This window comes from Rhizobium sp. Leaf371 (genome assembly GCF_001424045.1).
Classification (GTDB): Bacteria; Pseudomonadota; Alphaproteobacteria; order Rhizobiales; family Rhizobiaceae; genus Ferranicluibacter.
On the sequence record NZ_LMQB01000025.1, the window covers coordinates 57,268 to 113,717 of the forward strand.

General features: G+C 63.4%; 50 protein-coding genes (2 of these 50 only partly in view). 21 read left to right on the forward strand and 29 right to left on the reverse strand.

The annotated features are described in order from the left end of the window. From ASG39_RS16450 to ASG39_RS16460, 3 genes are all read right to left on the reverse strand, one after another. Positions 1-26: the start of an ABC transporter ATP-binding protein gene (locus tag ASG39_RS16450; RefSeq protein ID WP_062596073.1), read on the reverse strand. Its footprint begins 715 nt before the window's first position; only the first 26 of its 741 coding nucleotides appear in the window; the start codon lies at positions 24-26; its stop codon lies off the left edge, out of view. Beyond that, a complete protein-coding gene (locus ASG39_RS16455) occupies positions 23-814 on the reverse strand; it encodes an ABC transporter ATP-binding protein (protein WP_062596074.1) in 792 nt (263 codons plus the stop codon). The genes ASG39_RS16450 and ASG39_RS16455 overlap by 4 nt, the downstream gene beginning before the upstream one ends. A 242-nt stretch (positions 815-1,056) precedes the next feature. Beyond that, positions 1,057-2,016 carry a bile acid:sodium symporter family protein gene (locus tag ASG39_RS16460; RefSeq protein WP_062596075.1) on the reverse strand — a complete coding sequence of 320 codons (960 nt, stop codon included), beginning with the start codon at positions 2,014-2,016 and terminating at the stop codon, positions 1,057-1,059. A 145-nt stretch (positions 2,017-2,161) separates the two neighbouring features. On the opposite strand from ASG39_RS16460, the gene ASG39_RS16465 reads away from it, so the two are divergent. Continuing rightward, complete coding sequence (locus ASG39_RS16465; RefSeq protein WP_062596076.1) at positions 2,162-4,153, forward strand: BCCT family transporter; 1,992 nt, start codon at positions 2,162-2,164, stop codon at positions 4,151-4,153. Between the two features lie 38 nt (positions 4,154-4,191). Here ASG39_RS16465 and ASG39_RS16470 read toward each other — a convergent pair whose 3' ends face one another. Continuing rightward, the gene (locus tag ASG39_RS16470; protein ID WP_062596077.1) at positions 4,192-5,589 is read right to left on the reverse strand and encodes a DUF4360 domain-containing protein; all 1,398 of its coding nucleotides are present in this window, start codon (positions 5,587-5,589) and stop codon (positions 4,192-4,194) included. Positions 5,590-5,676: 87 nt separating this feature from the next. Then, positions 5,677-6,267: a DUF4360 domain-containing protein gene (locus ASG39_RS16475; protein WP_082477316.1), complete on the reverse strand. Its 591-nt coding sequence runs from the start codon at positions 6,265-6,267 to the stop codon at positions 5,677-5,679. Positions 6,268-6,520: 253 nt separating this feature from the next. Between ASG39_RS16475 and ASG39_RS16480 the strand changes: the two genes are divergently transcribed. Then, positions 6,521-6,763 (forward strand): hypothetical protein, encoded by a 243-nt coding sequence (locus ASG39_RS16480; RefSeq protein ID WP_062596079.1) that lies wholly within the window; start codon positions 6,521-6,523, stop codon positions 6,761-6,763. Positions 6,764-6,795: 32 nt separating this feature from the next. Here the strand turns inward: ASG39_RS16480 and ASG39_RS16485 are convergent, their stop codons facing one another. The 3 genes from ASG39_RS16485 to ASG39_RS16495 form a co-directional block, all read right to left on the reverse strand. Beyond that, complete coding sequence (locus ASG39_RS16485; protein WP_062596080.1) at positions 6,796-7,788, reverse strand: Ldh family oxidoreductase; 993 nt, start codon at positions 7,786-7,788, stop codon at positions 6,796-6,798. A 94-nt stretch (positions 7,789-7,882) separates the two neighbouring features. Then, the gene (poxB, locus tag ASG39_RS16490) at positions 7,883-9,625 is read right to left on the reverse strand and encodes a ubiquinone-dependent pyruvate dehydrogenase (RefSeq protein ID WP_062596081.1); all 1,743 of its coding nucleotides are present in this window, start codon (positions 9,623-9,625) and stop codon (positions 7,883-7,885) included. Positions 9,626-9,803: 178 nt separating this feature from the next. Next, positions 9,804-10,844 (reverse strand): phosphatidylglycerol lysyltransferase domain-containing protein, encoded by a 1,041-nt coding sequence (locus ASG39_RS16495; protein ID WP_062596082.1) that lies wholly within the window; start codon positions 10,842-10,844, stop codon positions 9,804-9,806. Between the two features lie 148 nt (positions 10,845-10,992). Here ASG39_RS16495 and ASG39_RS16500 point away from each other — a divergent pair, with 148 nt between their 5' ends. Both ASG39_RS16500 and ASG39_RS16505 read left to right on the forward strand, forming a co-directional pair. Then, positions 10,993-12,075, forward strand: coding sequence for an NAD(P)/FAD-dependent oxidoreductase (locus ASG39_RS16500; RefSeq protein ID WP_062596083.1), 1,083 nt, complete (start codon positions 10,993-10,995; stop codon positions 12,073-12,075). A 214-nt stretch (positions 12,076-12,289) separates the two neighbouring features. Then, the gene (locus ASG39_RS16505) at positions 12,290-14,362 is read left to right on the forward strand and encodes a methyl-accepting chemotaxis protein (protein WP_244481261.1); all 2,073 of its coding nucleotides are present in this window, start codon (positions 12,290-12,292) and stop codon (positions 14,360-14,362) included. Between the two features lie 100 nt (positions 14,363-14,462). On the opposite strand, the gene bluB is transcribed toward ASG39_RS16505, so the two are convergent. The 3 genes from bluB to ASG39_RS16520 form a co-directional block, all read right to left on the reverse strand. Next, the gene (gene bluB, locus ASG39_RS16510; protein WP_062596217.1) at positions 14,463-15,104 is read right to left on the reverse strand and encodes a 5,6-dimethylbenzimidazole synthase; all 642 of its coding nucleotides are present in this window, start codon (positions 15,102-15,104) and stop codon (positions 14,463-14,465) included. A gap of 190 nt (positions 15,105-15,294) precedes the next feature. Then, positions 15,295-16,038: a hypothetical protein gene (locus ASG39_RS16515; protein WP_062596084.1), complete on the reverse strand. Its 744-nt coding sequence runs from the start codon at positions 16,036-16,038 to the stop codon at positions 15,295-15,297. Positions 16,039-16,074: 36 nt separating this feature from the next. Further along, positions 16,075-16,908, reverse strand: a complete 834-nt coding sequence (locus tag ASG39_RS16520; RefSeq protein ID WP_062596085.1) for a hypothetical protein — start codon at positions 16,906-16,908, stop codon at positions 16,075-16,077. A gap of 148 nt (positions 16,909-17,056) precedes the next feature. On the opposite strand from ASG39_RS16520, the gene ASG39_RS16525 reads away from it, so the two are divergent. Together ASG39_RS16525 and ASG39_RS16530 are read left to right on the forward strand one after the other, a co-directional pair. Continuing rightward, entirely contained in the window at positions 17,057-18,001 is a 945-nt protein-coding gene (locus ASG39_RS16525; RefSeq protein WP_062596086.1) for a glycosyltransferase family 92 protein, read from the forward strand. Further along, complete coding sequence (locus ASG39_RS16530) at positions 17,998-19,014, forward strand: ELM1/GtrOC1 family putative glycosyltransferase (protein ID WP_062596087.1); 1,017 nt, start codon at positions 17,998-18,000, stop codon at positions 19,012-19,014. The genes ASG39_RS16525 and ASG39_RS16530 overlap by 4 nt, the downstream gene beginning before the upstream one ends. Positions 19,015-19,045: 31 nt before the next feature. Here the strand turns inward: ASG39_RS16530 and ASG39_RS16535 are convergent, their stop codons facing one another. The 3 genes from ASG39_RS16535 to ASG39_RS16545 form a co-directional block, all read right to left on the reverse strand. Further along, positions 19,046-19,885: a hypothetical protein gene (locus tag ASG39_RS16535; protein ID WP_062596088.1), complete on the reverse strand. Its 840-nt coding sequence runs from the start codon at positions 19,883-19,885 to the stop codon at positions 19,046-19,048. 167 nt (positions 19,886-20,052) lie between these two features. Continuing rightward, entirely contained in the window at positions 20,053-20,736 is a 684-nt protein-coding gene (locus tag ASG39_RS16540) for a hypothetical protein (protein WP_062596089.1), read from the reverse strand. Between the two features lie 218 nt (positions 20,737-20,954). After that, positions 20,955-21,656 (reverse strand): hypothetical protein, encoded by a 702-nt coding sequence (locus ASG39_RS16545; protein ID WP_062596218.1) that lies wholly within the window; start codon positions 21,654-21,656, stop codon positions 20,955-20,957. A 280-nt stretch (positions 21,657-21,936) separates the two neighbouring features. Between ASG39_RS16545 and ASG39_RS16550 the strand changes: the two genes are divergently transcribed. Next, on the forward strand, positions 21,937-24,030 hold the full coding sequence (locus ASG39_RS16550; RefSeq protein WP_082477317.1) for an acyltransferase family protein: 2,094 nt from the start codon (positions 21,937-21,939) through the stop codon (positions 24,028-24,030). 54 nt (positions 24,031-24,084) lie between these two features. Here the strand turns inward: ASG39_RS16550 and ASG39_RS16555 are convergent, their stop codons facing one another. Then, positions 24,085-25,467: a hypothetical protein gene (locus tag ASG39_RS16555; protein ID WP_244481256.1), complete on the reverse strand. Its 1,383-nt coding sequence runs from the start codon at positions 25,465-25,467 to the stop codon at positions 24,085-24,087. A 514-nt stretch (positions 25,468-25,981) separates the two neighbouring features. Between ASG39_RS16555 and ASG39_RS16560 the strand changes: the two genes are divergently transcribed. The 4 genes from ASG39_RS16560 (at position 25,982) to ASG39_RS16575 (ending at position 28,672) form a co-directional block, all read left to right on the forward strand. Next, on the forward strand, positions 25,982-26,179 hold the full coding sequence (locus tag ASG39_RS16560; RefSeq protein WP_156468172.1) for a hypothetical protein: 198 nt from the start codon (positions 25,982-25,984) through the stop codon (positions 26,177-26,179). Further along, positions 26,176-26,418 carry a hypothetical protein gene (locus ASG39_RS23950; RefSeq protein WP_062596091.1) on the forward strand — a complete coding sequence of 81 codons (243 nt, stop codon included), beginning with the start codon at positions 26,176-26,178 and terminating at the stop codon, positions 26,416-26,418. The genes ASG39_RS16560 and ASG39_RS23950 overlap by 4 nt, the downstream gene beginning before the upstream one ends. Before the next feature lie 73 nt (positions 26,419-26,491). Next, a complete protein-coding gene (locus ASG39_RS24715) occupies positions 26,492-27,766 on the forward strand; it encodes a sensor domain-containing diguanylate cyclase (protein ID WP_062596092.1) in 1,275 nt (424 codons plus the stop codon). Positions 27,767-27,832: 66 nt separating this feature from the next. Further along, a complete protein-coding gene (locus ASG39_RS16575) occupies positions 27,833-28,672 on the forward strand; it encodes an oxidoreductase (protein WP_062596219.1) in 840 nt (279 codons plus the stop codon). A gap of 113 nt (positions 28,673-28,785) precedes the next feature. On the opposite strand, the gene treS is transcribed toward ASG39_RS16575, so the two are convergent. Together treS and ASG39_RS23955 are read right to left on the reverse strand one after the other, a co-directional pair. Beyond that, positions 28,786-30,852, reverse strand: coding sequence for a maltose alpha-D-glucosyltransferase (gene treS / locus ASG39_RS16580; RefSeq protein WP_062596093.1), 2,067 nt, complete (start codon positions 30,850-30,852; stop codon positions 28,786-28,788). 317 nt (positions 30,853-31,169) lie between these two features. Beyond that, positions 31,170-31,370 carry a dynamin gene (locus ASG39_RS23955; protein WP_132536451.1) on the reverse strand — a complete coding sequence of 67 codons (201 nt, stop codon included), beginning with the start codon at positions 31,368-31,370 and terminating at the stop codon, positions 31,170-31,172. Between the two features lie 234 nt (positions 31,371-31,604). On the opposite strand from ASG39_RS23955, the gene ASG39_RS16590 reads away from it, so the two are divergent. Next, a complete protein-coding gene (locus ASG39_RS16590) occupies positions 31,605-32,522 on the forward strand; it encodes an AraC family transcriptional regulator (protein ID WP_082477319.1) in 918 nt (305 codons plus the stop codon). Positions 32,523-32,550: 28 nt separating this feature from the next. Here the strand turns inward: ASG39_RS16590 and ASG39_RS16595 are convergent, their stop codons facing one another. After that, positions 32,551-34,686: a TonB-dependent siderophore receptor gene (locus tag ASG39_RS16595; protein WP_062596095.1), complete on the reverse strand. Its 2,136-nt coding sequence runs from the start codon at positions 34,684-34,686 to the stop codon at positions 32,551-32,553. Between the two features lie 247 nt (positions 34,687-34,933). Between ASG39_RS16595 and ASG39_RS16600 the strand changes: the two genes are divergently transcribed. From ASG39_RS16600 to ASG39_RS16620, 5 genes are read left to right on the forward strand one after another with little or no spacing between them, the layout of a single operon-like run. After that, the gene (locus ASG39_RS16600) at positions 34,934-35,926 is read left to right on the forward strand and encodes an iron-siderophore ABC transporter substrate-binding protein (RefSeq protein WP_062596221.1); all 993 of its coding nucleotides are present in this window, start codon (positions 34,934-34,936) and stop codon (positions 35,924-35,926) included. Then, positions 35,923-36,969: an iron ABC transporter permease gene (locus tag ASG39_RS16605; RefSeq protein ID WP_062596096.1), complete on the forward strand. Its 1,047-nt coding sequence runs from the start codon at positions 35,923-35,925 to the stop codon at positions 36,967-36,969. Before ASG39_RS16600 ends, ASG39_RS16605 begins: the two co-directional genes overlap by 4 nt. A 5-nt stretch (positions 36,970-36,974) precedes the next feature. Then, the gene (locus ASG39_RS16610) at positions 36,975-38,006 is read left to right on the forward strand and encodes an iron ABC transporter permease (RefSeq protein WP_062596097.1); all 1,032 of its coding nucleotides are present in this window, start codon (positions 36,975-36,977) and stop codon (positions 38,004-38,006) included. After that, complete coding sequence (locus tag ASG39_RS16615; protein WP_062596098.1) at positions 38,003-38,815, forward strand: ABC transporter ATP-binding protein; 813 nt, start codon at positions 38,003-38,005, stop codon at positions 38,813-38,815. The genes ASG39_RS16610 and ASG39_RS16615 overlap by 4 nt, the downstream gene beginning before the upstream one ends. Positions 38,816-38,874: 59 nt before the next feature. Then, positions 38,875-39,390: a GAF domain-containing protein gene (locus ASG39_RS16620; protein ID WP_062596099.1), complete on the forward strand. Its 516-nt coding sequence runs from the start codon at positions 38,875-38,877 to the stop codon at positions 39,388-39,390. Positions 39,391-39,418: 28 nt separating this feature from the next. Here the strand turns inward: ASG39_RS16620 and ASG39_RS16625 are convergent, their stop codons facing one another. Both ASG39_RS16625 and ASG39_RS16630 read right to left on the reverse strand, forming a co-directional pair. Further along, positions 39,419-40,573: a fumarylacetoacetate hydrolase family protein gene (locus ASG39_RS16625; RefSeq protein WP_062596100.1), complete on the reverse strand. Its 1,155-nt coding sequence runs from the start codon at positions 40,571-40,573 to the stop codon at positions 39,419-39,421. A gap of 46 nt (positions 40,574-40,619) precedes the next feature. After that, positions 40,620-41,510, reverse strand: a complete 891-nt coding sequence (locus ASG39_RS16630) for a GntR family transcriptional regulator (RefSeq protein ID WP_062596101.1) — start codon at positions 41,508-41,510, stop codon at positions 40,620-40,622. A 177-nt stretch (positions 41,511-41,687) separates the two neighbouring features. Here ASG39_RS16630 and ASG39_RS16635 point away from each other — a divergent pair, with 177 nt between their 5' ends. From ASG39_RS16635 to ASG39_RS16650, 4 genes are all read left to right on the forward strand, one after another. Then, positions 41,688-42,707: an aldo/keto reductase gene (locus tag ASG39_RS16635; protein ID WP_062596222.1), complete on the forward strand. Its 1,020-nt coding sequence runs from the start codon at positions 41,688-41,690 to the stop codon at positions 42,705-42,707. Between the two features lie 169 nt (positions 42,708-42,876). After that, positions 42,877-43,881: an ABC transporter substrate-binding protein gene (locus ASG39_RS16640; RefSeq protein WP_062596223.1), complete on the forward strand. Its 1,005-nt coding sequence runs from the start codon at positions 42,877-42,879 to the stop codon at positions 43,879-43,881. A gap of 121 nt (positions 43,882-44,002) precedes the next feature. Next, positions 44,003-45,556, forward strand: coding sequence for a sugar ABC transporter ATP-binding protein (locus ASG39_RS16645; RefSeq protein ID WP_062596102.1), 1,554 nt, complete (start codon positions 44,003-44,005; stop codon positions 45,554-45,556). A 41-nt stretch (positions 45,557-45,597) separates the two neighbouring features. Further along, positions 45,598-46,572 (forward strand): ABC transporter permease, encoded by a 975-nt coding sequence (locus tag ASG39_RS16650; RefSeq protein WP_062596103.1) that lies wholly within the window; start codon positions 45,598-45,600, stop codon positions 46,570-46,572. 24 nt (positions 46,573-46,596) lie between these two features. On the opposite strand, the gene ASG39_RS16655 is transcribed toward ASG39_RS16650, so the two are convergent. From ASG39_RS16655 to ASG39_RS16695, 9 genes are all read right to left on the reverse strand, one after another. Further along, positions 46,597-47,268 carry an aspartate/glutamate racemase family protein gene (locus ASG39_RS16655; protein WP_062596224.1) on the reverse strand — a complete coding sequence of 224 codons (672 nt, stop codon included), beginning with the start codon at positions 47,266-47,268 and terminating at the stop codon, positions 46,597-46,599. A 37-nt stretch (positions 47,269-47,305) separates the two neighbouring features. Further along, entirely contained in the window at positions 47,306-48,280 is a 975-nt protein-coding gene (locus ASG39_RS16660; protein WP_062596104.1) for an ABC transporter ATP-binding protein, read from the reverse strand. Continuing rightward, positions 48,277-49,344, reverse strand: coding sequence for an oligopeptide/dipeptide ABC transporter ATP-binding protein (locus tag ASG39_RS16665; protein WP_062596105.1), 1,068 nt, complete (start codon positions 49,342-49,344; stop codon positions 48,277-48,279). Before ASG39_RS16665 ends, ASG39_RS16660 begins: the two co-directional genes overlap by 4 nt. Beyond that, positions 49,341-50,231: an ABC transporter permease gene (locus tag ASG39_RS16670; protein WP_062596106.1), complete on the reverse strand. Its 891-nt coding sequence runs from the start codon at positions 50,229-50,231 to the stop codon at positions 49,341-49,343. Before ASG39_RS16670 ends, ASG39_RS16665 begins: the two co-directional genes overlap by 4 nt. A 3-nt stretch (positions 50,232-50,234) precedes the next feature. Then, a complete protein-coding gene (locus ASG39_RS16675; protein WP_062596107.1) occupies positions 50,235-51,188 on the reverse strand; it encodes an ABC transporter permease in 954 nt (317 codons plus the stop codon). Between the two features lie 116 nt (positions 51,189-51,304). Further along, positions 51,305-52,960, reverse strand: a complete 1,656-nt coding sequence (locus tag ASG39_RS16680) for an ABC transporter substrate-binding protein (RefSeq protein ID WP_156468174.1) — start codon at positions 52,958-52,960, stop codon at positions 51,305-51,307. Positions 52,961-53,243: 283 nt separating this feature from the next. Next, positions 53,244-55,172: a hypothetical protein gene (locus ASG39_RS16685; RefSeq protein ID WP_062596108.1), complete on the reverse strand. Its 1,929-nt coding sequence runs from the start codon at positions 55,170-55,172 to the stop codon at positions 53,244-53,246. Next, the gene (locus ASG39_RS16690; RefSeq protein WP_062596109.1) at positions 55,151-56,275 is read right to left on the reverse strand and encodes a glycosyl hydrolase family 8; all 1,125 of its coding nucleotides are present in this window, start codon (positions 56,273-56,275) and stop codon (positions 55,151-55,153) included. The genes ASG39_RS16685 and ASG39_RS16690 overlap by 22 nt, the downstream gene beginning before the upstream one ends. Continuing rightward, positions 56,268-56,450, reverse strand: the 3' portion of a protein-coding gene (locus ASG39_RS16695) for a cellulose biosynthesis cyclic di-GMP-binding regulatory protein BcsB (RefSeq protein WP_062596110.1). Its footprint extends 2,220 nt past the window's final position; the window shows 183 of its 2,403 coding nt (coding positions 2,221-2,403); its start codon lies off the right edge, out of view — the gene reads right to left on this strand; it ends in the stop codon at positions 56,268-56,270. The genes ASG39_RS16690 and ASG39_RS16695 overlap by 8 nt, the downstream gene beginning before the upstream one ends.

Genomic DNA, 56,450 nt, shown 5'->3' on the forward strand with positions numbered 1-56,450 from the left:
GCACGGATATCCAGCGCCGCGCTCATGCCATCGCTCCGAGATAGGCCTCGATGACGGCGGGATTGCGCGCGACCTCGGCCGGCGTGCCCTCCGCGAGCGGCCTGCCGAGCGCCATGGCGACGATCCGCGAACAGAGACGCGAGACCATGTCCATATTGTGCTCGATCAGGAGAATGGAGGTGCCCTCGGCATTCAGCTGCATTACGCGCTCGATGATGGTTTCCAGCAGCGCAGGATTGACCCCTGCCGCCGGCTCGTCGAGCAGGATCGCGCTCGGATCGGCCATCAGGATGCGTGCCAGTTCGAGGAGCTTGCGCTGCCCGCCGGAGAGAACGCGCGCCGGCTGGTGCTCGAGATCCGACAGGGTGACGAAGGCAAGCAGCGCGCGGGCCTTCTCCACCGCCGTCTTTTCCTGGCGGCGGACATGGGCCGGGCGTAGGAAATTTGCGAACAGGCTTTCGCCGTCCTGACGTTGCGCGCCGGCAAGCACGTTTTCCAGCACGGTCATTTCGAGGAACGGCCTCGGTATCTGAAAGGTGCGGCCGATGCCGAGACCGATCCGCTGCTCCGGCCGATCCTGCGAGGCATCCCGCCCGCCGATCCGGATCTCGCCCGATGTCGGCTTCAGTGTTCCCGCGATGAGATTGAAGAGCGTCGTCTTGCCTGCTCCGTTCGGGCCGATCAGCCCCACCATCTCGCCACGCCCGAGACGCAGCGACATGCCATCGACCGCCGTCATTCCCTCGAACCGCTTGACGAGATCACGGGCGTCGATGACGAGGGTATCGGATGTCGCGGTGGTCTGGATCGGCAAGCGAGGTGCCCCAAAGGCTGCAGGAAAATCAGTGGCTTATGTGGTGCGGGCAGTCTCCGGCGACCGAAATCGTGTTTCCACACGGCAGCTCGCCTCAACATGCTGATAACACTTAAAGATTTGCACAGCTAGGCCGCCATGCCCCCGGGCTTCCCAAGGGGGGCTTTCGTGACGGGGTGTTGCAGACTTTCGACAGTCGCGACATCGAGGTGCGGCATCGAGACCGCCGGGGCCAAGGGCCCTTATCTCTGTCGAACGGCCTTGCGATCGTCGGCCGGTTCGACACGGGTTGCAAACCAGTTGGCCAGAAGCGCACCGGAGATGTTGTGCCAGACGCTGAAGATCGCGCTGGGCACGGCGGCAAGCGGCGAGAAATAGGCCGTGGCGAGTGCCGCGCCGAGACCGGAGTTCTGCATGCCGACTTCGATGGCGATGGCCTTGCGCTTGGCAAGCGAGAGGCCGGATGCCTTCGCCGCGAAGAAGCCGAGGAGGTAACCGAGACCATTGTGCAGAACGACCACGGCGAAGATCATCAGGCCGGACTGCGCGATGGCCGCCTTCGAGCCACCGACGACGGCGGAGACGATGAGGACGATGCCGACGACGCTCACGAGCGGCAGGGCGGGCACGGCTGCCTTGACGACGCTGGGGAGTAGCTTCTGCAGCAGCGCCCCGAGCGCCAGCGGAACCAGAACGACCTTGATGATGCTGAGGAACATCGCCCAGCCATCGACCGGAAGAAATTGGCTCGCAAACATCCAGACCAGGAACGGGGTGATGATGGGTGCGGCGAGCGTCGTGACCGACGTGCAGGCGACCGACAGGGCGACATCGCCCTTCGACAGAAAGGTCATCACGTTGGACGACGTGCCGCCGGGGCAGCAGCCGACGAGAATGACGCCAGCCGCGACCTCCGGCGGCATGGGGATGATCCATGTCAGGAAGACGGCCAGCAGCGGCATGATCAAGAATTGGCCGACGACGCCGATGGTCACGTCGAACGGTCGCCGCAGAACCTCGCGAAAGTCATCGACCGACAGGGTCAGGCCCATGCCGAACATGATGATCGACAGAAGCGTAACGATCCAGGGGCCGATCTGCTTGAACGTATCCGGAAAGAAGAAACCCAGGACCGCAAAGAGGATGACCCAGACCGCAAATGTCTTGCCGACGAAGGTCGAGATGGTTGCCAGGCGGTTCATAAGCGCACTCCGGATGCCGTTTTGTCGTGGTGTAAACCGTGCGATCTGCCTGTCAAGGGCAGCGCTTCTGCAATCCAGGGCTTTCCGCTTTTGCATATTGTTCAACGATTTGTTAGGGAACCGCTTACGCAGCTAAAGGAAGCCGATGTTCAAGTTCACTATCAATCCGCCCGTCTTCTTCGGATCGGTCGCCATCATCCTGACGTTCGTGGCGGTCGGAGCCCTCGTCCCTGCACAGGCCGAGGCACTCTTCGGCGCGCTTCAGAGCTGGATTTTGACATCCTTCGGCTGGCTCTATCTGCTGGCGGTCGGCATCTTCCTGTTCGGTATCCTCATTCTTGCCTTCGGACGGTACGGCGACCTGAAGCTCGGACCCGACGACAGCCAGCCGGAGTTTCGCTATCTCTCCTGGATCGCCATGCTCTTTGCCGCCGGCATGGGCATCGGCCTCATGTATTTCGCCGTTGGCGAACCGATGACACACTTTGCGGCCCCGCCGACGGCCGACCCGCTGTCGATTGCCGCCAAGCGGGAAGCCATGAGCGTCACCTTCTTTCACTGGGGCATCCACGCCTGGGCGATCTATTCGGTGGTCGGTCTGTCGCTCGCCTATTTCGGGTATCGCTACAACCTGCCGCTGACCATTCGCTCGGGTCTCTATCCGCTCCTGAAGGAGCGCATCAACGGCCCGATCGGGCATATGGTGGATATCTTCGCCATCTGCGGCACGCTCTTCGGCATCGCCACATCCCTCGGCTTCGGCGTTCTTCAGATCAATGCCGGGCTGAACTTTCTGCTTGGCGTGCCCGTCTCCTCGGTCGTGCAGGCGGTTCTGATCGTCGTCATCTCGGCGGTCGCCACCCTGTCCGTCGTCAGCGGCCTGGACAAGGGCGTGCGCATCTTGAGCGAGTTGAACCTGATCGTCGCCGTTGCGCTGATGGTTTTCGTGCTGGTCATGGGCCCCACCGCACAGCTGATGCGAGACTTCGTGCAGAATATCGGCCTCTATCTCGACACGTTTCTGCTGCGCACCTTCAACATCTATGCCTATGAGCCGACCCCGTGGATCGACTCCTGGACGCTGTTCTATTGGGCCTGGTGGATTTCCTGGTCGCCCTTCGTGGGCATGTTCATCGCGCGTATTTCGCGTGGGCGAACCGTACGCGAGTTCGTGATCGCGGTGCTCTTCGTGCCGAGCATCTTCACCTTTCTCTGGATGACCGTCTTCGGCAATACGGCGATCGATATCGATCAGGGGATCGCCGTCGGTGCGCTCGGGCGGGCCATTTCGGACGACATCTCCGTCGGGCTCTTCCAGTTCTTCCAATATCTGCCGTTTCCGGCGATCACCTCGACGCTCGCCGTGGCTTTGGTCGCCATCTTCTTCGTCACATCGGCCGATTCCGGCTCGCTCGTCATCGACACGATCGCGGCCGGCGGAGAAACCAATACCGGAACGGCGCAACGCATCTTCTGGTGCGCGCTGGAGGGTTTCGTGGCGATCGTCCTGCTGCTGACGGGTGGGCTCACGGCGCTGCAATCGGCAACGATCGCATCGGCCTTGCCCTTCGTGTTCGTCATGATGGCGCTGCTGTTCGGCCTGTTCAAAGGCATGCGGGCCGACATGGCGCAGCAATCGGCCCTTGCCGGGCCGCTGGTCGCGCATCCCGCCGCCGGCATCACCTGGCAACGCCGGCTGGCACTGGCGCTGAATGCGCCGAGCGCGACCGACGTTTCCACGTTCGTCGACGGCGTGGTGCAGCCGGCGCTTGCAGCCGTTGCGGCGGAACTCAAGCGTGGCGACCGTGAGGCCACGGTGCAGCGGAGCGAGGAGGATGCCGGGACCGGCGGCGTGGTGGTGAGCCTGTCTGTTCCGGCCGCGCGCGTCCGCGACTTCGTCTATGCTGTTGCGCCCGCGGCCCAGAAACTGCCGGCCTATACCGCATTCGACGCGACGAAGATGGAGCTTCGGCATGAAGCGCGCACCTCGTTTTCGGATGGCAGCCGAGGGTACGACATCATGGGCATGAACAAGGAGCAGATCATCACGGACGTGCTCGCCCAGTTCGAGCGCTATCTCGCGCTGACGGCCTCGACCGAAACCGTGCTGATGACGAACGCGCCGGAGCATCTCTAACGCTACTCGGCGATCGCTCCGGGCTCCGCGCCTCTCGCCTAAAATTGCGCCTTGAGCTGAGCGCCGACGTTCCATTCGGGATCGTCATACTGGCGGAAGGTCGCGCCGACCGAGGTGTCCAGGTGCCAGACCTCGTCGAGGCGGACGCCGATCCGGGCTCCGGCGGAGGCGAAGGTCTGGTCGCGCGCCCGGCCGGACACGTCTCCGACCCAATCGACCGATGCCCGGACGGCCTTGTCATCGGCGAAGATGCGGCCGACGGCGCCGGACAGAGTGTAGTCCAGCCGGCCCTCGGTCTGGTGGCTCCAGGCGACTTCGGCGCTGACGATGTTCTCGCTCGACGTGCCCCCGTGGACTTTGGCTGCGAAGAGGTTTCGATCCGTTGCCGTCTCGCCGTACCCGTCGAGATCGAGCCAGGCTTTGGTGAAGCGGGCCGAGAGCACGATTTCGTTCGCCTGGTCGGGCGCAAACACCGCACCGATGCGTCCGTAGGAGCTGAGAAGCGACCCATCGACCGTGCCGACGGCGGAAACGACGGTGCTGGTATCGAGGTAGCGGCGCGACAGGGTCGCGCTCACATTGGGAGAGCCCCAGGCGCCGACTTCGCCGAAGCCGCGCCATGTTGCCTGCGGCGTCGTGTAGCGGACAGCGCCGGCGAGCAGCGCCAGCGTGTCGACCGAGACATGATCGTCGTCAGGGTTGACGATCGCGGCGCCGCCGAGAAGGCTGATGCCGCTGCCGGCTTCCCACCGGCCCTTGAACCCCGCCGCCGCGCTGGAGGATCCGAAGAGGCTGATCGAACTGCCCGCATCGAAGCGTTCGCCTTCGCCGAGGAGGCCTTGCGCCGTGCCCATGAGGTCAGCGGCGATTGCCTGCCTCTGGCGCGCAAGCTGGTCCATCGAGCCGGTCACGGATGACAGCGTGGTGAAGCCGAGGCGCGTGATGTCGATGGTGTCGACGAGAAGGGTCGCGTCGGGTGCGACGGGATCGATCGGTGCCGTCGTCTCGACGACGACCGTCAGGCCGAGCGTGTCCGATCCCGATGTGCCGACCTTTCCGCCCGTGGCGACATCGTCCTGCAGCGGACCTGTAACCTGATATTTCAGGACCTGCCGGCCGTCCTGCAGGGTGACGATCTGTGCCGCCTGGCCGTCTTCCGCCGAGACAAAGCCGCGATAATCGACGCCAAAGACGCTGAAGCCATCGGGTCGGGTGACGGGGACGCTCAACTGGCAGGTGCTCGTCGCACGCGATGTGCCGGGTCCGCCGCCTGCGGTGGCCGAGAAATCGTCGAAGAGCACGCTGGTCGCATTGCCGTCAGGCGAGGTGACGCTCGAGAACGTGCCGTCGGCACATCCGTCGGCCGCCGTGGCGTTTCCCGACAGCGCAGCGGCGATGCCTGCGAAACAGAGGACGAACGACGTGCTGTTGCGCATGAGCGGAGCTTTCGATGATGGCAGGCAAGGCGGATGCGTCGAGAAACGGGGCGGAGGGCGTGTTCGCGCCGACCGCCCCGGAGGTTGTTAGCGGCAGGTCTTCCACTGCAGCTGGTAGACGATGGCGGCCTTCACATCCTGCGTGTCGACCGTCGCCATGGCTTCCTGACCACGGGTCGTGTTGACGCGGATGCTGGAATTGGTGCGCAGGTTGACGTCTTCGCCGCAAGCCGACCAGATGAGCGAGTCCGCAACGAGCTTATTGGAGATCAGGTAGTCCTTCTCGTTCGGGCCGGTGAAGGTCTTGACGAAGGCCGGTCCGCGGGTGCCTGCAAAGAAGTATTCGACGTTGAACTGCGAGCGGGCGCCGCGCGGCAGCTGATTGAAGCCGCGATAGTCGATCGCGAGAACCGAGACGCTGCGGCCCTGCGGCACGTGAACCGGGATGGCCACATTGCAGGTCTTGCGGTCGAATTTCTTGCCGGTGTCTCCGCCAGCCTGAACGATATAGTTGTCGAACAGCAGGCTCAGGGCCTTGCCGTCGGGGCTGATCGTTGCGGAAACGCTGTCCGACGGGCAACCGCTGCCGCCATAGCCGGGAACGCCGAGGGAAATGTCGTCGGCGTAAGCCGCGGACGAGATGAACAGCGACGCCAGCAGGAGACCAAATCTCTTCATTGAACTTCCTCGTTTTGATGTGAGCCTTAAGCCCTGGCAGGAAAATATGTGTGCCAACATGAACCGTCGCTGAGCATTCCGTTCGGCTGCAATTCACATCAGGAAGCGTTAGAAGTAGAGCGACGTGATTAAGAGAGTTTTAAGCAAACGCGTCGGAAATCGCGCCATTTGGTGGCAGGATCATGTCCGTCGTCACGAACCGAGACGAAATCCATTGGTTACGGCGCAAGCCGTTCGGAAAGAAGGAAAGACGATGAAAATGCGCTCGGTCGCCCGGAACGCGACGATCCTCGCCGCTATGGGCATCATCCTCTGGGGATGCGCCGGCACGCCGCCTTCTCCGGTTGCCCCGACGGTTTCGGCAAGGCCGGCGAGCTCCGCCGAGGTCCTGCGGGATCACCAGCGCCGGCAGGCGATCCGCGCGCGCGAGGGCGGTTACGAGCGCCTGTATCGCCCACGCGTCTGCCGCTCGAACGTGGGCCCATGCGCTCGCTGACGCGTCTGACTGTTGCGCTCCCCGATCGGGCGCTAGCGCAGCGCCTCGATGGCGTCCAGCACATCGGCGGGAATGTCGATGCCGCTGTCGGCAGCTTGACGTCGCAGGCCGAGACCGCGGCGGCCCGGAAGCCGGACGCCATCCTCGCGCCCGATCTCCTCGGCGAGTTCGGCGAGCCTGCCGGAGGTGCCGGCCCCCGTCGCGGCGTCCGGATCGATCGCGATGATCATGTGACCGAGGGCCGGCGGCGGGCCTTCCGCGTCGAACAGCGAGCTTGATTGATAGGAGAAACTGGCACCGGTGAGGCCCGCGGCCAGCACTTCCACCATCAGGGCGAGAGCAGCACCCTTGGCATCGCCGGCCGGCGCCATCGTTCCTTTCAGGGCGTCCTTCGCGTTCGCCGTCGGGTTTCCCTCGACATCGAACGCCCAGTCGGCGGGGATAGCGACGTTTTTCTGCGCTGCCTCCATCACCTTTCCGCGGGCGACCTTGGAGAGCGCGAGGTCGATGACGAGAGGATCGGCACCCGCAACCGGAACGGCAAAGGCGATCGGGTTCGTGCCATACAGCGGCTTTCGCCCGCCCCAGGGCGCCATGGCGGCCGGTGCGTTTGCAAACATCATCGCGACGAGGCCCTGGTCCGCAAAACGCTCCACGGTCAGTGCCATCACGCCGGCATGATGCGAACGGGTGATGGCCGCGGCTGCGATCCCCTGCGTCCGTGCGATGCCCGGCAGGCGTTCCACCGCAAGATCGAGGGCGGGATAGGCGAAACCGTGCATGGCGTCGATGGCGAGCACACCCGGCTTCTGCAGCCTTGCCGAAGGCTTTGCCCGCCCATCCACCTTGCCGGTGCGCACCTGCTTCGTATAGGCCGGAACCCGCCGCAGACCGTGACCGGATTGGCCCGCAGCCTCGGCCTGCACGAGCGCATGGGCAACCGAGGCGGCAACGGACGCCTCGACCGCGTTGTGCACGAAGGTCGATGCGACGAGGTCTTCGGCGTCTGTCAGAGAAAAGATCATCGGCTCATCCTGTTTTCCTTCTCCCCCAACCCGCGCCGCCCGAGCGCGACTTTACGCACGTTTTCGGGCGCAAGGCAGAGACGATCGAACGTTTCTAGCGGAAGAGCGAGGTGAGGACGTTGCCGCCCTTCAGGAGATCGATGATCTCGTCGCCGCGCCCGTTCAGCACGGCCTGCATGCCCCACAGGCCGAAACCCTTGACCTCATCGGCCGTGACGACTGGCGGCATCGAGAGTTCCTGCGGATTGGTGACCACGTCGAGCAAGGCCGGGCCGGGATGCGCGAGAACGTTTGCGACCGCGTCCTCCAGCAAAGCCGGATCCTCCACGCGGATGGCATGGATACCGACCGCCTGCGCCATCAGGGCAAAGTTCGGGTTCTTGAGGTCGGTTCCGAATTCCAGGAAGCCGCCACCCTTCATCTCCAGCGCCACGAAGCCGAGCGAACCATTGTTGTAGATCACCACCTTCACCGGCAGGTTCTGCTGGGCCAGCGTGAGAAAATCGCCCATCAGCATGGTGAAGCCGCCATCGCCGGAAAGGCTGATGACCTGCCGTCCCGGAAAGGCCGCCTGCGCGCCGATCGCCTGCGGCATGGCATTGGCCATCGAACCGTGCGCAAGCGAACTCAGCATTCGCCGGCGGCCGTTCATCGTCAGATAACGCGCGGCCCAGACCGTGACGGTGCCGACGTCGAAGGTGAACACCGCATCGTCCGACGCCTGGTCGCTGATGACTTTCGTGAGATATTGTGGGTGGATCGGCTTGCGTCCGGGCGTTCCCGTCGCGAGCGCATCGAGGCCCTTGCGCGCCTTTTTGTAGTTGGCAAGGCTCCTGGTCAAAAACGTGTCATCGGCCTTGCGGTCCAGTCGCGGCAGGAGCCCTTCGATCGTCGCGCCGATATCGCCGACGACACCGAGCGCCAGCGGCGTGCGCCGGCCGATATTCTCGGGACGAAGATCCACCTGCGCGATCGTCGCGTCCTTCGGGAAGAACTGGCGATAGGGGAAATCGGTGCCGAGCATCAGCAGGGTGTCGCATTCCATCAGCGCCTGATAGCCTGACTTGAAGCCGATCAGTCCGGTCATGCCGACATCATAGGGGTTGTCCCATTCGACATGCTCCTTGCCGCCAAGCGCGTGGACGATCGGCGCCTTCAAGGCCTCAGCAAGCTGGACGACCCGATCATGCGCGCCGGCGCAACCGCGGCCGCAGAACAGCGTGACGCGCTCGCCCTTGTTGAGAAGGTCGGCCAGTGCCGAAAGCTCGGTCGCACCGGGCGTGACCACGGGTGCGGCGATCCGCAGGCCGGCGGCTGCGGAAATCGGCGCCTCGTAAGCCGAAAGGGCGATATCGCCGGGGATGACGACGACCGAGACGCTGCGGTTGCCGAGCGCACTGCGGATCGCGGTTTCGAGGATGCCGGGCAGCTGCTCGGGATGTGACACCAACTCGCAGTAATCCGAGCAGGCCCGAAAAAGCTCTTCCGGCTTCGTTTCCTGAAAGTAGTTCCGGCCGATTTCCCGCGAGGGTATCTGCGCGGCGATGGCGAGAACGGGGACCCGGCTTCTGTGGCAATCGAACAGGCCGTTGATGAGATGCATGTTTCCCGGACCGCAGGAACCCGCACAGACGGCCAGCTCCCCTGTCAGGGCGGCCTCCGCACCGGCCGCAAAAGCCGCGACCTCTTCATGACGCACATGCACCCAATCAATATCGCCACGCTTGCGAAGCGACTCCGTCATCGCGTTCAGGCTATCGCCGACAAGGCCGTAGATGCGACGGACGCCCGCCTGATGAAGAACCTCGGTCACGAGATCGGCTGCGGTCTTTGCCATGGCAGAGGCTCCTGGGGCTATGAAACGGACGGTCGATCGCAAACTGGATCATCGGGCGGGGTCACCCCGTGACGATCGATTGCCCGTGCAGATCTATGGCAGTGCGCCCGACAGTCGAGAGCTTCGGTCTGCCGACGACGGTGATCAGCCGGCGTGCCTGGGCCTGCGCGGCGAACTCCTACAGCGTTTTCAGCAGGCGCAGGAGCGACAGGATTTCGAGCGGGGTGCGGCGCTTGAAGCCGATATAGGTGGGGATCTCCTCGCCATGGAAGCGGCGCTTGAAAGCGGCCTGTCCCTGCAGGTTGAAAATCCGGGCATTGACCCTCTTCGAGTGGAAAGCGCGCTCGAACAGGCTCCGCCAGATACGGCTTTCCAGAAAGCCGCTTTCGGTGATCGCCGCAAGCGGCGACAGGCCGAAGGTGACGATCGCCCGACCCTCCGCGGCAAAGCGATCGGTTGCGAATTTCGTCAGCCCGATTTCGGCATGCGGCGTCGTTCCCGCCAGTTTACGCTTGAACGCGACGGTGTAGCCGATCACCTCGCCGGTGCGGAAGATCGGATCGAAATCGAGCACGGCCACCGGATGGCCATCGGGGTCGATGATGAGAAAGCGGCGCATGAATGGCGCGAGCTGGACGCCGAAGGGCCGATTGAGGAAGCGCATCTCGCGGCGGCTGACGATGCGGCCACTGCGCCAGTTCGACGAGATATCCCGCACCTTCTGCGCATCCGCAATGCTGCCGTCGCATTCGATCAGCCGGTAGTTCTTCTTCAGGAGCCAGCGCTCGGAATAGCGGATCGTCTCGTTCCGCTTGCCGGAGAACGAATGCGTATCGAGCGACAATTTCGTATCGACGCCCATATGGTTGATGCGATAGCCGAGCGTTTCCAGAACGGCGGCAGTTTCGCGCGAGGTCTGCACGAAACAGGGCGCATTCGAGGCGGCGACGAAACGCCGGATGTAATCCGCCCGGCGTGCGGGATCGGCGACGGGATCGCCGAGCACGAAGGTGTGCCCCATCTTGGTCGCGTAGGCGATATAGCCCTCCGCATCGCCGAAATACTGCAGGTCCGGTTGCGCATAGGTCGAATAGGCCACGGAGAAATCGCCGTATTTTCGCAGAAGCTCGAGGCGGGCCGGCGCGTCGAGCGCGGCAGCGGGCAACTGGGGAAGGCGCGCGTTCAGGATCGCGTCCATCCTCTTGCGTAGGCTTGACATTCACAGGGCTCCGGAAAAGGCGAAGGTGGGCCAGATGACGTCGACGCAATAGAAATTAGACGCTTACCAAGCCGCCGCAGACATTGCCATCTTGTCGCCGCCGTGCACAGTCCCTAGGACTGCTGAAAGGGTTGGAAAGAAGCTGATTTTGTCGACAAATGTCCATGAGGTGGTGATCGTCGGTGCGGGTTTGGCCGGATTGACGGCAGCCTATGTTCTGAAACAGCACGGGATCTCGGCAATCTTGCTCGAACGGGAGCCGGAAATCGGTGCCTCCTGGCAGCGGCGGCATCCGCAACTGACGCTGAACACCCATCGCGACCTCTCGACGCTTCCCGACACCCGCTATCCCGCGGGAACCGGCGCCTTTCCGAAACGGGATGTGGTCGTGCGGCATCTCCAGGATTTTGCGCGCACGCACGCCTTCGATATCCGCCACGGGGTCTCCGTTGATGACATCACGCGAGACGCGCCCGGCGTCTTCCGGATCGCGTCCAGTGCTGGCGACTTCCAGGCGCGGCATGTCATCATGGCGGTTGGGCGGGACACGGAGAGGCAGCTGCCTCCCTGGCCGGGGCTCGACGGCTACGAGGGCGACATCCGACATGCCGCCGACTTTGGTGATGCGCAGGCCTATGCCGGCCGATCCGTCCTCGTCGTCGGCGGCGGCAATTCCGGCTTCGACGTTCTCAACCACCTCAGCCGGGTGAAGACGGGACCGGTGTGGTTTTCCGTCCGGCGCGGCCCGTCCATTCTCCCGAAACGGCTGTTCCGCTTCGCGGTCCATCGCCTGTCTCCTCTGATGCAGGCCTTGCCGACGCGGCTCGTCGATCGCATGATCGCCGCCACGCAGTACCTCGCCTTCGGGCGTCTCTCCCGGCTCGGCTTTCCCAAAGGGGCGCACGACGCGGCCACGCGGCTTGTCGACCAGCAGATCGCCATTCCGGTGGACGATGGCGCGATCGACGCAATCCGGCGCAAACAGATCAGCGTCGTTCGCGGCGTCCGATCCCTGGACCGCAAGGCCGTGATCCTGGAGGACGGGAGCCTGCTGGTGCCGGATGTCGTTATCGTCGCGACGGGCTACGGCACGTCTGCGCTGGCGGGCAGCGACGGCGGCACCGGCGTCTGGCATATGGGATTGACGCCCAGCCTGACCTCGTTCTTCCACCAGACCCGCCGCGAAGCGACGCTGATCGCAAAGGCGATCTCGGGGCGCTCCGGAAGGTAAGTCGTTGAAAACGGAAACATCGACTTAACGACCATTTAATTCCGTAACGGTAGTGTCCGCGCACGAAGATCAACCGACCTCGTGTCCGGCGGCATGATGCGCGCCCTTTCCCGCCGGAAACGGCATGTCCCCGCAGTTTTCCTTCCGCCGCATCCTCCACTGCCTGCAGAGCGCCCGACATTCAGGAACATCCGTGCCTAAAACATCCAATCTGATGACGCGCATCCTCATTGCCGCGTCCGTCCTCGTTGCTGCCGCCTTCGCCGGTTTCTCGTTCTACATCGACACGCTGCAGCGAAGCGCAACGACACGTGCGGTCGAGGAGAATATCGCCTTTTCCGGAAAGCAGGCCGCGCAGAGCGTTGCCAACTGGCTGAACGGCCGCGTCACGCTGACGGCGATGGCCGCCAATGCTGCCGCCAACGCGGCGGACCCTGCGGCCCTCCTCGCTGTCCTGAAGAACGATGTTCTGGTCAAGGAATTCATGACGACCTATGTCGGCGACGAGGCCGGCACCTTCACCATGTGGCCGGCCTCCGACATGCCGGCCGACTATGATCCGCGCAAGCGCCCGTGGTATCAGGATGCGGCAAAGGCGAAGGGCGACATCCTCACCGACCCCTATATCGACGCGTCGAGCGGCGACCTGATCATCAGCGCAGCCGTGCCCCTGATCAGGAACGGCGTCCTGACCGGTGTCGCCGGCAGCGACTTCTCGCTGAAGACGCTGGTCTCGATGATCCGGTCGATCGATGCGGGAACCGGTGGCTTCGCCTTCCTGGTCAACAAGTCCGGCCAGATTCTCGTGCATCCCGATGCCAAGCTCGTGACGAAGACACTTGCCGATGCCTTCCCGGCATCGACGCCGGCGATCGGCAGCGGCATCATGGAGACGGAAGCAAACGGCAAGCCGATGCTTGTCAGCTTCGTGCCGGTTGCGGGCCTTCCCACCGTCGAATGGTATGTGGGCTTCGCCGTCGATGAGGATCAGGTCTATTCCGCCATCGGTCAGTTCCGGATTGCCGCGACCATCGCGACACTTCTCGCCGTCGGCGCGATGATCGTCTTTCTCGCGAGCCTTCTCAGCCGCCTCGTCATCCGTCCGGTCACCGATATGACCCGTGCCATGGAAAAGCTGGCTTCGGGCGACCTGCAGACGGAGATTCCGGGCCAAGAGCGCCGCGACCAGATCGGCTCCATGGCCGCTGCCGTTGCCGTGTTCCGCACCAATGCCATCGACCGGACACGCCTGGAGAGCGAAGCCGAAAGCGGCCGGTCGCTGTCGGAGCGCGAACAGCGCGCGCGCGAGGCCGCGAAGGCGCAGGAGACGGCCGACGTCCAGCATGCCGTCGAGGCACTGGCGACGGGGCTCGGCCGGCTTGCGGACGGAGATCTCGGCTATCGCATCGCGACGCCTTTCGTCCTCCATCTCGACCGGCTCCGCGCCGACTTCAACCACGCCGTTTCAAAGCTGCACGACGCGATGCGGGCCGTCGGCAGCAATGCGCGCGCTATCGATGCCGGTGCGAGCGAGATCCGCCACGCCGCAGACGATCTGGCCCGCCGTACCGAGCAGCAGGCGGCCTCCGTCGAGGAAACCGCAGCCGCGCTGGAGGAGATCACCACCACCGTGCGCGACAGCGCGCGCCGTGCCGAAGAGGTCGGCCAGCTCGTCGCCCGCGCCCGTGCCGGGGCGGAAACCTCCGGCGAAATCGTCGGCAAGGCGGTCAGCGCGATGCAGGGCATCGAGACTTCGTCCAACGAAATCGGCAACATCATCGGCGTTATCGACGACATCGCCTTCCAGACGAACCTTCTGGCGCTGAACGCGGGCGTCGAGGCGGCGCGTGCCGGCGAGGCGGGCAAGGGCTTTGCCGTCGTCGCGCAGGAGGTTCGCGAACTCGCACAGCGTTCCGCGAAGGCTGCCAAGGAGATCAAGGCGCTGATCAACACGTCCAGTGGTCAGGTGCGCGCCGGCGTGTCGCTCGTCGGCGAGACCGGCCAGTCGCTTCAGGCCATTGCGGGCCAGGTGCAGGAGATCAACGCGCATATCGCAGCGATCGTCACCGCGAGCCGCGAGCAATCGACCGGGCTCCAGGAGATCAATACGGCCGTCAACACGATGGACCAGGGCACGCAGCAGAACGCGGCCATGGTCGAGGAGCAGACGGCGGCAAGCCACGGGCTCGCAGGCGAAGCTGCAGCGCTCAATGCCTTGCTTGAGCAGTTCAAGCTCGATGACGACGGTGCGGCGCGATACCCGGCGGCTGCGCGGCGGGCAGCCTGACCACCCGATCCCTGCAACGCCCAACCTCGGACGCGTGGGCGTTGCAAACGGACTGTGGGCCTCGGCGCGCCCAGATCTTGTTTTTCCGAGACCACAGGCTCTAGCGCCGCAGGATCACGCTTTCGGGATCGCAACGCTGCTCCCAGCCCGCGCGCTCCAGTGCAGGCGTGTCGTCGTCTGCTGCAGGATAGCCGAGGCAGAAATAGCCGATGAAATGCCAGCTGTCGGGAGTGTCGAGGGCCGATACGATCTCTGAGGGGTCGAGGATCGACAACCAGCCAAGCCCGAGCCCTTCCGCGCGGGCGGCAAGCCACAGCGTGTGGATCGCAAGCACCACCGAATAATCGAGCGTTTCCGGCATCGTTCTGCGACCGAGCCCGTGTCCCTGTGCCACGGAGCGGTCGCAGAAGACGGCAAACTGGGAGGGTGCCGTATCGAGCCCTGCGAGTTTCAGCCGCGCATAGCGCTCTGCCTTGTCACCCGAATATCCCGCAAGAGCCGCGGCGTTGCATGTCTCGAATACGCGCCGTAAGGCCGCGCGGCGTGAGGTCTCGTCCACGAGCACGAACCGCCAAGGCTGGCTGAGGCCGACCGATGGGGCGAGGCAGGCCGCTTGAACCAGGCGCTCCACCGTCCCCGCGGGCAGCGGATCGGTGCGAAATAGCCGGACATCGCGACGCCATGTCAGGAGCTGCGCCAGTTCTGCCCGGAAACCGGCGTCGAATGTCTTTCGCTGCAGCATCTCCCACATCCCTCGGCTCCAGCCGCTCAGAGTTTCGCGACGGACAGGCGGTTGCTTAGCAGGAGAAGACCGGTGCGCGCCAGATGACGTGCGCGATCTCGTAAGGATTGTCTCATGAACGGATGCGGTTGACGCCTCGGCTTGGCGATTTAGGACGAGTCATCTTCTGAACCGCGAGTCGAGGCGTCGATTACGCCTTCGGCCGGCCCGTCCACAAGGGAATGTTCAGATCGCAGGAGACCTGCGGATCGGCGGTGTATAAGGGCCGTCCTTCTGCCAGAAGCTGCTCGATGATGGTCTTGTCCATCTGCACGTGAGCCCGAGCGAGACCCGTCTGGTTGTAGGAATGTCCGGTCGAATTGGGATTGATGCCCGTGATGATGACCTGCGGCGCGCCGTGATAGAGAGCGAAGAGAACGGCATTCAGGCCGTTCGAGCATTTGTCCTCAGTGCGCACCTCGGTATTCTTGCGGCCTGTTATTTCTTCGAATAGCGACATTCGCTCATAGCGGTCGATGATTGTGAGATCGTCATAACTGTAACCGAAGGCCTTCAGTCCATCCACCAGCCTCTGGCGCTTGTTCTTGCGCCAGAGCAGGACATAGAGGCTGCGCGTCCGCTGACCGGAGAGAACGCGGCGGACCTCCACCGCATTGGCGGAGGTACCCTCGACCTGGTTGAACATCATGAAGCTGATGTCGGGCACGTCGATCCCCCAGCCGCGTATGGCGGACTGCGAACCATTGATCGTCATGACGCTGAAATCCGCGTCCCAGCCTTCCGGCTTGTAGATCAACGGCGCGGAGCCGACCACGACCACGGGCCCCCTGAAGACATGGCTGGAGGCTGGCGGGAGAGGGCGGTTCAGCCGATATTTCAGCGACCTGTGGAGGCGCTGGCGGGTCTGCGTGAGCCATTTTTTGACGGTCGTCATCGAAGCACCTTCATGCTGCTTGCCACGCAAGGTGCGTCATCGCTTCTTCAGGAAGCCAGGTTTGAGGTTGCGCAGAAAAACATCGGCGGACTTCAAGATGCCCGTCAGGGAGATCAGTTTGTCCACCTGTGCATCGGTATTTCCCATGCGTTGCGAGAGGACGTCGGCAACCGTAAGAGAAATTTCGGTGGCCGGAATGTCCGGAAAACGCGCGGAAAGCTTTGCATAGGGATCGGACAGGTCCGTCTCGTGAAGGGAAAGCTTGCCGGATCTTGCAAAAACCTTGAGGCACACCTGCTCGAAAGCCCAATCGTGGATGGCCACGACACGCCATTTCTCGCTTCTCTTGCCGGAAAATCCCGCCAGCACGACCTTCAGCGGCAAGCGTTGCGCCAGCAGCCAATAGGCAAGCGCAAAGCCCGACGTCGGAAGCTTGTCCGACGGATAGATGCCGTCGCCCAACGATGTCAGGTCGAGATGACCGGTTGCCGTGCCACCATAATCGGCCTGCGTATTGGGCGTTTCGCTGTCGGCGAGACGCATGTTCAAAATGCCGTGGAACGTTTCGGGGGCGAAGAGACCAAGCACCTGCTCGACCTCGCCGCGATAGACGATGTTTGCACCGCGCGGCTGCGCGCGGGAAACGAGCATGGATTGGCCGGCGAAGGGCTTTTGCAGAACCTTGTAGGCCTTGTTGAAAAAGATGAAGAGGGAATCATCCGGATAGGCCCGCTTGAGCGCGGCGACATCGACCTGCTCGCTGTTGGCGACCAGAACGACCTGGGGAAAGCGTGAGAAGAACGCCCGCCAGTCCTGTTCGGTTACCAAGCCGGACGTCGTCTTGATGTCTCTATCCTCGGGAAAGTCCATAAATCATACCGCTTTCAGACGATATCCGGTGAAACTCCGTTCATCGGAACTGACGCTGTTGAACGATGACCCGCAAAGATAGTAAGGCCATGTGAACGCGGTCGGCGTAAGGCTCGGCCCCGCTCTATCGTTATCGGGTTCTTACAATATGTTCGGATGGAAGAGCAAACGGAGTTTCACGCGGGAGCTCGTCATAACGCCGCCAGATCCACTGGCCGGTCGTCATGGCATCTCCATCGTGGCCTGCGTCAAGAATGAAGCACCCTATATCGAGGAATGGGTCCGTTTTCACAGATCGATCGGCGTCCGCCACTTTCATATCTATGACGACGGCTCGACGGACGGCACGATGGACACGCTGCGGTCGCTTCTGTCTGCGGAATTCCTGACGATCGTTCCCTGGGTCATGCGCATGCGCGACCAGGCGACGTCGGTGGTTCTGAACGGCCAAGCCATCGCTTTCGCGCACGCTCTCCTCAATTTCGGTGGCGCATACGACTGGATGGCCTTCATCGATGTGGACGAGTTCCTCTTGCCGCGACGCGACCGAACGCTGGGGGAAGCGCTGAGGCACGCGAAGGGTTTTCCAAATATCTCGCTGCCCTGGCACATGTTCGGGCATGGTGGCCATCGGTTACGCCCCGCCGAGCCCGTCTGTCTCAGCTACACGATGCGTGTGGCCCACCCGAAACGTCAGGACGGGAATGCGAGCAACTTCAAATGCATCGTCGATCCGACGCGCGTGACAGGTGTCAGTGTCCATCGCTTCTGCACCAAGGATTTCGGCGATCGGACGTCGAACGATGCCGGCCTGGTCGCGTCCGTGCGGGATCGAAAGGCAGAGGCTTTCTTTTCGGCGCAGTATCTGCAGCTCAACCACTACTATCTGAAGTCGGAGCAGGAGCTTGCCGAGAAGGTGGCGCGCGGCTGGTCATTCGACGACACTGCCGCAAAATATCGTCAGAAGGTCGCCGAGACCGCGCGCTCTATCGAACGCGACGTCATCGAGGATCGCGGCATGGCCATTTTCATCGCGCAGAACAAGATCGATCTCGGACAGTCCGTGATCCCCGTTGCCGGAGCAGAGACATGACCGGACATCCTGATCGTCCGAGCGGCCTTCGGCGCGCTCCCAAAGGCTGGGCTGTCACCGAGGAAAAGGCGGGTACGCTGACGCAATGCCTCGGCATCGCCAAGCAGATCGACCCAGCGCCCGTCATCAAGATCGTGACGAAGCCGCGCGGCTGGCGGAAATGGTTCAAGCCGCGGCTGTTCTCGACACGCGAACAGGAGCCCACCTTCATCGTCTCCTGCGGCTTTCGCGCGGAGGAGCCGGTTCTTGCCATCAAGAGCGCGTTCGGCGGCCGTCCGTTCGCGGTGCACCTGCAGCGACCGCGTGTTGATGGCTACGATCTCGTCTTCATTTCCCGACATGACTGGGTGCCGGAACTGGACGGGATCGACCATGTGCGGCAGATGGTCGGCGTACCCCACCAGATCACGCCGGACAGACTGGCGGCACATGCCGGCAGCAGGTCGCAATATGCCGGTCCTGCCGACCGGGTCGCGGCCGTCTTTCTCGGCGGGTCGAATGGTGCCTATGTCTATGACGCTGCGTGTCATTTGACGATCGAAAATGCCGTGCGGGATCTCGAGGCTGCCGGTTGGAAGATCGTGATTTCCGTCTCGCGACGGTCGAGCGCGGAGACGCTGCAGGCCGCCTTGACGCTGCGGTCCGGCAATGTGACCGTCTGGGATCGGACGGGGGACAACCCCTATCTCGACTTCATGGCCGCTGCCGATGCGTTCCTGATCGCCAAGGACTCGATCACCATGCCTTGTGAAGCGCTCGTGACGGGCAAGCCGGTCTATACGCTCGATCTCACGCACGTGCCCGGGGAGCGGCTTTTAAAGTTCGAGACCTATCATACCGACCTCCGCGAAACCCTGAAGCTGACCAAAGCCTTCGACGGCGACCTTGCGCCCTATGTCTACGAGCCGCTGAACGAAACAGCGCGTATCGGCACCATCGTTGCGGAAGCGCTGGCCGACCGGCAGCAGAGCGGTCCGCGCGGAGTTACGGTCAGCGTGAAGCGGCAGATCTGAGCGCACGCCGTTTCGCCCGGCTCTGGTTTGCCTATTCCCGCCAATGGTCGCCGACCCAAAGCGTCGGCTTGATGTAGTGACGCAGGTCGCTGAAGACGGAATGTCTGCGTTCTCGGCCGGTGATCACGTTCATGAAATAGGTTGCGGGCGCCGTTGCGACCTGCTTGCCTCCGTATTTTCCTTCCAAGGCATGCTGGGGCAGCAGGCCACGCGGAAAGATGACGACGCGGGCCGACTTCGGCAGCTTGGGCGGCAAGAAATAGTTCAGCGGAAAGGGCCGGCGGCAATCCTGGCGGAAATGCAGAACCCAGCGTCTGGGATAGAATTTAACGCCACCCGGTGCGTTCTTTGTGACGAAGCGCTGCTCGTACCGATACTTGTCCGCAACCTTTTGTGGATCGGCACGAAATTTCTCCTGGATCGGCACCAGCTTGCCGACGGGAAAACGAAACAGCGACGTTTGACCCAGGCGTTCGAACGGCGTGGTCTGGTTTTTGGCCATGACCACATCGTCCGGTTCGCCGACGGTGAAGAAGTCGTCGAGCGACGAGACGATCACCAGATCGAGATCCAGAAACAGCACGGTGCCTTTGAGTTTCCCCAGCGTGGCGCCCCAAAGACGCGCCTTCGGCCAGATCCCGCGGGAATTGACCGGCATCACCACATCGAGTTCGGGAAGATCCTCGCACAAGACCTCCGGCCGGATGCCGTCACGGTTGTCGGTGAAACATGTGAACGTGAAGGGCGGCGTAATATTCCGCTGCACCATGGCGTAGAGCCTGTTGATGAAGGGAGGGCCGTATTTCGTGCCCCAATTGATGCAGATGATCTGCTTCACGCCACCGCTTGCGTCTAATATTTTCGACATCATGTTTCGGCCCCTTACGGCGCTCGCCCTTACGGGTCTCAGAGCAGCTCACGCTCCACTCCCTACAACAATTGTACTCTCGCTTTAAGGGGGAAGATGAACGCACGAGGCATCGGCAGCCAGACCGAGACACGCGGCAAGCCGCAATCGCGGCTGCCGCGTGGGGCCGATCAGCGCTGCTGGACGTGGAGCATGCGCTCGCGCGTGGCGAACCACTCTTCCGAATAGTCGTCATTCTTGTATTCTTCGAAATACGGGCCACCGTCCGTGAAATGCACGAGGGATGCATCCTCACTGCGCTCGTATTCATTGACCAACCAGTTCCAGGCTGGCGGCAATTCGCCGATAAGCTCTTCCGATTCCAGCCATTTGAACTGGTGAAGCTCCAGACCCGTTGCCGTGTTGACGTAGTCAAGGTCGAGCTTGCGGCACTTGGCGTTGTTGAACAGGATCACGCTCGACCAGTTCTTCTTCTCGTACTTCGTCTGGACCTGACCGAGGAACTTCGTTTCGACCTTCGGAACATAGTTGTGCTTGACGCACATGGCTGCGTAACGATCTTCTTTCACCTCCCACAGCTTGGCGATGTCGGTGCGCATGAGCATGTCGCAATCGGCAAAGAGCGACCAGCCTTCGTAATTGCTTAGGTAAGGCACGAGGAAGCGCGAGAAAGAAAATTCCGTCGACTGCAGCGCATTGCGCTCGCGTGTGAAGATGTTGCTGACATTGCTCAGCACGATCGGCGTAAATTTGACGGGGATGGAGCTCTTCTCAAGAATGCTCTGGCAAAGAACGTGATACGCGGCGACTTCCTTGGTATCGAAACCGATGAAGACATTGGCAATTTCGGTCATATCTCTCTCATTCCTCAGGTGCGTTTCCCATCGCTGCGGGGCGCGTCGTCTGGTCGATGCCGGCGGGTCCCATGGCGCAATCTCATGCAGGCCGCTCGTCCCCTTGAGGAATCCGCCGCGCGACATGGTTCGTCGTGGCTATCTTTATCGGATATCAGCGGTTTTCGTAAGCTGCAACCCTATGAAGGATCACGACAGCGCAACGGTCCGGCACGGTTTCAGGCTTCGCGATCGGTCATGGACGCGTCTCGAATGTCTTCGAGGCGCGAAACGTGGCGGATGCCGATGGACGCAGACAAACCCTCTTCCGTCGTGAAGACATCGGGGCGCTCCCGGAGTTTCGACAGGACATACGCGTCTTCGGCAATCTGGCGCCGCGTGTTGCCATTCTCGTTGTAGGAGTGGCCCATGACGGTGAGCGAGAAGCCCGCCAGCGTGACGGAAGGCACGCCCATGAAGAGCGCGTAGCAAAGGGCCGCGACGCCATTCGTGACGTGGCCGGTTTCGCCGATGTCCTTTGGCATGCCGCCGCACATGTGCTCGACGATCGCCTCACGCTCCTCCTTGGTGGCACGCATGAGGCTTCGGTAGCGAACACTGGGTTTCATGAGTAACTTCAGGTGCATGACCCAGAGCGGACGGGTATGGAGCCATAGAAGGCCGCGCGTGCGAACATCGGGATGTTCCTCCCAGGACTTCTTGCGCTTTCGAAACGTCAGGTCCGCCGCGGGGAGCCCGAGCATGTTGGCCGTCTTGCCGGCATTGTTCACGTCCATTCGGGCGCAGTGCGCGACGATGTCAGACGGCAGCGTCGGGTTGGGTGCGGACCCCAGCACGAGCCATGGCCGATCGAGAATCTCGAGCTTCGCAAGCCACCGGCGGTGGGTCTCTCTCAATGCCTGCAACTCTTGCTTCTTCATCTCGCCGTCCCGGGAAGCGGTGAACCGTCCGACGGGCACCACGATAAAGTCTCATTTTACGGCTTTTCCCTCTGCGGGCGTCGGCCGGATCTGTCGTGAGTAACGCACAGATAGGACCGATATGCCCCGGACAGGTCAGGATGTCATGCCGTTTTTGTAAGCGAGTAGCGACAACAGGGCGTCCGAGAGCTAATCGAAGGACTGCGGTCTCAGCGAGAACCGCTTTTTTACTTTCTTCTGCACAAGACGACGTACAGAGTCTGGGATAGGGAATCAGCCCATGGCCGCTTCGGCTGGATCGAAACATGTCATAGGCGCGAAGCATATCGATTATCGCCCCGACCTCGATGGTTTGCGTGCGCTTGCCATTCTGCCGGTTCTTCTTTTCCATGCCGATGTCGCGCTGTTCCGCGGTGGCTTCGTCGGGGTCGATGTGTTCTTCGTCCTCTCGGGCTACTTCATGGCGAAGATCATCCTGTCGGATCTCGAGGCGGGAACATTCTCCTTTCCAGCCTTCTATATCCGCCGAATCCGGCGGATCATTCCCGCGCTGTTCGCGATGATGGCAATCACGGCCGTCTTTGCCTGGTTCCGTCTGATGCCGCAGGAGTTCCGCTATTTCGGCGACAGCGTGCGAGCCGCCGCACTGTTCTCGGCCAATGTTCTCTTCCGCCAGGAAAGTGGCTATTTCGACATTTCGGCCGAAATGAAGCCGCTGCTGCACACATGGTCCCTGTCCATGGAGGAGCAGTTCTACATCCTGTTTCCGATCTCGCTGTTCCTCGCCTTCACCTTCGCCCGGCGGTTCATCCTGCACATCACGGGTGGTCTCATCCTGATCTCGTTCGGTGCCTGCCTTTGGGCGACGAGCCATTCCCCGGAAAAGGCGTTCTTCCTTCTGCATTTCCGCGTCTGGGAATTGTTGATCGGTGCACTGGTCGCCTTCGCACCACGGCCGAACTACAGCGAGCGGGTGGCGGCTCTCCTCAGCACCGTGGGCCTTTCGGCGATCCTGGCCGCGATCTTCCTCTATTCCTCCGCGACGCCTTTTCCCGGGCCTTTTGCTGCTGTTCCGGTGCTGGGCGCAGCCCTCGTGATCCATGCCCGGTCAACGCGCTGGTTTCCCGCCCGCTTCCTCACCCATGGCGCGTCTCTCTTCATCGGCCGCATCTCCTATTCGCTCTATCTCTGGCACTGGCCGATCATCGTGTTTTATCGCTACGAGACCGGCCACCACCTGACACTCACCGACAGTCTGATGGTCGTCGTCCTGTCCTTCATTTGTGCAACGCTGTCGTGGCGGTTCATCGAGCAGCCTGCCCGCACCGCCGCAGTCTTCCGGTCGCGCGGTCTCGTCCTGTCGCTGCTGGGAACGACAATGGCCGCGGCCGCGACGTTCGGCTTCGTCGTGACACGGTATGAGGGTATTCCTGAGCGCCTGCCTGCTGATGTCTATTCGATCTATTCTGCGACTTATGACCAGAGCCCCTTCTTTGCACCGAACTGCTTCACCGATACCGATGGTCAGGGATTGCAGACGCAAGCCATCCGGGACGGTGCTGTCTGCCCGATGGGCGCTGCCGCGACAGGGGCGCCGCGCTTCATTGTCTGGGGGGACTCTCATGCGGCGGCAATAGCGCCGGCCATCGATGCAGCCGCGCGCAAGGCAGGCATCTCCGGTCTTTTCGTTGCGCGGGCCTCCTGTCCGCCTCTCCCTGACGCTGTCTTCGGGCCAGAGCGCGTCGTCAATCGCTGCCGTGAGACCTTGGCGGCGACTTTCGGCCTGATCGAGCAGAAAAAGATCCCCTATGTCTTCATGGTCGGTTACTGGCCGAAATATGTTCACCGTACCGAACTGCCCGGGGAAGGCGTCTTCTTCAACACATCCGAACCGCTGTCTCTACCTGACTGGTCGGCGCCGGTTCGCGACAGCCTGAAGGCGACCATCGATGCGTTTGCGCAGCAGGGCACGCGAGCGATCCTTGTTCAGGATGTACCCGAAATGGGCGTGAAGGTGCCGGAAGCGCTGGCGCGTGCGAAAATGACCGACGAAAATGTCGATTTCAGCCTGCCCCTCAGCTACACGCTGCAGCGGCAGAGGCTGGCGCGCGACATGCTGTTCGGGCTTGCGCGGGAAACGGGATCTTCGATTGTCGATCCTTTCGCGTTGCTCTGCGACGCGACGCGATGCCATCCGGTTGCCAATGGCGGCATCCTCTATCGCGACAGCGATCATCTCTCCCTGACCGGCGCGAGATTCCTGTCGCCACTCTTCGACGAGACGATGGCGATGATCGCCAAACCGCCGGGCGAGACATCTCAGCCTTCGGGGGATCGCTGGAGCATGGCGGTGCCGGAGACGCAGCGCCGATGAAGATAGAAGCGTTTTACAAGCCGGTTCGCCGGCAGACCCTGGAGGATCTGCCGATCAGGCGACGGCGCTGAGCCGCGATGCCTGAGTCTGGCCCGGGGCAGTCTGCGCCGCGCCCGCGTCGTCGCGATGCGCGGCATTCAGGCAGCGGGCGACCAGGTCGTGATGGATCCAGCGCACGGGACCGGCGGGCGCTGAGGTTGCGCCGAAGATGAGCCGGCCGGTTGCCTCCACCACCAGCGTACTCAGGAGATCGCTGATCAATTCCTTGCCGTCGCGGTGCATGGCGGTGATGTCGTTGGAGGTACCGATCGTCAGATCCGCCTGGGCCTGGCTGTTGGGCATCGGCCAGGCGCTGAAATCATAGAACGGCACCATGACGGCGCTCGCCTGCAGATCCTTGATCCGGCTTAGCACATCGGTCACCGAGTGGCCGTCGGCCAGCAGAGCTTCGCAGGCCTGCCACTGTCCGTCCGCCCAACGGCCGCCATTCTCACGCTTCAAGGCCAGCAGAAGCGGGATCAGGGGAAGCTCGATGCCGGTGAAGACGTCGGAAGAATTGGTGCGGATTTCAGGGCAGTTGTAGACGGTCGCCGTCACGCCGGCGTCCCACGCTTCCGATGCGATGGCCTCAAGCCGCATCTTGGCGTAGCCCTGCGTATAGTTCGTGTAGGTCTGCCAGCGATACGCGTCGCCGATGAGAATGCCGGTCCCGTGATAGCCGTAGGCGGTATAGCGCACGGAACTGCCCGAGGCTTCCACCCGCGTGCGGATCGCGGCGCTTGCATCGATCAGATGACGGAAGGTGTTGGCCGAGACTTCATCGAAGTTCTGGAGGATCAGCTTGCCCATGTCGCTGTCGAGCAGGGTCTGCGACGACATGTGGCGGGCGCCGGTACCCTTGTAGATCCTGTTGGCGACGACGAGCAGGACCTTGGCCTTCGGAATGCCGCCAGCCATCGTGTGCGCGAAGAAGACGTTGCGCCCCTCCGGAATCATGCCGTCGAGAACTGCCATGACCTGCGCCAGCGCCGTCTCGAACCGGTTCGTCGCAATCGCCTTGCAAGTCTCGATATGATCCCAGTCGATCTTTGCGTCCTGCCACGTCTGAAGCGTGAGGTCCGCCAGAAGATCTGTCGGTGTCGGGCCACCCTCCGGGCCGTCGAGATCGAAGCCGGCCATCAGCGGCACGTTGATGATCGTGCCGCCCAGCCGCGCCTCGGCCGCCGAAAGCTCGTCTGGGGTGAGCGGACGCAGCGCATTGTTTTCATCGCGACGGCCAACCGTGATGCCGACGATCTGCATACCGACCTTGCGGGCCTGATCGAGAAGGCCTGTCGCATATCCGCGGCCGAACAACTCGCCGAAGAGAACGAAGATGTCGCCCTTCCGAAACAGCGTGTTGCCGGCGATGCTTTCCAGTGCGATCGGGTTTTCCATGGTCATGTCTTCAGGTCGTGGGTCGTTGCGCGCAGGTCGCAACAGTCGTTGATCATCACATGAACGGAGTTCGCCGCAATGGAAAGTCATTTAACGTGACGGATTATATCGAAACGTGAACCGCATGCGGCATTGACGATGGCGATCGTCGCGCGCGTCAGCGTCTTCGGTCTGCCGAAAGTGCGGGATCAACCGAGAGTGGGCTGCGAACGAGCCGGCGGCACCCTTTGGCACCCGAGAGTGCCGCCAGGTGCAGCAGGCATCTTCAAAAGCCGGTGTGCACGGTATGATGGTAATGACCGTGTTTTGGCGACTCCTATATTTCGGGTCCGTATATCGGAAGCGCATGAGATAGATCTTACGCCCAACGGAGGATTGCTATAGGCGAAATTAGGCCGTTATTTTCGAATATACATGTTTTAAGAAGAACGGATATACAGAATTTAGACTTGTAGATTATTGAATTTTTCTTCCGGAGGCCAATCTCATTCTTTTCACGACGATGGAGGGCGATATGGAAGACATCGCAAAGAAGCGTCGCACGCGCGGGCAAGGTGCGCTGGGCGACATTACGGCAACCAAGCAGACCGTCATGGAAATGCAGCGTCGCCAGGAGGACGAGCGTCGGCAAAAGACCGAGCGGCTGCGGGCCCAGCGGCTTGCCAAAGATACCGGCAGCAAGAGTCACGAAACGGCAAGCGGTCCAGCATGAGAATTCGATTCTTTACCGACGAGGGCGGTCGGATCGACGAGAGTGGCGGCGTTTCGCTTCCTGACCAGGCGACCGCGGAACAGGAGGCGCTCGGCGCTCTTTGCGACTGGCTGAGGGACCTGCAGCCGACGGCGCTTCCGGCGACGACAGCTGTGATTGGCGAGCGGGCCGATGGGACTTTGCTCTTCCGGGTGCAACTTGATGTCGACATCGAACGTTTTGATAGTGATGGATCATGATCAGCGTTTCACGCCCGCCCGCGCCGCACCTCGGCGCAGACCTGCCTCCTCTTTAGCGGCGAGAGGTTCTGTGATGGATGTGCCGGAAAACGATTCGGAACAGGGCCTGGCGCTGTTCGACTTCGCATTCCGGCATGCGCCGATCGGCATGGCGCTGGTGGATACGGAGGGCCGGATCGTCCGCGGAAACCGGTCCTTCTCCAGAATGGTCGGCATCTCAGCTGACCGTCTCAACGGGGTGCTGTTCGCGGATTTCACGCATCCCGATGATCTCGACGCCGATCTCGCGCTCTTCAACCAGGTGCTGGCCAGGCAGCGCGACGGGTATACGATCGAGAAACGCTATATCCGCCCGGATCGGTCGCTTCTCCCTGTGCGAATCCACGTCGCCGCGATGCGCGGCAGTGACGGCGAGGTCGTTCGGTTCATTACCCAGGTCGAGGATATCACCCAGGCGAAGCAAGCCGAGCGGCAGCTCGCCGAACGCGCGGCGCAGCTGGAACTGGCACTGGAGACGGTGCGCGGCGGCTTCTGGCAGCTGGATATAGCGGCCCAGGCCTTCGAAACATCCGATCGGCTCGCTCAGTATATCGACGGCCCGGATGCGACGGGGCTTGATATCGATACGTATGTGAGCAAGATCAACGGGCTCGACAGGCCTTCGGCCGATCTCAGCCCGCTTATCTGCGGTACGGTCGATCAGAACGTTGCCGAATACAGGCTGGAGACGATCGCCGGAGAGCGATGGATGCGATGCGATCGACGCCTCCTGCGGGATGCCGATGGCAAGCCGCTGAAGATCGTCGGCATGGCGATCGATTTTACGGAGGAGCATCGCCAGATCGAAGATCTGCAGCGCAACGCGCAGACCGACAGTCTGACGGGGCTCCTCAACCGCCGCGGCCTCGAAGCGCGCTTCTCGCAGCTGACATCATCCGCGGGGTTTGCGGTTCTCGTGATCGATCTCGATGGTTTCAAACAGGTCAATGATCGGTACGGCCATGCGGCCGGCGATGCGGTGCTGGTGGAAACGGCACGCCGATTGACGTCCTGCGTCCGTTTCGATGATCTCGTTTGCCGGGCAGGTGGGGACGAGTTTGTCGTCGTGATTGCCGGCGACAGGGAAACGGGCATTTCCGTCGCCGACCGCATGGTGGGTGCGATGCGAACGTCGTTTTCGCTCCGCGACGCGGATGCCCCGGTCGATGTGCGCGCGAGCATCGGCGGTGTCTGGGCCGTGACCAATCGCGACCTCGACCGCATGATCGCGCATGCAGACACGCTTCTCTACCGCGTCAAAGCATCTGGCAAAGACGGGGTCGGATTCGATCGTCACGCCTTTTCCTGAATGACGACCATCAAACCCTGCGCTTGCGAGACGCCAAGCGCCGACGAGCGCGACGAGGAGATCGATATGCCGACATCAAAACGAACCTGGCTCATCACAGGCTGCTCGACCGGTTTCGGGCGGGCTCTGGCCAAGATCCTGATCGCGCGTGGTGACACCGTGTTTGCGACAGCCCGAAATCCCGAGCAGATCGCGGATCTGGTCGAGGGCCACGCCAACGCCTATTCGCTGAAGCTCGATGTGACCTCGCATGACGATATCGCCGCTGCCGCCGCGCGGGTCGAAGAGGCGGGCGGGGTCGATGTCCTCGTCAACAATGCGGGCTATGGCTACCTCACAGCCTTCGAAGAGGGAAACGAGGCCGGCTACCGGGCGCAGTTCGAGGCGAACGTCTTCGGGCTGATTGCCATGACGAAGGCTGTCCTGCCGTCCATGCGAAAGCGCGGAACCGGCCACATCGTCAATATCGCCTCTGTCGGCGGTCTCGTTGGCAATCCCGGCTCCTCTTATTATGCCGCAACGAAATTCGCCGTGGTCGGCATGTCCGAGGCCCTGTCGAAGGAAGTGGGTGCGCTCGGCATCAAGGTAACGGTCGTCGAGCCGGGGCCGTTCCGGACGGACTGGGCAGGCCGCTCGCTTCAGTCGTCTGCCGGACGGATCGACGCCTATGCGAAGACCGTGCACGAGCGGCTCGATCAGGTCGCGCAGCAGAGTGGCCATCAGCCGGGCGACCCTGTCCGCGCGGCGGAGGCCATCCTTCAGGCGGTCGAGAGCGACGAGCCTCCGCTGAACCTGATCCTTGGCGCGCCGGGGTTGAAGCTGGTGAGAGGGAAACTGGCCACACTCATAGCCGAGATCGATCGCTGGGAGTCCGTCACGCTCGGTGCGGACTACCCCGAGGCCTGAGATCGCCCGGTCGACACCGATGAGCCTCCGCGGCTGTGCGCCGGGCTCGAACATCGGAGGCATCCATCGGGGCGCGACAGATCGATGCCGCGCTCCGATATCCGTCTTCGTGATCAGGCCAGAACGGGCAAGGTCCCGACGATGCGCAACGCGAGGCCTTCATAGGCGTCCAGCGTGATGGTCAGGGCGCCGTCTTCCTGAAGGTCGCCTTCGATCGTTTCGCCGATCATATCGACCACCGGGCCGGGGGTGACCTGCGGCAGGGTGATCACCTCTTGCAGCGCGGTGCTGCCGAAATTGAGGGCGGTAACCTGCGTGCCGCGCCCGTCCGGCAGTTCGTGCACCATGACCAGGAGACCGGGCGTGTCCGTGTCGGGGATCAGGACCTGCCGGCTGGCAGCAAGACCGTAGGCCTCGCGCACCGCAAGAAGCCGCTTCAGCTGGCTTGCAAACGAATCCGGCTGCGTCAGCTGTTCCGTCACCGGGCCGTAGAGTGCACGGGCGCGCGGAACGCCTTCGGCCGATTGCCCGGCGTCCGACTGGCCCGTGAGGTCGTAGGCGCCTCGCTCGATCCACCGCGTATCGCCATCGCCCATGAGATGCTCGACATCCTCCGGGCGGACGGGAAGGGCGCCGACGAGATCCCAGCCGGAGAGCGCGAAAATGCCGGGCTGGAAGGCGTTGTACATGACCAGCAACAGATGGATCTTGCGGATCAGGGCGACCGCCTCGTCGTCGATCGTGTCGAGATCGGCGATACCGAGCGCCGCGGTGATGACGCTGGCGGTGGTGCAGGCGATGCCGTTGGTGACGAAAGGCAGATTGTAGGGCGCGTTGGCGCCGGACAGCCGCTCGCGGATCACATCGCGCAGATGCATCCGCAGTGTCCGACCCTGCCAGGTCTGGCCGCTGAAGCTGTAGATATCGTCGGCATGCAAGGTCCAGAAATGCACGAGCTCGGTCGTCAGTTCGTCATGGTTCTGCAAAGCGTGGATGAGCGAGGCGGGATCGATGCCGAACTCGTGTACGGTGCGCAGCATCATGCGCAGCCACTCGGTATTCCCCGTCAGCAGCGCATGGTGGTAGGCCGGTCGCGTGATGAAGTCATAGGAAAGATCGGCGCCGCCCTTGGACATGGCGGCGATATCGTCGACCGTCAGATTGAGCTCCTGGAACGAGAAGCCGCCCGCCTTGCGCACCATTCCCGCAAGCAGGGCGTTGCCGGTCAGCGACAGAGGATGGCTTTCAGACCAGGCCGGCCCGTCCGGGCGGCGCTCGACGCCGAGAAAGCCGTTGGCATCCAGCCGCAGGCCGCGGGCGCCGAGCTGGTCGATGGAATGGAGGGCATCGCCGATGATCATCTGCTGGGCTGCAAAGGTCGGGTCGAGCCAGTTGAGGCTCGGCTGCCCTTCCTTGAAATAATGGAGGTAGACCCAGCGCCGCAACTTCCCGTCGACACCCTCGACCGGCGCCGTCGCACTCCAGTCGGTTTCCTTCACGCCCGGCTCGAAAAAGATGACGCGCTGAAGCTGGCCGACGATGAAGCCCTTGTCCCTGAAATAATCGACGGTCTCCGCGCCGAGGTTCACGGCGTCGCGCCCTTCCGGCACGTCGGGCAGATGCGACCACTCCTCCTCGGGGATGTCCACCATGTGGTAGAGGCCGGGATAGGCGCCGTGCTTCATTTCGGCGAGACGGAAATCCGCCCCTTTGCCGGTATGGGAGGGAATGACGTCGTCGATCACGATCGCATTGAAGGCGGCGGCCATGCGGCTGATGGCGACGAATTCCTCGGTCGTGCCGAAGGCCGGATCGATGTCGAAGCCGATACGGTCAAAATTGCCGTCGATCGTCGGCGTATAGGCGCCATCCTTGAGGCCGCCGGACCGTTTCGTGGGTCCGACATGGATGCCGCGGACGCCGATCGACGAAAGCGCTGACCAGAGCTGCGGGTCGCCCAGCGTCTTCAAGACGGAATCGCCTTCGCGCGTGATGACGGAAGGGGGATAGGCGGTGAACCAGACCGAGGCGATGGCCGAGGCCGAGCGGGGGCGCGGCTCCGCATAGGGCCGCTGCCAGAAACGCCCCTGTCCACCGTAACTCTCGGCGAAATGGCGTGCCTGGTGCAGCATCGAGGAAGATACGAGGTTCTCGATGTCGTCTTTGCTAGGTGATGTCATGTCAGCCTTTGATCCCGCGCATGGTCTGGTCGTGCCTCTGGTCCACGCTGATCGATGTAGGCGTCGCGCGGCGAAAGGGAACGGCAAAACCGAACTTCGCTCGAAGCTTCGGCGAGAGGCGGGCCTGACGATGTCGGTGAGACTGCGCATTCAAGCGACTGTACCGGCGTGTTTCGCGTCTGTTCATGACGTCACACCGCAGGCACGTGCGCTTCAATCGTCCGTCCGCCGGCACGCCGAGATTCTGGAGGCTCGGTCGCGTCCGGCGTGGCAGGGGGAGCGGCGGCCGCCTGCTGATGAGGCGGCCGCTGTCAGGGTCAGTTAGCCGGCGGTGTCGTGGTTGCCGGAGCCGGTGTGGTGGTGGCCGGCGGCGTCGTGGTCGGTGCCGGAGCCGGGGTCGAAGCGGCCGGCGGCGTGGCGGGCGGTGTGGGCGCCGGAGCGGGGCTGCGCATGACGCTCCAGAGAACGATGACGACGATGACAGCGACGACGGCTGCGATAATGGTGTTGCGGTTCAATGTTGCCTCCTTGGTTAGCAGGCTTAACCTATCCGCGAACGCGTGATTGTCCAAGCCTTTAGCGAGACAGTGATGCTGCGGAGCCGGATTCCCGAGGATGGCAGGCCGAGGGCTCGAAGGACTGCGGCTGCCAGTCTTGCCTTGCCAAGGTAAATATGACAACGAGTGTCATCTTAAGACGGCGAGCGCTCGGCTGGTCGACGACGAGGCTTTCAACGAAACGGGCACCGCATCATGCGCTTCTGGCATCGGATGTCGTGGAAGACGGACGGCATCACCGTCTCGGCGCCGGTGCAGTGGCGCCAGCTCGACGGGATGGTGACGGTGCTCTGGGAAGCCGAGAGCCGGGCCGGGGCGAGCGGCTACTATCTCGCGGACGATCCGCGCATCATGCTGTTCTTCAACGACGTTTCACAGAACGTGCGCATCTCCAACCGCAGCGACGACTTCACCCGCAACGCCCGCGCCATGCCGCGTGCGGTCTACGTGCCCGCCGGCATGCCGATGTGGACCACGAGCCGGAGCGCCCACCGCTTCAGCCACCTCAATCTTCACCTGCACAAGGATACGATCCTTCGCTATCTCGCGCCGTCGATCGGCAGCGCATCGGCGCAGGCAGCGCTTCGCCGTCCGGCCGAACTCCACGACATCGCCGGCATCGAAATGCTGGCCCGTCTTCTGGCGAACGAGATTCGGTCGCCGACCCGGCACGCCGTCTATGCCGAAAGCCTTGTCGGCAGCATCGTGGCGGGTCTTCTCGACATTCCTGCTGAAGAGGATGTGAGGACGGGCGGCCGCCTGACGCAGGCGCAAATGAACAAGCTCGTCGGTCATGCGGAAAAGGTCGGCGGCTATCGCATGTCGGTGGCCGACATGGCCGCGACCGTCGGCCTGTCGGAAAGCTGGTTCTCAAGCGTCTTCAAGAAGACGACCGGCCAGACGCCGCTGCAATGGCAGCTCGGAAAGCGGATCGGGCAGGCCAAGCAACTGCTCGGAACAAGCGACCTTCCGGTCGCCAGCATCGCGGCCCAGCTCGGCTTTTCCGATCAGGCGCACCTGACGAAGGTCTTTCGGCATGTGGAAGGCGAGACGCCGGCCGCGTGGCGGCGTCTGCAACAGATCAGCGGGTCGGGAACGCCCGCCGGCGCGTGACGCGCAAGCGGGCCGCCGTCTCCGTTCCTCACCAGGTCTGGCGAAGCGTGGCCATGAGCTTGCGGCCAGGATTGTAGTAGACGGCGCCCGAATCGGTGCTCGCGATATGCTTTTCGTCGAACACGTTGTTGACGTTCAGCTGCAGCGTCGTGTTTTCCTGGACCTTGTAGGTGTAGGCCAGATCGAACACGACCGCACTCTCGGACGACTTGGTGTTCTCGATGTCGGTGTAATAGGAGTCGAGGTAGCGCGCACCCACGCCGAAGGTCATGTCGCCGCGTGCGCCTTGGCCTTCCAGCGTGTAGGTGCCCCAGATCGAGGCAAGGTGCTTGGGCACCCGCATCAGCCGGTTGCCGTCATTGGCGCCGCCTGGTTCCTCGATCTGAGAGTCGATATAGCTGTAGGCCGCGATGACCGCGATGTGATCCGTCACCTCCGCCTTGGCTTCCAGCTCGAACCCGCGATGCCGGACCTTTTCCACGGACTGCGGCAGGTAGGTCACCTGATCGTAGACGGTGATGTTGCCCTTCGTGAGATCGTAGACGGAGGCGGTGATCAGCGCCGGGAAGGCTTCCGGGCGATATTTGATGCCGACTTCGTATTGCTTGCCGGTCGTCGGGTCCGCGCCCGAGGCCGGCGGGGCCGCGGATTCGGCGTAGCTGATGTAGGGCGCCAGTTCCTCGGTGATCTTGTAGCTCGCGCCGATCCGCTTGGTGAACTCGCTGTGGTCTCCGGACGCCGTCGATCCGGCGAGAAGGTCTGTTTCGCTGAGGTCGAGCCAGTCGTTTCGCAGGCCGACGCTCACCGTCAGCTTGTCGAAGAAGGTCAGGTCCTGCTGAAGATAGATCGCGGCCGTCTTCTGGTCGTTGTTGACGCTGGAAAAGGGTGAGAGGCTGCCCGGCCCACCGGTGTAGATCGGGCTTTCCCAATCGATCGATGGCGCCGCCGTGTAGAAATTGTCGGTGTCGGACTTGAAGGCGTTGTATTCGGTGCCGACCAGCGTGCGGCTCTCGACGGTGTCGGTGCTGGCCTCGTAGACGAGGTTGGCATCGATGATGAACTGTTCCGAGGACTTTTCGCTGCCGAAGAAGTACCGGCTTGCCGTCGTCGTGCCGTCGGTCGGCGTTCCCCCGATATAGGCGCTGCCGAACCCGTCATTGAGATTGCTGTAGCGGGCGTTGGAGCCGAAACTGAAGCCGTTGCCGAAATCATGGTCGAACATGACGCTGTAGGTGTTGCGGTTCGTGTCGCGGAAATAATAGTCCGGCTCGCCGAAGAACGTGTCGCGGTCGAAATCCGTGCCGAGCGGGTGGCCGCCGCTGCCGGGAACGCCGTCCTTGTCGAGATGGTCGAAGACGACCGTCAGATTTGTGGCCGCATCCGGACGCCAGGTCAGTCCGCCCATGATGAAGTTTTCGTCGTCCTGCGAGAAGTCGTATTCTGCGTCGGCGCGCTGGAGCTTGCCCGTCAGGCGGTAGGACAGCGTGTCGTCGCCGGTGAGGTTGTCGCCGACGTCGAAGCCGAGTTCCTTGGACGCGAACGAGCCGCCGGTGCCGTAGACTTCGCCGAACCGTTCCCGCTTGGGTGTCTTCGTGACGTAGTTGACCGATCCGCCCGGTTCCGCCGCGCCGAAGCCGGAGGAGCTTGCGCCCTTCAGAACCTCGATCCGCTCGAAGGCATAGGGCTCTTCGCGCGTTCCGGCAAAGGTCCGGCCGATCGCCAGCCCGTCGCGATAGGTGTAGGGCGTGAAGCCGCGAATGTCGAAATAGTCGTAGCGATCGTCCGACCCGTAGAAATCGGTGACGACGCCGGCCGTGTACTGCACCACCTGCTCGACGCTGTCGGCCGCGCGCTGTTCGATTTCCTTCGACGTGATGACGGAAACCGAAGCCGGCGCCTTGAGAATGTCGGTCGGCAGCTTGCCGGTTGCGGTGGTCTCCGTGGCGACGATCGAGGTCGCGTCGCCATCCGTGTTGAGCACGGTTCCGCTTGACCCGCCACCACGGACGACGATGTTTTCGAGCACCGTCGCGCCACCCGCGGCGTCCTGGGCGAACGCGCCCGCCGGGGAAAGAGCGACCAGTGCGGTGCAGCCGAGCAGGAGCGCGCTCCGGTAGGAGAGCAAGGCTGGCCGCCGGGGGGTGGCTGTTCTGTCGATGTCCATAAGCAGTATCCAGATTGTCGTGAGGCAGGGCCGGTCGCTGTGTGGGCGCCGCCGCGACGCAAACGGCCGCGCGCTGTCCCGCCGACCGTATAACTGGAGGAAATTTATCGAGTATTGTGGATTCCTGCGGTTTTGTAGAATCCCCCGGTTAACTCGGCACAGTTTTCGAGAGCCCGCTGCTTTGGCGTTGACGCCACGCGGTGAAGCTGAGAGTGGAAGTCAACTTTTGTCCGTCAAAGGGATCGCGATGAGATTTCTCCGCTTCGCCACGCATCTTGTCATGGCCGTCTGGCTGCTCGCGCAGGCTCCGGCACAGTCTGCCGAGACCACCGACTACCCGATCACCATCCGGCATGCGTTCGGAACGACCGTGATCGAGACGAAGCCGAAGCGGGTGGCGACGGTCGCTTGGGCGAACCACGAGGTCCCGCTTGCGCTCGGCATCGTGCCCGTGGGCATGGCGCGGGCCAATTTCGGCGACGACGACGGCGATGGCATCCTTCCCTGGGTCAAGGCGCGCCTTGACGCGCTGGGTGGCGCCCCGCCCGTGCTGTTCGATGAAGGCGACGGCATCGACTTCGAGGCCGTCGCGGCAACCCGTCCGGATGTCATCCTCGCGGCCTATTCCGGTATTGGCCAGGCCGATTACGACACGTTGAGCCAGATCGCGCCGGTCATCGCATTTCCGCAGGCGCCCTGGTCCACCGACTGGCGCGAGACGATCCGGCTCGACAGCGCCGGGCTCGGCATGGCGACGGAGGGCGAAGCGCTCATCGATGCCATCGAGAGCGACATCGCCGGCACGCTGGCTGGACATCCGGAGTTGAAGGGCAAGACGGCGATGTTCATCACGCATCTGAGCGCGTCGGATCTGAGCATCATCAATTTCTACACGACCAATGACACGCGCGTGAAATTCTTCGGCGATCTCGGCCTCGCCTCTCCGAAGAGCGTTCTTCAGGCGTCGCAACCGGGGAAATATTCCGGCTCCGTCAGCGCCGAGCAGATCGACGCCTTCGACGATGTCGATATTCTCGTGACCTATGGCGATCGGGCCCTGTTCGAAACGCTGAAATCCAATCCTCTGACGCGACACATGCCGGCGGTGGCGAAGGGAGCGCTGGTCATGCTCGGCAATGATCCGGTTGGCAATGCCGCCAATCCCACGCCGCTGTCGATCCGCTGGGTCCTGAAGGATTACGTGGCGCGGCTGAGCGAGGCGGCGACATCGCGGAAATGACGGTGGTCTCGGTCAAGGCCCTTGCGTCCGTGCATCGCAGCGTCGCGCGCTCCAGAAGATCGCGCGGTCTCTGGCTTGCCCTTCTCATCGCCGCGCTTGTCGTCCTGACGATCCTGTCGGTCACCATCGGCACGCGCGATGTCGCCTGGGCGGAGATCGCGGCGGCGCTTGGCGGGGCGCAGGAAACGATCGGGCAGGCGGCCATCGCCCTTCGCGTTCCGCGCACGCTTCTAGCCCTGTTGGCCGGGGCGGCCTTGGGTCTCGCCGGCGCGATCATGCAGGGCGTGACGCGAAATCCGCTCGCCGACCCCGGCATTCTCGGCGTCAATATGGGTGCGTCGCTTGCGGTTGTCATCGGCGTCGCCTGGTTCGGCATGGCATCGGCGCAGGCCTATATCTGGAGCGCGATTGCCGGCGCGGCGGGTGCCGCGCTCTTCGTCTACACGATCGGTTCGCTCGGGCGGGGCGGGGCGACGCCCTTGAAACTGGCGCTTGCCGGTGCCGCCACCTCCGTCGCCTTTTCCTCGCTGGTCATTGCCGTCGTCCTCCCCCGCGGCGATATCGCCGGTGGCATTCACGCCTGGCAGATCGGCGGCGTCGGCGGCGCGACCTATGACCGCGTCCTTCCGGTCCTGCCCTTTCTCGGGATCGGCTTTGCCATCAGTCTTCTCTCGGCGCGCAAGTTGAACTCGCTGGCGCTGGGCGACGATGTGGCCGCCGGGCTCGGGGAACACGTCGCGGCCGCCCGCGCCGTCGCGTCCTGCGGCGCGATCCTGCTTTGCGGCGCGACCACGGCCATCTGCGGGCCGATCGGCTTTATCGGCCTCATGGTGCCGCATCTCTGCCGCGTGCTGATCGGCGTCGATCATCGCTGGCTGCTGCCGTTTTCGGCGCTCGGTGGCGCGGCTCTCCTGCTCGCGGCCGATATTCTCGGGCGCATCGTCGCGCGACCGGGCGAACTCGATGTCGGCATCATCACCGCGCTCATCGGCGCACCGTTCTTCATCTTGATCGTGCGCCGGCAGCGGGTGCGGGAACTGTGACCGTGATGCAGCCGACCATCGAACGCCTGGCGCTCAACCGCCGACGCCGGACGCGGCGTCACAGGACGGCCGTTCTGACACTTCTGATCCTCGTCGGTCTCCTCTTCGGCCTGACCCTATCGGTCGGACAGAGCATCGTCGCGCCGGTGGACGTCCTGCGCATCCTCATCGGTGAGCCCGTTGCCGGAGCGTCCTTTACCGTCGGCCAATTGCGCCTGCCGCGCGCCGGTCTTGCGGTCCTCTCGGGCCTCTGCTTCGGCCTCGGCGGCGCCGCCTTCCAGATCATGCTGCGCAATCCCCTGGCCAGCCCCGACATCATCGGCATCACCTCGGGAGCCGGCGCTGCGGCGGTCTTTGCGATCGTCGTGCTCCAGATGTCCGGTCCGATGGTCTCTCTTCTGGCCGTGGGTGCCGGACTTGGCGTCGCCATGCTGGTCTACGGGCTGTCGTTCCGCAACGGCGTCGGCGGGACACGGCTCATCCTCGTCGGCATCGGCGTCTCCGCCATGCTGCAGAGCGTGATCGCCACGATCCTCTCGACAGCGCCGTCCTGGAGCCTGCAGGAGGCGATGCGCTGGCTTACCGGCAGCGTCAACGGGGCGCAGTCGCAGCAGGCGCTGCCGCTCCTTCTCGCGCTCGGTGTCTTCGGCGGGGTCCTCCTCAGCCGGGCCCGCGATCTCGATGCGCTGCGGCTCGGCGACGATACCGCCTCGGCCCTTGGCGTCCGGGTCGCGCAGACGCGCATGGTGGTGATCGTTTGCGCCGTCGGCATGATCGCGGTGGCGACCGCCGTCACCGGGCCGATCGCCTTCGTCGCCTTCCTCTCGGGGCCGATCGCCGCGCGCATCGTCCGCGCGAACGGTTCGCTGCTCCTGCCGGCCGCTCTCGTCGGGGCCATCCTCGTGCTCGCCGGGGATTATCTCGGGCAGGTCCTGCTTCCCAGCCGATATCCGGTCGGCGTCATCACCGGCGCTCTCGGCGCGCCCTATCTGCTGTTCCTGATCGTCCGCGTCAACCGGACCGGAGGTTCCCTGTGACCGATCACACTCTCGTTGCGACAGGTCTTTCCGCCGGATATGACGGCAAGGAGATCCTGCAGGGCCTGGATCTTGCCATCCCCTCGGGCCGGATCACGGTCGTCGTCGGCGCCAATGCCTGCGGAAAGTCCACCTTCCTGCGGACCCTGTCGCGGCTGCTGGCTCCGACGAAAGGCCATGTCCTCCTCGATGGAGCCTCGATCCACCGCATGCCGGCGCGCCAGCTTGCCCGTACGCTCGGCCTCCTGCCGCAGGCGCCGATCGCGCCGGAAGGCATCACCGTCGTCGATCTCGTCAGCCGGGGGCGTCATCCCCACAAGAGCCTGTTCTCCCGCTGGACGCGTGGGGACGACGAGGCCGTGGATGGCGCGCTGGCCGCGACCAAGACCTTCGATCTCGCCGAAAGACCGGTGGATGAGCTTTCCGGCGGGCAGCGGCAGCGGGTCTGGATCGCCATGGCGCTCGCCCAGGAGACGGACATCCTGCTCCTCGACGAGCCCACCACCTTTCTCGACATCAACCACCAGATCGACGTGCTCGATCTCCTGACCGACCTCAATCGCGAGCGCGGCACGACGATCGTTATGGTGCTGCACGATCTCAACCTCGCCGCGCGCTATGCCGATGCGCTCGTCGCGATGGCCGGCGGGCGGATACATGCCTTCGGAACGCCGGAAGAGGTGTTGACGGAAGACATGGTCCGCAAGGTCTTCGGGCTCGAAAGCCGCGTCATCTCCGATCCCCTGTCCAGGCGCCCGATGATGCTGCCGATCGGGCGTCACAAGATGGCCGGAAACGAGGCTGCTTGATCTGCAGCCGCGACGGATGCTAGGCGGCGTTCCAGATCGCGCCTTGAGGGAGATGGCTCATGACCACCACGGACTACACGGCCTTCGTTGCCGCACTCGCGGGCGAGGGACAGCCGATGGCCGCCTATGCGGCCCTGGAGGCGCTGACGCAGGCGCTGGTCGGCGTGAAGCTTTTCACCATCATGACGAGCGACACGACGACCCGCGTGGCCGAGCGGGTCTACTCCAATATGCCCGAGCAGTATCCGGTCTCCGGCACGAAGCCCTATAACGAGACGCACTGGTCCGACATCACGCTGACCCAGCAGAAGACTTTCGTGGCCAACACGATCGAGGAGATCGCCGCCGTGTTCGGCGACTACGAACTGATCGATTCGCTCGGGTGCCAGTCGGTCATTAACGTGCCGATCGTGGTCGGCGGGACAGTGATCGGCACCATCAACTGCCTGCACGAGGCGGGTTTCTACACGCCAGAACGCGTTGCGGCGGCGGAAGCTCTGAAACTGCCCGGTACCGTCTGCATGCTTTTGGCTGCAGGGGGCAACGACGACACCGAAAACGTCGCCGTCGTCTGAACCCAGGCCCTGCCGCACGCCTCGGCCGTCAGATCAGCCCGCGGGACGCGAGATTGCGCATGAAGGCCGCAAGACCGAAGGTCCATTCCGGCGCATGGTTGGACAGGGCGACGGTGTTGGTCAGCGCGCCGAGTTCCGGGTTGGAGATCGTCACGACATCGCCGATCTTGTGCGTAAACCCTTCCCCGGCAACATCGCGGTCCTCGACGGGCGCAAACAGCGTTCCCATGAACAGCATCAGGCCATCGGGATACTGGTGATGGCGTCCGATGGTCTGGGCGACGAGGTCGAGAGGGTCGCGGCTGATTTCGCGCATGGTGCTTTTGCCGCCCATCTCGAAACCATCGGTGCCCCGGATCGCAAGGTCGAGGTCGGCCGTGCGGATGTCGTCGATCCCGTAGGTCTCGTCGAACAGCCGGATGAAGGGGCCGAGTGCCGAGGATGCATTGTTGTCCTTCGCCTTGCCGAGCAACAGGGCCGACCGGCCCTCGACGTCGCGCAGATTGACGTCGTTGCCGAGCGTCGCGCCCTTGACCCGGCCCTGACTGTCGACCGCCAGGACGATCTCCGGCTCGGGATTGTTCCATCTGGAGATCGGGTGAAGGCCGACGGAGGCCCCCCAGCCGACCGAGGAGAGAACAGGCGCCTTGGTGAAGACCTCTGCGTCCGGGCCGATGCCGACTTCGAGATATTGCGACCAGATGCCCTCCTCGACCAGCGCCGCCTTTACGGCGGTCGCTGCGGGCGATCCCGCTTTGAGATCGCGCAGGCTGTCGCCGATGATCGCCGTCACGCGCTCGCGCACTTTCGCGGCAAGAGACGGGTTCCCCGCCGCCTTTTCCTCGATGACGCGCTCGATCATCGAGCGGGCGAAGGTGACGCCGCAGGCCTTGACGACCTGCAGATCGCAGGGGGCCAGCAGATGCAGGTGGCCCCTGTCCGCGTCATGATCGCGCGACGACGTCACGACCGCGTCCAGCGTGCCCAGAGGCTCGCCCTTTAAGTCTCGCACGCGCGCTGCCGGATCGTCGCTCTCCAGAAGGTCGCGGACCGTCGGCACGTCGCGGCAGGTGATGTCGTACAGCATGCCGTCGCGCACAGTGACCACGGCCGGGCCGATGTCCGGTCGCCAGACCCGGCCGATGAAGGTGCCGGAGCGGGGAAGGGAGATCTCTGATGGCATGGGTATGTCCTTGTCTGTCTTTGGCATCGTCATTGATCTCGTATCGTCAGGCGTCCGGCTGCTGGATCGATTGCAGCAGCGTTTCGCGCGCGGAGCGCAGATGCCGTCGGCAGGCCTGTTCGACCTTGGCCGGGTCGCGGGTTTTCAGGGCCGCGATGTAATCCAGGTGCTCTTCCACCGCCCGTGCATTGCGCTCGCGGTCGTTCGCCTTGTTCCACTGGTAGTGATAGTGGAACACGATGGTGATGATGTCGTAGAAATCGATGATGAAACGGTTGCTCGACGAGCGGTGGACGAGGAGATGAAAACGCTCGTCAAGCTCGGAGAAATCGCGATAGCGGGTGTCGATGTTTGCGAGCATGTCGCGGTGTAGCGCCTCCATCTCCGCGAGATCCCGCCAGGCCGGATGATCTTCGGGAAGGGCCGCAAATCCCGCAGCCGAGCGGAGCTCAAACATCTCCCGGATCTCCGTCAGCTCCAGCGCGAATTCGCGGGTGAAGCCCTTCAGGACCCAATGGCTGTTCGGCCGTTTCTCGATCAACCCGAAGCGGCTGAAGCGGATGAGAAATTCCCGGACGCTGGTCGTCCCCGTGCCGATGTCGCGGGCCAGTTCCAACTCGTTGATCTGCATGCCGGGCTCCGCGCCACCGGCCAGGATCCGGCGCATGAAACTGCGCTCGATGATGTCGGACAGCGAGCTCGTCTCCTCGGCGGGAAAGAAATCCGAAGGGCGCGGCGGGCGCAGCATGGCCTTGGAGCGCTTGTCCCAGGCGATGATCTCCAGCGCCTTCAGCCGCTCGAGAATGGCGCGCACGGTCGTGCGGCTGACGCCGAGCGTCGTCCCCAGCTCAAGCTCGGACGGAAGCCCCTCGCTTTCCGCGACAAGCGTCAGACACCGGTTGAAGGCGTCCTTGAAGACCGTGTTCTGTTTCGCCATTCCTCTTTTCGCACCTCCTCCCGAGCAACCTGTTTCGGCCGGTTCTTACAGGGGTATGGGCGCGTCCTCCAAGGCGCATAATACAAGTTGACGGAAAACTGTCTATTGTAGATAAAATAACAAACAAGCGGATCGGTGACGATCTTCGACCAAGGCAATGCAGACGGAATTTATGCCATGAAGACCCGCAAGATCGGCACCACGGACCTGTCCGTCACGGAATACAGTTTCGGGACCGCGCCGCTCGGCGGCATGTATCGGACCTGCCCGCGCGATACGGCGATGGAGACGCTGCAGGCCGCCTGGGATTCGGGCATGCGGTTTTTCGATACGGCCCCGTGGTACGGCTTCGGTCTCGCAGAACGGCGGGTGGGCGATTTCCTGCGGGACAAGCCGTCGGGGGAGTATGTCGTGTCAACGAAGGTCGGGCGGCTCCTGCGTCCGGTCGCGGACGACAAGGTTCCCGCCTTCGGATTCGTCGATCCCCTGCCGTTCCAGACAGACTACGACTATTCCTATGACGGGATCATGCGCTCGGTCGAGTTCAGCTACGCCCGGACCGGTCTCAACCGGCTCGACATCCTGTTCGTCCACGATATCGGCGTCTACACGCATGGCGCGGAACGCAATGCAGTCTATCTCCGGCAATTGCTCGATGGTGGCCTGAAGGCGCTGGCCGAACTGAAGGCGAGCGGTGCCATTTCCGCCTATGGTCTCGGGGTCAACGAAGTGCCCGTCTGCCTCGACGTGATGCGCGAAGCCGATCTCGACTGCATCCTGCTTGCCGGGCGTTACACACTGCTCGATCGCACCGGTGTCGCCGAATTGCTGCCGCTCTGTGCTGCAAAAAAGACCTCTCTGGTCGTGGGCGGCGTTTTCAATTCCGGCATTCTTGCCACAGGCGCCACAGAGGGCGCACATTTCGATTACGGACCGGCTTCGCCGGACGTTCTCGCCAAGGTCGGCGCCATGGAGAAGATCTCGGCCTCGCAAGGCGTGCCCCTGGCAGCGCCGGCCATGCAATATCCGCTGCAGAATCCCCTGGTGGCATCCGTCCTGCTCGGCACCGCCAAGCCTTCGAGCCTCACGCGCAACATGGCGCTGGAAGCGCATCGGCTGCAGCCGGAAGATTTTGCGCCCTATGACGCGCATACGCTCGTTGCGCCGCCTCTGGGCACCGACGCCGTTCGGGTCTGAAGATCCGCGAAAAGAGAGCGTGCGACGTCGGGAAAGCCAGTTGCAAACGGATTGCTCTTGGGCTAGCGTCGGATCGGAAAATGTTTTTTATAGATAAAGACCGCATCGCCGCGTCTTCGGTACGGTCGGAGGAAAACGAAACAAGACGTTGTTGGAGGAGAACAACACCATGACACTGCTGAACCATATTCTGTCGCGTCGCGCCTTTGCACGTCGCTCGCTTGCAAGCGTTGCCGGCGCGGCCGTTATCGCCACCATGATGCCGATGGGTGCCTTTGCCCAGGACGTCACCATTCCGATCATCGTCAAGGACACCACCTCGTTCTACTGGCAGATCGTTCTCGCCGGCGCGCGCAAAGCCGGCAAGGACCTCGGCGTCAACGTTCCGGAACTCGGCGCACAGGCCGAAACCGACGTGAACGGCCAGATCAGCATCCTGGAAAACGCGGTTGCGGGCAGCCCTGCCGCGATCGTGATTTCGCCCACCGAATTCAAGGCGCTCGGCAAGCCGGTCGATGAGGCCGCCAAGTCCGTTCCGATCATCGGCATCGACTCGGGCGCCGATTCCAAGGCCTTCAGCTCGTTCCTCACCACGGACAACGTCCAGGGCGGACGAATCGCGGCCGACGGCCTCGCAGCCGCCATCAAGGCAGCGACCGGCAAGGACGAGGGCGAAATCGCCATCATCACCAACACGCCCGGCGCCGGCTCGCTGGAACAGCGCAAGGAAGGCTTCCTCGACCAGATCAAGTCCAAGTATCCGGGCCTGAAGGTCGTGGCCGACAAGTATGCCGATGGTCAGGCCTCTACGGGCCTCAACATCATGACCGACCTCATCACCGCCAACCCGAACCTCGTCGGCGTCTTCGCCTCCAACCTGATCATGGCGCAGGGCGTCGGCCAGGCGATCGCCGAAAACAAGCTGGGCGAGAAGGTCAAGGTCATCGGCTTCGACAGCGATGAAAAGACGGTCGGCTTCCTGAAAGAGGGCGTTCTCGCCGGTCTCGTGGTGCAGGATCCCTATCGCATGGGCTACGACGGCATCAAGACCGCGCTCGCCGTCTCCAAGAAGGAGAAGGTCGAAGCCAACGTCGATACCGGCGCAAACCTCGTCACCAAGGCCAACATGGCCGATCCGAAGATCGACGCTCTTCTCAATCCGAAGATCAACTAAGACGCGTGACGGCGGGGTTCTGCAGACGCAGAGCCCCGCCGTCCATCGATCCTCGCGGCCGCGGCGCACGTCTTGTCAGGCGGGTTGCCGCGACCGCGCGCGACCTCGGGAGGAAAGCCGAATGACCGGATTGAACGATGTGAGCCACCGGCATGACGCGGAGGTCGAAGCCCTTGCAGGCGGGCCCGTCGCCAAAGGCGCGCCGATCCTCGAACTGCGCGGCCTGCACAAGCGCTACGGAACGGTCGAAGCCCTGCGGCCCGCCTCCATCACCTTCCTCTCGGGCGAGATCCACGCGATCGTCGGCGAGAACGGCGCGGGAAAATCCACGCTGATCAAGCTCCTGACCGGCGTGATCCGGCGCACCTCGGGCGAGATCGTCTGGTGCGGCCAGACCGTGCCGCTGTCCGACCCGAACGAAGCCATTTCACGCGGCATCAATGCCGTGCACCAGGAAGTCGTTCTCTGCCCGCATCTGACGGTTGCGGCCAACATGTTCCTCGGCGACGAGATGAACCGGCGTGGCCTCATGCGCAAACGCGCGATGACGGAGGCCGCCCAGGCCGTGCTGAACGATCTTGGCTTCAACCTGCCGGCCGACGCCCTGCTGTCCGACCTGACGATCGGTCAGCAGCAGCTGGTCGCCACCGCGCGCGCGGCCATGCGCGGGACCCAGTTCCTCATTTTCGACGAGCCGACCGCCTATCTGACACGGCAGGAATCGGCCCAGCTCTTCCGGCTGATCCGCCGTTTGCAGGCGCAGGGCGTCACCATCGTCTATATCAGCCACCGCATGGAGGAAGTGTTCGAGCTGGCCGATCGCGTTTCGGTGCTGCGCGACGGCACCCATGTCGGCACACGGCTGATCGGCGAGACGAACGACGCCGAACTCATTTCCATGATGATCAACCGCTCGATCGAGCAGGTCTACCACAAGGAAACGCACCCGATCGGCAAGCCGATCGTCGAGACCCGCGGTCTGTCCGGCCCGGGCTTCGAGGATATTTCGGTAACCGTGCGTGCGGGCGAGATCGTCGGCCTCTACGGCCTGATCGGCGCAGGACGCAGCGAGTTTGCCCTGGGCCTCTATGGACGCGAGAAGGTCACGTCCGGCGAGATCTTTTTCGAGGGCCAGAAAGTCGATATCCGCAATGAGCGCATCGCCATGGATCTCGGCATCGCCCTGGCGCCGGAGAGCCGTCGCGACCAGGGCCTCTGCCTCAACCTGCCGATCGGCCTCAACATCAACCTGCCGGTCTTCGACCGGCTGTCGAACGGCCTGACGATCAACCGCAAGCAGGAGATCGCCAATGCCGACCGACAGATCAGCGATCTGAAGATCAAGACGCCGACCCGGCGCGTGCTGGCATCGGCCATGTCCGGCGGCAACCAGCAGAAGATCGTCATCGGCAAGTGGCTCAGCCACGGCGCCAAGCTGTTCATCTTCGACGAGCCGACCGTCGGCGTCGATGTCGGCACGAAAGCCGAGATCTACCGGCTGTTTTCCAAGCTCCTGGAGCAGGGCGCGGGCATCATCCTGATCTCGTCCTACCTGCCGGAAGTCTACGAACTCGCCGACACGCTGCATGTGTTCCGCCAGAAACGGCTCGTGGCGAGCCATGCCTATCGCACCGCGTCTCACGAGGACGTGCTGACGCAGGCGATCGGCGTCTAAACAAGATAAAGACCGGAATTGACGATGGGTGGAGGACAATCATGAGCGTAGAGACCACGACCGAGGCGGCACCGGTGCCGAAGAAGGGCATGAACATCCTGTTCGGGCTGACGCTTCTCGGGCTTCTCCTGTTCCTCTGGCTTCTCCTGGGTCTCTCGACCAACAGCTTCTGGACCTCCAACAATATCAGCAATCTGCTGCGACAGGGCGCCATGACGGCGATCCTCGCCGTCGGCCAGACCTTCGTCATCATCACCGCAGGCATCGATCTCTCGGTCGGCGCCGTGGTCGGCTTTTCCAGCGTCACCATCGCGTGGCTGATGGCGCATGGTGTGCCGCTCTGGCCGGCGATCGCCATCACGCTGCTCATCGGCGTGCTGATCGGCGCCTTCCACGCCTTCGGCATCGTGCGCATGGGCCTGCCCGCCTTCATCATCACGCTGGCGACCCTGACCTCGCTGCGCGGCATCGGCCTGCTGATCACCAACGGCTCGACCATTTCGATCACCGATGAGAGCTTTGCCAATTTCTCCCGCGCGGATTTTCTCGGTGTGCCCAGCCTCTTCTGGATGGTCGTGGTGGTCGCGATACCGGCGTATATCTTCCTGCATCTCAGCCGCTGGGGACGCTATCTCTTCGCCGTCGGGTCGAACCGCGAAGCCGCGCGCCTCTCGGGCGTCAACGTCGAACGCACCATCTACCTCGCCTATATCCTGTCTTCGACCTGCGCCGCCTTCGTCGGAATTCTGCTCGCTTCGCGCATTGGCATCGGCAACGCCACGCAGGCGGAAGGCTGGGAGCTTCAGGCGATCGCCTCCTCCGTCATCGGCGGCACGAGCCTCTTCGGTGCGGTCGGCTCCGTTCACGGGCCGCTGCTCGGCGCCTTCATTCTGGCGACCATCAACAATGGTGCCAACCTCTTGAACCTCAATTCGTTCTGGCAGCGGATCATCACCGGCGCCCTGATCATCGTCATCGTCTATTTCGACCAGCTGCGGCGCCGCGGCTCGCGCTGAGGCGCATCCGCGAGCCGGCAGACGTCACGCACCTGCCGCATCGTCTGCCTCCATCATCAGCCTGAGAAGCAAGGCGGATGCGGATGCGATGGGGGCGATGATCGGAGCGGACAGCTGCTCCCGCAGCGCGGCGGCAGCCCGCCCGAGCGGCCCGCCGCCGATGATGACGACGTCAGCGCCATCGCGGTCGAGCGATTGCCGGACCGCGATCGCCAGCGCCTCGCGCAACCGATCCGGCTCGCTTGCCAACTGCTGCGGATCGCCATCCGTCAGGCGCGTGCCCGTAAAGCGCTCGGCAAGGCCGAGGCTCTCTGCCTTCTGTGCAAAGCTGTCGATCAGGTCCGGCGTCACCGTGGCAATGCCGAACCGGCGTCCGCCCGCAGCTGCCTCGATCATGCTGGCCTCGCAGAGGCCGACCACGGGAATGCCGACACTGTTTCGCAGCGGCTCCAGCCCGGGATCGCCGAAGGCGCAGACGATCAGGCCGTCCGCATTTCGGGCGGCGGCGATACCCATGTCCAGAACGCCGGCAACGGACGCCTCCAGTGGCGCCGGGTTGAGGATCATCGGCACGCCGGAAACCGCTGTCATCCCCTCGACGCTGACATTGGCCGGAAGAACGCCGCGCACGAGATCCGTCATCATCGCAGTGGTCGCCGCCGACGTGTTGGGGTTGATGACGACGATGTGCTTCATGCCGTCGCGACGATCCCGCACGAAAACCACCCTTTCCTCAGGCGTAGAGAAGGCATGCGACCTGCCCGGGCCGCTCTGAGGATCCCGCATCCCCCACCAGTGGCGGGACGGCGGCCCGGCAGGCGGGCATGACGTCGGTGCAGCGCGGCGCAAAGGCGCAACCGGGCGGCAGGTCGGCCAGATCCGGCGGTGCCCCGGGAATGGTGATCAGCCGGTCGCGGCCATCGGCAAGCTCTACCCGGGCACCGAGCAGGCCCTTCGTATAGGGGTGCTTCGGATTTCGGATGATATCGCCGGCCGTGCCTTCCTCGACGATCCGTCCGGCATACATGACGGCGATCCGGTCCGCGACCTCGGCGGCAACGCCGATATCGTGCGTAACGAAGATGACGGACAGGCCGTATTCCTTCTGCAATTCGCGGATGAGCAGGAGGATCTGGATCTGCACCGTCGCATCCAGCGCCGTCGTCGGCTCGTCGGCCAGAAGCACCTTCGGATTGCAGGCCAGCGCCATGGCGATCATCGCCCGCTGCAGCATTCCGCCCGACATTTCGTGCGGATAGTTCTGCAGGCGCCGCTGCGGCGATGGAATGCGCACCTTCTCGAACAAGGCCAATGCCCGTGCGGACGCTTCCGCCTTCGAGACCCGCTCGTGCCGCAGGATCGTTTCCTCGATCTGCCGGCCGAGCGTATAGACGGGATCGAGCGCGAGACGCGGCTCCTGGAAAACCATCGACACCACGGCACCCCGGAGATTGCCGAGCTCCCGTGTCGAAAGCCCCGTCACGTCATGCCCCGCCACCGACATCGAACCTTCGATGCTGGTGCCTTTCGGGTGCATGCGCAGAAGCGAGCGCATGGTGACGCTCTTGCCGGATCCGGATTCCCCCAGCAGGGCCACGACTTCGCCGGCCCGGACTTTCAGACTGACCCCGTTGACCGCTTTGACCGACCGGCGGCCACGGCGAAAGGTGACGGAGAGGTTGTCGATATCGATCATCGTCCCGGTCATGACACGGTCTCCCCGAGGTTCGGTGCGCGGCTATGGCCGGAGCCGGGCACCGCCATGTGGCACGCTGCGGACTGGTCTGCGGACAGGCTGGCGAGCGGCGGAACGGTTCGGCTGCAGACGTCCTCCACGAATGGACAGCGCGTGTGGAAACGACAGCCGCTCGGCGGGTCGATCGGGTTCGGCGGGTCGCCCGAGAGCGGCGGCTCCATGGTCCGCTCCGACGGGTCCATCTTCGGCATCGAGGCGAGCAGGGCTGCCGAATAGGGATGCCGGGCCTGCCCGAAGATCGTCGCCCGTGTGCCGATCTCCGCCACCTTGCCGAGATACATGACCATGACCCGATCGCACATGAACTTCACGACGTTGAGATCGTGGGAGATGAACAGATAGGTCAGCCCGAAATCGCGCTTCAGGTCGAGCAGCAGGTTGAGAACCTGCGCCTCGACGGATTTGTCGAGGGCGGACACGGCTTCGTCGAGAATGATCAGCCTCGGCTCGAGCGCGAGCGCCCGGGCTATATTCACGCGTTGCCGCTGGCCGCCGGAAAGCTCGTGCGGATAGCGGCCGGCGAAGCGTCCGGGCTCCAGCCCGACCCGAAAGAGCAGATCATGCGCTCGGGCGATCGCCTTGGCCGCGGGCACGCCGTGCACCTGTGGCGCAAATGCGATCGATTCCTCGATCGTCAGGCGCGGGTTGAGCGAGGCATAGCTGTCCTGAAAGACCATCTGCACCTGTCGGCGGTACTGCGCGAGCGGCAGGGTCTCGCCGACGGTCTCCCCGTCGAACAGGAGACTGCCCTTGTCGCGGACGATAAGGTTCATCAACAGCCGCGCCGTCGTCGACTTGCCGCAGCCGCTCTCGCCGACGACGCCCAGCGTCTCGCCTTTCAAGATGTCGAAATCGACACCGTCGACGGCCCGAACGACCTTTTTCGGCCCGAAGAAGCCGCTGCTCTTCACCGGGAAGTGTTTGAGGAGGCCGCGTGCCGAGATGAGGGGCTGCGCGGGACCGCCGCGCGCGCCGATACCCGGATCGACATTGTAGGGTGATACGACGGCGCTCATGATTTCACGTCCATGGCGGTGCGCAGCCCGTCCGAAAAGAGATTGAAGCAGACGGAGGTGACGAAGATCATCAGGCCGGGCAGGGCCGCGACGAACGGGTTGTTGTAGATCGCGGTTCGCAGCGTGTTCAGCATCAGTCCCCATTCCGCATCCGGCGGGCGCACGCCGAGGCCGAGGAAGGACAGGCCGGAGGCAAGGATCATGGAGACCGAGACGAGGCTGGTGGCGAAGACGAAGATGGGGCTCAGCACATTGCCCAGAATGTGGACGCGGATGATGGTGCGGGCGGGCGCGCCGGATGCCCGGGCGGCATCGACGTAATCGAGCTTGCGCACCTGCGTCGTCACGCTTTCGGCGACGCGCGCGATCTGCGGGATGAACACGACGGTCAGCGAGACCAGCGCATTGGTCAGCCCCGAGCCGAGTGCACCGGACAGGGCGACGGCGAGAAGGACGGACGGGAAGGCGTAGAACACATCGATCGTTCGCATGATCAGCGTGTTGACGATACCGCCGGCATAGCCGGCGATGATGCCGATGGCCGAGCCGATGACGAAGGCAATCGGGACCGGAATGACGCCCATGGTGAGGGACAGGCGTGCGCCGTAGATCAGCCGGGACAGCATGTCGCGTCCGAGTTCGTCGGTGCCGAGAAGATAGCCGGGCGTGCCGATGGGCTTCAGCCGGCGGATGACGCTGCCCTTCGAAGGATCATATGGGGCGATATAGGGCGCAAAGATCGCGATGAGCACGAGCAGGACGACGACGCCGAGCGCCGTGAGGGCCACGGGGTCCCGACAGAGCCTGCGGACGACGCCGCGCCAGAAACCGGGCGACTTGAGGATGACGGGGACAGGCGCGACCGTGTCTGCAGCGATGACGGCCATGGATCAGCTCCGCTGGATGCGCGGATCGATCGCGCTCTGCAGCACGTCCACGATGAGGTTGAGAAAGACGAAGAACAAAGCGAGCACGAGGATCGTGCCCTGCAGGATGGGCAGGTCGCGGGTGAAGATCGCGCCGTTGAGGAGGAAGCCCGTGCCCGGCCAGGAAAAGACCGTTTCGATCAGGATAGAGCCGCCGAGCAGATAACCAAGTTGCAGGCCCATGACGGAGATGGCGGTGGGTGCTGCATTGCGCACGACATGGCGCAGGATCTGGCGCGACATGAGGCCCTTGGCGGCGAGCGCCTGGGTAAAATCCTGCGACAGGATGTCGGCCACGAGCGAGCGGATGGTGCGAGCGATGATGCCCATGGGGATGACCGACATGGTGACGGCCGGCAGGATGAGAAACTGGAGATACTCCCAGCTGAAGGCCCGCCCATCCGAACCGCCCGGTCCGCCGCCCATGGCCGGCAACCAGCCGAGCGTGACGGAAAAGGCGATGACGAGCACCATGCCGAGCCAGTAGTGGGGAACGCTGACGCCGAGCATCGCAATGGCGGAGGCCAGGCGATCGATCCAGCCGCCGCGAAAGACGCCGGCCACGAAGCCGAGCACGGAGCCGATCGAAAAGCCGATCACTGTCGCGGCGACCGCGAGGATGATCGAATTGATCGACGCGTCCAGAATTTCGCTCAGGACCGGACGGCCGGTGGCGATGGACACCCCGAGATCGCCATGCAGCGTGCGCCATGCCCAGAGCCCGTACTGAACCGGCAAGGGCTGATCGAGCCCGTAGAAGACGCGCATCTGCATCTGCTGTTCGGCCGAGGCGTCGGACGGAAGGATGGCGGCGAGCGGATCGCCGGGCGCGATATGGATCAGCAGAAAGCAGACGATGCTCACCCCGATCGCGACGGGAACGACGTGAATAAGTCTCTTGAGGGCATAGGCCAGCATGCTGTTCTCGTTGCGCTAGGACCCCTCTCAACGAAGGATCTCATGAGACGGAAAGTCTCGAGGCATCCCGATTGCGCGGCGCGCGGCGCCGCGCAATCGGGTGTGGCAGATGGAGATCAGGGTTCCATGCTGATGGTCGAGAAGTCCTGGAACCAGTTCTGCGCCTGGACGAAGCCCTTTACCTTTTCCGTCATGGCGCGCGGGTTCACGTCGTGCGTGACCATCAGGAACAGGGCCTCGTTCACGTATTTCTCGTGGATCTGCTGCAGCACCTTGTTCTGTTCTGCAGGGTCGAAGGCGGTGCGGACCTTGGCAAACAGGTCGTCCATCTCGGGATCGCAGTAATAGCCCCAATTGGTGCCGGCCGGCGGCGCGAGGTTGCACTGCGACTGCCGGATGAGGGCCGTGAAGGGATCCTGGATGAAGTAGCTGTAATTGACGGCCGTCGCCCCCTTGGCGCTCGGGTCCTTGGCGCCCGCGCGCCAGATGTTGATCACCGTGTTCCAGTCGGCGACCTCGAATTCGACATTGATGCCGATTTCGGCGAGCGTCTGCTGGATGTATTCGTTCATCTGAAGCGGCAGCATCTGCCCGGAACCGGACGAGGAGATGACGACCTTGGTCGTGATCGGCTTGTCCGGGCCGTATCCGGCTTCCGCCATCAGCTTCTTGGCTTCCTCGACATCATAGCTCAGCTTGAAGGTCGGGTTGCCGAACCAGGGGCTGCCCGGCGGAAGGTAGCCTTGTGCCGGGATCGACAGGCCGCCGAGAAGCTCGTTCAGGCCCTCGCGATCGACGGCGAGGTTCGCGGCCTTACGGACGCGGATATCGTTCCAGGGCGAGCCCTCGACGCGCGACAGGTGCCAGGTCCAGTTGTGCGGATAGGAGTTCGTCACGATCTTGAAGCCGGCATCGCGCAGAGACGCGACGGAGTCGGGGGCCGGCGCCTCGATCCAATCGACCTGGCCCGAGCGCAGCGCTGCGACGCGCGTGTTCGGCTCGGGCAGGGGGATGAGGACCAGCTTGTCGAGCTTGGGGATGCGGGCTTTGTCCCAATAGTCGGCATTGGGGGTCAGTTCCGCGCGCTCGCGCGGGGTGAAGCCGTTCTCGAGCTTCCAGGGACCGGTGCCCGATGGCTTCTGCGCCACCGCGTCCCAATTCTTCCCCTGCGCCTCCCAGTTGGCCGGCGAGGACATCAGGATCCAGCTGATCTGGTAGGGCAGTGTCGCATCCGGCGTCTTCGTCACGATTTCGACCGTCTGCGGATCGACGACTTTATACGAGGCGACGGCCGGGATGCGCGACTTGCCCTGCGCCGACTGGCGCTTGTCGAACTGCGGCGCGTCGCTCTTGAGAAGCTTGTCGAGATTCCAGACGACGGCATCGGCATTGAAGGCGCTGCCGTCATGGAATTTCACGCCGTCGCGCAGCTTGAACGTCCATTTGGTCTTGTCGGTCGCATCGACATCCCAGGATGTCGCAAGGCTCGGGATCAGGGTCGCGGCCTTGTCGGCGCTCGAAAGGTCCCACTCGATCAGGGCGTTGTAGAGCGTATAGCCCATCACCCGCTGGCCCTCGCCGCCCTGGTCCGTCTGCCCGGTCGTCAGCGGAATGTCGGATGCGGTCATGCCGATGCGCAGGGTGCCGGCGGCCAGCGCTCCGCTCGCCGATGCGGCAGCGAGCGCAAGCGCTGCTGATCCCGCGATCAGTGCGCTCCGCACACTGTCTCGGATCGAACGGCTGCGGAAAATGGATCTGGATGTCGGCGTCATTCTGTTCCCTCAATTGCGGTGCCGAGCGGTCCGCCCAGGCTGACTTGAGAAAGCAGGTTTCATGCCATGTGAGATGCGTCGTGCGTTTCCGCAGTTCGATCCGTCTTCAAAAAGGAGGAGGATCCGTCTTGGCAGAGGATGGACGAACGGCAGGGTTACCGGGACGACCGCAGCAAGCGAACGCTTACGAAATGCGCATGATCAATAAATAGGCAAATCTCAAGAGCAAAACCCTGCCGCGGGTGCGGCAGGGTTTTGCCTGTCAGCGATGCAGGCCGTGGGGTCAGGTGTCTGACCGGTCGGCGCGCAGATAATCCATCAACGTCTTCGGCTTGCTGGACGCCTTCAACCGGGCCTTGACGGGCTTCTTGGCGACATAGCGCGGCGTATAGACCTTGAAGTCCTCGAGTGCGGTGAAGGTTTTGCCGTAGTTGACTTTCAGTGCCTTCAGAGCCGGCGCGTTCTTGGAGCGGGCCGCGAGAACGGCCAGACCGACCACGCCGCCTTCCGTCGGTTGCCATTCCACCGAGTCCGCAAACCAGGTCTTTGCCGTCGCCTTGTCGTTGCTTGCAAGGTACTTCCAGCCGATGGCCTGTGCGCCGAGCGCGGATTTCTGCGCCGTCACGGTGTCCTGGAACAGCTTGTTCTCGGTTTCGTCGAGGGCGATCGTCGGCTTGTCCGACGTAAGATCGCTGGCCACGATCTCGATATACTGGCGCGCGACATCCGGCGACATCTTCAGATAGTGGCGTGCGAGCTTCAGCGCATCCTCCGTCTTGTCCATCTGCCGCAGCGTCAGGATCAGGCCTTCGATGCTCTTCGGGTCGCGCTTGAACCGGGTTGCCTGCAGGAACCAGGCATTGGCGTTCGCCCAGTCTTTCTGGGAGTAGAAGTACCAGCCAACGAGGTTTGCATCCTCGACGGAGGCGTTTCGCTGGATGAAATCGACGAAGCGGGTGATCTCTTCGTTGGCCGGCATTTCCGAGAAATCGCCATGCTCGATGAAGGAGCCGATCTGGCGACGGATTCCGTCGAAGCCGAGGTTCTCGAACTCCGGATGGCCATCCTGCGTCATCCGGCCGAGGGCGAGAAGCGAGGTGAAGCCGACCGGCGGAATGAGCAGCGAGGCTTTCTGGACCGTCGACAGGCGCATGGCCGGATCGTCGCAGCTCGAAAGGATATAGCGGTAGACGTCGAACGCGTCGGCATAGCTGCGTGTGCGCGCAAAGGCTTCCGCGACATTCCACTGGACCTGCATCTCGCCGCACACCATGAGCGACGGCATGGCCTGTGCCGTGGAAATCACGTCCTTCCAGCGGCTCTGGGCCATGGCGCCATCGATGAGGCTGCGGGCTTCACCGAGCTGCAGCTTGCTCATGAGATCGTCGGACGGCTGCCACTTCGGATTGACGCTCTGGGCGCGGGCGATGCCGGCGCGAACGGCGGCATAGTTGCCGGTCGCATAGATGTTCCACAACGGCTGCTCATCGAACTGCGAAACCGGCGTGAACAGGTCCTTCGGCGGCTGCCAGTCCGGATAGAGATCCTTCAGGCGGCGCAGTTCGGCGCCGACGCGCTTCAGGTCGCGTGTCGAGGCGTAGTAGCGAAGAGCCGAGATATCCACGGACGCGGCGGTGGCCGGCTGCGCCGAAGTGATGCCGGAAGCCGGCGCCGTCGTCGGGGCAAACGGATTGACGACATCGGACCCGGGAAGAGGAGCCAGTGCGGGGGCGGACACGGGCGTTGCGGCCGGGCGAAGGGCGTCGATCGGCGCGGCGGGCTGGGTGGTGGGCTGGGTGGCGGGAACGACGACCGAGACCGGCTGGGCTGCGGGCAGGCGCCCCTGGGTGGTGGATGCCGCTGCCGTCGTGCGCATGAACGGGTTGTCGCCCGGTGCCGCCTTCGGATTGACGGCGACGCTATCGATCGCCGGAGCGCTGTTTGCGGTCGGCGCGACAAACGCGCTGTTTGCGCCGGAGACCGCTGCGGACGAGGAAACGGCACCGACAGGCGCCAGCAGCGGATCGTTCGCGTCCAGCGTCATTCCAGAGCTTTGGGCCAAACCTTGGGAGGCCGGCAGGGTCCACGACATTTCCTGGGCCCGCAGTTCGGAATCGTCGTTCTGGAGCGACTTCAGAACCAAACCGGGATTGATGAGGAGGACGGCGGTGGCTGCGAGCAGCGAGAACTTCAGTTTTGACTTGGCAGACATGATGCATACCTCTCGGAGATGGCGATGATGCTCAGGAGATGGAGCGTGGAAGGGTAATATTCGGTCGGCTCGAAGGGTGGCATGCTGGAATCTTGTCCAGCCCTGCCGAGACCGCAGGAAAGAAGCGCGCTGACGGCGCGGTAACCGGGATCGGGCATGGCCGTCATTGCGGCGGCGGTCGCCAGATCCATGACGTGCATGACGTTGGCGCCGTTTTCGTTCCAGCGCTTCTGCACGCCTGTCAGAAGCGACAGGGGTGCGGCGCCGGACCACGCCGTGTAGAGCGGAACCCGGACCGCCTCGTAGCCGAAGGTGGCGGCGAAAGCGGGTGCCGGCTGCGGATGCGCGCCCTTGAGCGAAAGCCAGTCGGCCGGCAGGTCGCTGTTGCCGAAACGGCCCTTTTCGAGAAGCGACTTGCCGCTTGCGATCAGGTCGGCCGCGGGAAAGGTCGGATCGACAAGGCCCAGCTCTTCAAGAGCGGGGAAGATCCAGTAGGACAGGTTGACGACGATCCCGGGCTGCTCGGCGCTGCCGCCGAAGCCCTGCGCGGCGGGAAGGAGCAGCGTTCCATAGGTCGCATCCCTGACCGTCGCCTTTGCCTTGAGATCCTTGAGGATCCTGCGGGCTTCGGCGACATAGGCCGGTTCCTTCCACCGCGTCGCAGCGCGCGACAGGGCCCAGGCAATCAGCAGGTCGCCGTCGGAGGCGTTGTTCGTGTCGGCAACCCGCGTTGCCGCGTCCGGGCTCCACCGCCAGGCCGAGAGGGCATCCTCGCGAACCTGAAGGTTTTCCTGCGTCCAGGTCCAGAGTGCGTCGAAGGTTTCCCGATCGTCCGCAGCGACCGCGATCAGCATGCCGTAACCCTGGCCTTCGCTGTGCGATACGTTGCCGTTCGACCGGTCGACGACACGCCCATTTTCCACGAAGATGGACTTGTACAGCCACCAGGCGCCGGCGATGTAGTCTGCCGGCAGGAAGGTCTCCGCGCTCTTCACGCGGTTTGTCTTGTTCGCCGCCAGGCCGCTTGTCGGCAGCATGGCGGAGAGGAGGACGGTCATGGCGGCCGTGAGGCTCCATGTGACCAGGGCGAGCGACTTAGCCATGATTGCGGCGTCCGGTCGAGAGAACCATGTAGGTGCCGATGCCGAGGAGGATGGCGGCCGTCAGCAGTGCGAAGATGTAGACGGTGGCGTTGTTGGCGAGCCAGCTTGCCGTGACCAGGCGCATGTTCGACAGGCTGAGGGGCTGCGTCCGGTAAAGCGTCTGGTTGGTCGCAAG

What these genes read in the sequence shown, in the direction of transcription:
- ASG39_RS16645 (WP_062596102.1), top strand. Translation starts at nt 44,003, where the DNA reads ATGACCGGATTGAACGATGTGAGCCACCGGCATGACGCGGAGGTCGAA.
- ASG39_RS16485 (WP_062596080.1), bottom strand. Translation starts at nt 7,788, where the DNA reads ATGATCTTTTCTCTGACAGACGCCGAAGACCTCGTCGCATCGACCTTC.
- ASG39_RS16535 (WP_062596088.1), bottom strand. Translation starts at nt 19,885, where the DNA reads ATGATGTCGAAAATATTAGACGCAAGCGGTGGCGTGAAGCAGATCATC.
- ASG39_RS16690 (WP_062596109.1), bottom strand. Translation starts at nt 56,275, where the DNA reads ATGGCTAAGTCGCTCGCCCTGGTCACATGGAGCCTCACGGCCGCCATG.
- ASG39_RS16640 (WP_062596223.1), top strand. Translation starts at nt 42,877, where the DNA reads ATGACACTGCTGAACCATATTCTGTCGCGTCGCGCCTTTGCACGTCGC.
- ASG39_RS16660 (WP_062596104.1), bottom strand. Translation starts at nt 48,280, where the DNA reads ATGACCGGGACGATGATCGATATCGACAACCTCTCCGTCACCTTTCGC.
- ASG39_RS16540 (WP_062596089.1), bottom strand. Translation starts at nt 20,736, where the DNA reads ATGACCGAAATTGCCAATGTCTTCATCGGTTTCGATACCAAGGAAGTC.
- ASG39_RS16475 (WP_082477316.1), bottom strand. Translation starts at nt 6,267, where the DNA reads ATGAAGAGATTTGGTCTCCTGCTGGCGTCGCTGTTCATCTCGTCCGCG.
- ASG39_RS16495 (WP_062596082.1), bottom strand. Translation starts at nt 10,844, where the DNA reads ATGTCAAGCCTACGCAAGAGGATGGACGCGATCCTGAACGCGCGCCTT.
- poxB (WP_062596081.1), bottom strand. Translation starts at nt 9,625, where the DNA reads ATGGCAAAGACCGCAGCCGATCTCGTGACCGAGGTTCTTCATCAGGCG.
- ASG39_RS16685 (WP_062596108.1), bottom strand. Translation starts at nt 55,172, where the DNA reads ATGTCTGCCAAGTCAAAACTGAAGTTCTCGCTGCTCGCAGCCACCGCC.
- ASG39_RS16605 (WP_062596096.1), top strand. Translation starts at nt 35,923, where the DNA reads ATGACGGTGGTCTCGGTCAAGGCCCTTGCGTCCGTGCATCGCAGCGTC.
- ASG39_RS16545 (WP_062596218.1), bottom strand. Translation starts at nt 21,656, where the DNA reads ATGAAGAAGCAAGAGTTGCAGGCATTGAGAGAGACCCACCGCCGGTGG.
- ASG39_RS16470 (WP_062596077.1), bottom strand. Translation starts at nt 5,589, where the DNA reads ATGCGCAACAGCACGTCGTTCGTCCTCTGTTTCGCAGGCATCGCCGCT.
- ASG39_RS16670 (WP_062596106.1), bottom strand. Translation starts at nt 50,231, where the DNA reads ATGGCCGTCATCGCTGCAGACACGGTCGCGCCTGTCCCCGTCATCCTC.
- ASG39_RS16675 (WP_062596107.1), bottom strand. Translation starts at nt 51,188, where the DNA reads ATGCTGGCCTATGCCCTCAAGAGACTTATTCACGTCGTTCCCGTCGCG.
- treS (WP_062596093.1), bottom strand. Translation starts at nt 30,852, where the DNA reads ATGACATCACCTAGCAAAGACGACATCGAGAACCTCGTATCTTCCTCG.
- ASG39_RS16620 (WP_062596099.1), top strand. Translation starts at nt 38,875, where the DNA reads ATGACCACCACGGACTACACGGCCTTCGTTGCCGCACTCGCGGGCGAG.
- ASG39_RS16520 (WP_062596085.1), bottom strand. Translation starts at nt 16,908, where the DNA reads ATGGACTTTCCCGAGGATAGAGACATCAAGACGACGTCCGGCTTGGTA.
- ASG39_RS16560 (WP_156468172.1), top strand. Translation starts at nt 25,982, where the DNA reads ATGGAAGACATCGCAAAGAAGCGTCGCACGCGCGGGCAAGGTGCGCTG.
- ASG39_RS16600 (WP_062596221.1), top strand. Translation starts at nt 34,934, where the DNA reads ATGAGATTTCTCCGCTTCGCCACGCATCTTGTCATGGCCGTCTGGCTG.
- ASG39_RS16655 (WP_062596224.1), bottom strand. Translation starts at nt 47,268, where the DNA reads ATGAAGCACATCGTCGTCATCAACCCCAACACGTCGGCGGCGACCACT.
- ASG39_RS16635 (WP_062596222.1), top strand. Translation starts at nt 41,688, where the DNA reads ATGAAGACCCGCAAGATCGGCACCACGGACCTGTCCGTCACGGAATAC.
- ASG39_RS16630 (WP_062596101.1), bottom strand. Translation starts at nt 41,510, where the DNA reads ATGGCGAAACAGAACACGGTCTTCAAGGACGCCTTCAACCGGTGTCTG.
- ASG39_RS16465 (WP_062596076.1), top strand. Translation starts at nt 2,162, where the DNA reads ATGTTCAAGTTCACTATCAATCCGCCCGTCTTCTTCGGATCGGTCGCC.
- ASG39_RS16590 (WP_082477319.1), top strand. Translation starts at nt 31,605, where the DNA reads ATGCGCTTCTGGCATCGGATGTCGTGGAAGACGGACGGCATCACCGTC.
- ASG39_RS16460 (WP_062596075.1), bottom strand. Translation starts at nt 2,016, where the DNA reads ATGAACCGCCTGGCAACCATCTCGACCTTCGTCGGCAAGACATTTGCG.
- ASG39_RS16530 (WP_062596087.1), top strand. Translation starts at nt 17,998, where the DNA reads ATGACCGGACATCCTGATCGTCCGAGCGGCCTTCGGCGCGCTCCCAAA.
- ASG39_RS24715 (WP_062596092.1), top strand. Translation starts at nt 26,492, where the DNA reads ATGGATGTGCCGGAAAACGATTCGGAACAGGGCCTGGCGCTGTTCGAC.
- ASG39_RS16555 (WP_244481256.1), bottom strand. Translation starts at nt 25,467, where the DNA reads ATGGAAAACCCGATCGCACTGGAAAGCATCGCCGGCAACACGCTGTTT.
- ASG39_RS16625 (WP_062596100.1), bottom strand. Translation starts at nt 40,573, where the DNA reads ATGCCATCAGAGATCTCCCTTCCCCGCTCCGGCACCTTCATCGGCCGG.
- ASG39_RS16610 (WP_062596097.1), top strand. Translation starts at nt 36,975, where the DNA reads ATGCAGCCGACCATCGAACGCCTGGCGCTCAACCGCCGACGCCGGACG.
- ASG39_RS16480 (WP_062596079.1), top strand. Translation starts at nt 6,521, where the DNA reads ATGAAAATGCGCTCGGTCGCCCGGAACGCGACGATCCTCGCCGCTATG.
- ASG39_RS16515 (WP_062596084.1), bottom strand. Translation starts at nt 16,038, where the DNA reads ATGACGACCGTCAAAAAATGGCTCACGCAGACCCGCCAGCGCCTCCAC.
- ASG39_RS16505 (WP_244481261.1), top strand. Translation starts at nt 12,290, where the DNA reads ATGACGCGCATCCTCATTGCCGCGTCCGTCCTCGTTGCTGCCGCCTTC.
- ASG39_RS16680 (WP_156468174.1), bottom strand. Translation starts at nt 52,960, where the DNA reads ATGACGCCGACATCCAGATCCATTTTCCGCAGCCGTTCGATCCGAGAC.
- ASG39_RS16550 (WP_082477317.1), top strand. Translation starts at nt 21,937, where the DNA reads ATGGCCGCTTCGGCTGGATCGAAACATGTCATAGGCGCGAAGCATATC.
- ASG39_RS16595 (WP_062596095.1), bottom strand. Translation starts at nt 34,686, where the DNA reads ATGGACATCGACAGAACAGCCACCCCCCGGCGGCCAGCCTTGCTCTCC.
- bluB (WP_062596217.1), bottom strand. Translation starts at nt 15,104, where the DNA reads ATGCTGCAGCGAAAGACATTCGACGCCGGTTTCCGGGCAGAACTGGCG.
- ASG39_RS16525 (WP_062596086.1), top strand. Translation starts at nt 17,057, where the DNA reads ATGTTCGGATGGAAGAGCAAACGGAGTTTCACGCGGGAGCTCGTCATA.
- ASG39_RS16665 (WP_062596105.1), bottom strand. Translation starts at nt 49,344, where the DNA reads ATGAGCGCCGTCGTATCACCCTACAATGTCGATCCGGGTATCGGCGCG.
- ASG39_RS16650 (WP_062596103.1), top strand. Translation starts at nt 45,598, where the DNA reads ATGAGCGTAGAGACCACGACCGAGGCGGCACCGGTGCCGAAGAAGGGC.
- ASG39_RS23950 (WP_062596091.1), top strand. Translation starts at nt 26,176, where the DNA reads ATGAGAATTCGATTCTTTACCGACGAGGGCGGTCGGATCGACGAGAGT.
- ASG39_RS16575 (WP_062596219.1), top strand. Translation starts at nt 27,833, where the DNA reads ATGCCGACATCAAAACGAACCTGGCTCATCACAGGCTGCTCGACCGGT.